The sequence below is a fragment of the Amycolatopsis vancoresmycina genome, assembly GCF_000716785.1.
Classification (GTDB): domain Bacteria; phylum Actinomycetota; class Actinomycetes; order Mycobacteriales; family Pseudonocardiaceae; genus Amycolatopsis; species Amycolatopsis vancoresmycina.
On record NZ_JNYY01000008.1, the window covers coordinates 172,586 to 228,594 of the forward strand.

58 protein-coding genes (2 of these 58 running past the window's edge) are annotated in these 56,009 nt (G+C 71.8%); 29 read left to right on the top strand and 29 right to left on the bottom strand.

All coding sequences use genetic code 11. The annotated features are described in order from the left end of the window. The 4 genes from OO60_RS20580 to OO60_RS20595 form a co-directional block, all read left to right on the top strand. Positions 1 to 1,124, top strand: the 3' portion of a protein-coding gene (locus tag OO60_RS20580) for a DUF7782 domain-containing protein (protein ID WP_209441390.1). Its footprint begins 379 nt before the window's first position; only the last 1,124 of its 1,503 coding nucleotides appear in the window; the start codon falls outside the window, past its left edge; it ends in the stop codon at positions 1,122 to 1,124. Then, positions 1,121 to 1,546 (top strand): D-aminoacyl-tRNA deacylase, encoded by a 426-nt coding sequence (dtd, locus tag OO60_RS20585; protein WP_003063095.1) that lies wholly within the window; start codon positions 1,121 to 1,123, stop codon positions 1,544 to 1,546. Before OO60_RS20580 ends, dtd begins: the two co-directional genes overlap by 4 nt. 288 nt (positions 1,547 to 1,834) lie before the next feature. Then, positions 1,835 to 2,869, top strand: coding sequence for a sigma-70 family RNA polymerase sigma factor (locus tag OO60_RS20590; RefSeq protein ID WP_081655738.1), 1,035 nt, complete (start codon positions 1,835 to 1,837; stop codon positions 2,867 to 2,869). 611 nt (positions 2,870 to 3,480) lie between these two features. After that, entirely contained in the window at positions 3,481 to 5,133 is a 1,653-nt protein-coding gene (locus OO60_RS20595; protein WP_003063101.1) for a fumarate hydratase, read from the top strand. A 54-nt stretch (positions 5,134 to 5,187) separates the two neighbouring features. Here OO60_RS20595 and OO60_RS20600 read toward each other — a convergent pair whose 3' ends face one another. The 10 genes from OO60_RS20600 to OO60_RS20645 all read right to left on the bottom strand — a co-directional run bounded on the left by OO60_RS20600 (position 5,188) and on the right by OO60_RS20645 (position 13,605). Continuing rightward, a complete protein-coding gene (locus OO60_RS20600) occupies positions 5,188 to 5,853 on the bottom strand; it encodes an RlpA-like double-psi beta-barrel domain-containing protein (RefSeq protein ID WP_003063103.1) in 666 nt (221 codons plus the stop codon). Between the two features lie 186 nt (positions 5,854 to 6,039). Beyond that, on the bottom strand, positions 6,040 to 6,537 hold the full coding sequence (locus OO60_RS20605) for a hypothetical protein (protein WP_003063106.1): 498 nt from the start codon (positions 6,535 to 6,537) through the stop codon (positions 6,040 to 6,042). Positions 6,538 to 6,693: 156 nt separating this feature from the next. Further along, a complete protein-coding gene (locus OO60_RS20610; protein WP_033261904.1) occupies positions 6,694 to 7,197 on the bottom strand; it encodes a hypothetical protein in 504 nt (167 codons plus the stop codon). 40 nt (positions 7,198 to 7,237) lie between these two features. Next, entirely contained in the window at positions 7,238 to 8,035 is a 798-nt protein-coding gene (locus tag OO60_RS20615; protein ID WP_033261905.1) for an ABC transporter permease, read from the bottom strand. Continuing rightward, entirely contained in the window at positions 8,013 to 8,870 is an 858-nt protein-coding gene (locus OO60_RS20620; RefSeq protein WP_033261906.1) for a 2-aminoethylphosphonate ABC transporter permease subunit, read from the bottom strand. The genes OO60_RS20615 and OO60_RS20620 overlap by 23 nt, the downstream gene beginning before the upstream one ends. Next, on the bottom strand, positions 8,867 to 9,916 hold the full coding sequence (locus OO60_RS20625) for an ABC transporter ATP-binding protein (protein WP_033261907.1): 1,050 nt from the start codon (positions 9,914 to 9,916) through the stop codon (positions 8,867 to 8,869). The genes OO60_RS20620 and OO60_RS20625 overlap by 4 nt, the downstream gene beginning before the upstream one ends. Beyond that, a complete protein-coding gene (locus OO60_RS20630) occupies positions 9,913 to 10,920 on the bottom strand; it encodes a 2-aminoethylphosphonate ABC transporter substrate-binding protein (RefSeq protein ID WP_033261908.1) in 1,008 nt (335 codons plus the stop codon). Before OO60_RS20630 ends, OO60_RS20625 begins: the two co-directional genes overlap by 4 nt. Further along, positions 10,917 to 11,585 carry a phosphonatase-like hydrolase gene (locus OO60_RS20635; RefSeq protein ID WP_156081312.1) on the bottom strand — a complete coding sequence of 223 codons (669 nt, stop codon included), beginning with the start codon at positions 11,583 to 11,585 and terminating at the stop codon, positions 10,917 to 10,919. Before OO60_RS20635 ends, OO60_RS20630 begins: the two co-directional genes overlap by 4 nt. Beyond that, positions 11,582 to 12,694 (bottom strand): TIGR03364 family FAD-dependent oxidoreductase, encoded by a 1,113-nt coding sequence (locus tag OO60_RS20640; protein WP_033262011.1) that lies wholly within the window; start codon positions 12,692 to 12,694, stop codon positions 11,582 to 11,584. The genes OO60_RS20635 and OO60_RS20640 overlap by 4 nt, the downstream gene beginning before the upstream one ends. A 134-nt stretch (positions 12,695 to 12,828) precedes the next feature. After that, positions 12,829 to 13,605, bottom strand: coding sequence for a GntR family transcriptional regulator (locus tag OO60_RS20645; protein WP_003058389.1), 777 nt, complete (start codon positions 13,603 to 13,605; stop codon positions 12,829 to 12,831). An 81-nt stretch (positions 13,606 to 13,686) separates the two neighbouring features. On the opposite strand from OO60_RS20645, the gene OO60_RS20650 reads away from it, so the two are divergent. Beyond that, positions 13,687 to 14,898 carry an APC family permease gene (locus OO60_RS20650; protein WP_003058392.1) on the top strand — a complete coding sequence of 404 codons (1,212 nt, stop codon included), beginning with the start codon at positions 13,687 to 13,689 and terminating at the stop codon, positions 14,896 to 14,898. A gap of 124 nt (positions 14,899 to 15,022) precedes the next feature. After that, positions 15,023 to 15,829, top strand: coding sequence for a S1 family peptidase (locus tag OO60_RS20655; RefSeq protein ID WP_003058394.1), 807 nt, complete (start codon positions 15,023 to 15,025; stop codon positions 15,827 to 15,829). Positions 15,830 to 15,882: 53 nt separating this feature from the next. Here OO60_RS20655 and OO60_RS20660 read toward each other — a convergent pair whose 3' ends face one another. Further along, positions 15,883 to 16,983, bottom strand: coding sequence for an NAD(P)H-dependent flavin oxidoreductase (locus OO60_RS20660; RefSeq protein WP_003058396.1), 1,101 nt, complete (start codon positions 16,981 to 16,983; stop codon positions 15,883 to 15,885). Between the two features lie 13 nt (positions 16,984 to 16,996). After that, positions 16,997 to 18,613, bottom strand: a complete 1,617-nt coding sequence (locus tag OO60_RS20665; RefSeq protein WP_205624091.1) for an acyl-CoA synthetase — start codon at positions 18,611 to 18,613, stop codon at positions 16,997 to 16,999. Between the two features lie 62 nt (positions 18,614 to 18,675). Between OO60_RS20665 and OO60_RS20670 the strand changes: the two genes are divergently transcribed. The 4 genes from OO60_RS20670 to OO60_RS20685 all read left to right on the top strand — a co-directional run bounded on the left by OO60_RS20670 (position 18,676) and on the right by OO60_RS20685 (position 22,707). Next, the gene (locus OO60_RS20670) at positions 18,676 to 19,464 is read left to right on the top strand and encodes a crotonase/enoyl-CoA hydratase family protein (protein WP_003058402.1); all 789 of its coding nucleotides are present in this window, start codon (positions 18,676 to 18,678) and stop codon (positions 19,462 to 19,464) included. An 81-nt stretch (positions 19,465 to 19,545) separates the two neighbouring features. Next, entirely contained in the window at positions 19,546 to 20,523 is a 978-nt protein-coding gene (locus OO60_RS20675; RefSeq protein WP_003058405.1) for a Zn-ribbon domain-containing OB-fold protein, read from the top strand. Between the two features lie 7 nt (positions 20,524 to 20,530). After that, positions 20,531 to 21,544: a thiolase domain-containing protein gene (locus OO60_RS20680; protein WP_003058407.1), complete on the top strand. Its 1,014-nt coding sequence runs from the start codon at positions 20,531 to 20,533 to the stop codon at positions 21,542 to 21,544. Then, a complete protein-coding gene (locus OO60_RS20685) occupies positions 21,541 to 22,707 on the top strand; it encodes a thiolase domain-containing protein (protein WP_003058409.1) in 1,167 nt (388 codons plus the stop codon). The genes OO60_RS20680 and OO60_RS20685 overlap by 4 nt, the downstream gene beginning before the upstream one ends. A gap of 28 nt (positions 22,708 to 22,735) precedes the next feature. Here OO60_RS20685 and OO60_RS20690 read toward each other — a convergent pair whose 3' ends face one another. Together OO60_RS20690 and OO60_RS20695 are read right to left on the bottom strand one after the other, a co-directional pair. Further along, on the bottom strand, positions 22,736 to 23,758 hold the full coding sequence (locus OO60_RS20690) for a YhjD/YihY/BrkB family envelope integrity protein (RefSeq protein WP_003058410.1): 1,023 nt from the start codon (positions 23,756 to 23,758) through the stop codon (positions 22,736 to 22,738). A 49-nt stretch (positions 23,759 to 23,807) separates the two neighbouring features. After that, positions 23,808 to 24,599, bottom strand: coding sequence for a transglutaminase-like domain-containing protein (locus tag OO60_RS20695; protein ID WP_033261909.1), 792 nt, complete (start codon positions 24,597 to 24,599; stop codon positions 23,808 to 23,810). A 34-nt stretch (positions 24,600 to 24,633) separates the two neighbouring features. Here OO60_RS20695 and OO60_RS20700 point away from each other — a divergent pair, with 34 nt between their 5' ends. Next, on the top strand, positions 24,634 to 25,215 hold the full coding sequence (locus OO60_RS20700) for a dienelactone hydrolase family protein (protein WP_033261910.1): 582 nt from the start codon (positions 24,634 to 24,636) through the stop codon (positions 25,213 to 25,215). Here OO60_RS20700 and OO60_RS20705 read toward each other — a convergent pair. Continuing rightward, entirely contained in the window at positions 25,187 to 26,413 is a 1,227-nt protein-coding gene (locus tag OO60_RS20705) for a cytochrome P450 (protein WP_004561240.1), read from the bottom strand. The two genes, OO60_RS20700 and OO60_RS20705, sit on opposite strands and share 29 nt — an antisense overlap. Before the next feature lie 228 nt (positions 26,414 to 26,641). Here OO60_RS20705 and OO60_RS20710 point away from each other — a divergent pair, with 228 nt between their 5' ends. Further along, complete coding sequence (locus OO60_RS20710; protein ID WP_004561241.1) at positions 26,642 to 27,796, top strand: steroid 3-ketoacyl-CoA thiolase; 1,155 nt, start codon at positions 26,642 to 26,644, stop codon at positions 27,794 to 27,796. Here OO60_RS20710 and OO60_RS20715 read toward each other — a convergent pair. After that, positions 27,780 to 28,169: a RidA family protein gene (locus OO60_RS20715; RefSeq protein WP_004561242.1), complete on the bottom strand. Its 390-nt coding sequence runs from the start codon at positions 28,167 to 28,169 to the stop codon at positions 27,780 to 27,782. The two genes, OO60_RS20710 and OO60_RS20715, sit on opposite strands and share 17 nt — an antisense overlap. A gap of 43 nt (positions 28,170 to 28,212) precedes the next feature. On the opposite strand from OO60_RS20715, the gene OO60_RS20720 reads away from it, so the two are divergent. Then, the gene (locus tag OO60_RS20720) at positions 28,213 to 29,010 is read left to right on the top strand and encodes an alpha/beta fold hydrolase (protein WP_033261911.1); all 798 of its coding nucleotides are present in this window, start codon (positions 28,213 to 28,215) and stop codon (positions 29,008 to 29,010) included. Between the two features lie 56 nt (positions 29,011 to 29,066). Here OO60_RS20720 and OO60_RS20725 read toward each other — a convergent pair whose 3' ends face one another. The 4 genes from OO60_RS20725 to OO60_RS20740 are packed head-to-tail and all read right to left on the bottom strand — an operon-like array spanning position 29,067 to position 33,074. Further along, positions 29,067 to 30,269 carry a metal-dependent hydrolase family protein gene (locus OO60_RS20725; protein WP_004561244.1) on the bottom strand — a complete coding sequence of 401 codons (1,203 nt, stop codon included), beginning with the start codon at positions 30,267 to 30,269 and terminating at the stop codon, positions 29,067 to 29,069. Continuing rightward, entirely contained in the window at positions 30,266 to 31,681 is a 1,416-nt protein-coding gene (locus OO60_RS20730; protein WP_004561247.1) for a sodium:solute symporter family protein, read from the bottom strand. The genes OO60_RS20725 and OO60_RS20730 overlap by 4 nt, the downstream gene beginning before the upstream one ends. Continuing rightward, positions 31,678 to 31,875 (bottom strand): hypothetical protein, encoded by a 198-nt coding sequence (locus tag OO60_RS20735; protein WP_033262014.1) that lies wholly within the window; start codon positions 31,873 to 31,875, stop codon positions 31,678 to 31,680. The genes OO60_RS20730 and OO60_RS20735 overlap by 4 nt, the downstream gene beginning before the upstream one ends. 5 nt (positions 31,876 to 31,880) lie before the next feature. Next, positions 31,881 to 33,074 (bottom strand): M20 metallopeptidase family protein, encoded by a 1,194-nt coding sequence (locus tag OO60_RS20740; protein WP_004561250.1) that lies wholly within the window; start codon positions 33,072 to 33,074, stop codon positions 31,881 to 31,883. Between the two features lie 68 nt (positions 33,075 to 33,142). On the opposite strand from OO60_RS20740, the gene OO60_RS20745 reads away from it, so the two are divergent. After that, a complete protein-coding gene (locus tag OO60_RS20745) occupies positions 33,143 to 34,207 on the top strand; it encodes an Lrp/AsnC family transcriptional regulator (protein ID WP_244885554.1) in 1,065 nt (354 codons plus the stop codon). A 669-nt stretch (positions 34,208 to 34,876) separates the two neighbouring features. Here the strand turns inward: OO60_RS20745 and OO60_RS20750 are convergent. The 4 genes from OO60_RS20750 to OO60_RS20765 form a co-directional block, all read right to left on the bottom strand. Continuing rightward, a complete protein-coding gene (locus OO60_RS20750) occupies positions 34,877 to 35,818 on the bottom strand; it encodes a lipoprotein (protein WP_033261912.1) in 942 nt (313 codons plus the stop codon). Between the two features lie 47 nt (positions 35,819 to 35,865). Then, complete coding sequence (locus OO60_RS20755; protein WP_033261913.1) at positions 35,866 to 37,293, bottom strand: DUF1996 domain-containing protein; 1,428 nt, start codon at positions 37,291 to 37,293, stop codon at positions 35,866 to 35,868. A 274-nt stretch (positions 37,294 to 37,567) separates the two neighbouring features. Continuing rightward, positions 37,568 to 38,356, bottom strand: a complete 789-nt coding sequence (locus tag OO60_RS20760) for a zf-HC2 domain-containing protein (protein ID WP_033261914.1) — start codon at positions 38,354 to 38,356, stop codon at positions 37,568 to 37,570. 7 nt (positions 38,357 to 38,363) lie between these two features. Beyond that, positions 38,364 to 38,924, bottom strand: a complete 561-nt coding sequence (locus OO60_RS20765; RefSeq protein WP_003054592.1) for a sigma-70 family RNA polymerase sigma factor — start codon at positions 38,922 to 38,924, stop codon at positions 38,364 to 38,366. Positions 38,925 to 39,163: 239 nt separating this feature from the next. Between OO60_RS20765 and OO60_RS20770 the strand changes: the two genes are divergently transcribed. The 5 genes from OO60_RS20770 to OO60_RS20790 are packed head-to-tail and all read left to right on the top strand — an operon-like array spanning position 39,164 to position 42,824. Next, positions 39,164 to 39,763 (top strand): hypothetical protein, encoded by a 600-nt coding sequence (locus OO60_RS20770; protein ID WP_003054595.1) that lies wholly within the window; start codon positions 39,164 to 39,166, stop codon positions 39,761 to 39,763. Next, positions 39,747 to 40,547 carry a DUF4142 domain-containing protein gene (locus OO60_RS20775; protein ID WP_003054598.1) on the top strand — a complete coding sequence of 267 codons (801 nt, stop codon included), beginning with the start codon at positions 39,747 to 39,749 and terminating at the stop codon, positions 40,545 to 40,547. The genes OO60_RS20770 and OO60_RS20775 overlap by 17 nt, the downstream gene beginning before the upstream one ends. Further along, on the top strand, positions 40,540 to 41,157 hold the full coding sequence (locus OO60_RS20780) for a ferric reductase-like transmembrane domain-containing protein (RefSeq protein ID WP_003054600.1): 618 nt from the start codon (positions 40,540 to 40,542) through the stop codon (positions 41,155 to 41,157). Before OO60_RS20775 ends, OO60_RS20780 begins: the two co-directional genes overlap by 8 nt. A gap of 1 nt (position 41,158) precedes the next feature. Continuing rightward, positions 41,159 to 41,389, top strand: a complete 231-nt coding sequence (locus OO60_RS20785; protein WP_003054602.1) for a ferredoxin — start codon at positions 41,159 to 41,161, stop codon at positions 41,387 to 41,389. Beyond that, positions 41,382 to 42,824: an NAD(P)/FAD-dependent oxidoreductase gene (locus OO60_RS20790; protein WP_003054605.1), complete on the top strand. Its 1,443-nt coding sequence runs from the start codon at positions 41,382 to 41,384 to the stop codon at positions 42,822 to 42,824. Before OO60_RS20785 ends, OO60_RS20790 begins: the two co-directional genes overlap by 8 nt. A 483-nt stretch (positions 42,825 to 43,307) precedes the next feature. Here the strand turns inward: OO60_RS20790 and OO60_RS20795 are convergent, their stop codons facing one another. Then, complete coding sequence (locus OO60_RS20795; protein ID WP_033262016.1) at positions 43,308 to 44,711, bottom strand: MFS transporter; 1,404 nt, start codon at positions 44,709 to 44,711, stop codon at positions 43,308 to 43,310. Positions 44,712 to 44,843: 132 nt separating this feature from the next. Here OO60_RS20795 and OO60_RS20800 point away from each other — a divergent pair, with 132 nt between their 5' ends. The 10 genes from OO60_RS20800 (at position 44,844) to OO60_RS20845 (ending at position 53,623) form a co-directional block, all read left to right on the top strand. Continuing rightward, positions 44,844 to 45,734: a LysR family transcriptional regulator gene (locus OO60_RS20800; RefSeq protein ID WP_003092749.1), complete on the top strand. Its 891-nt coding sequence runs from the start codon at positions 44,844 to 44,846 to the stop codon at positions 45,732 to 45,734. 257 nt (positions 45,735 to 45,991) lie between these two features. Next, positions 45,992 to 46,435, top strand: coding sequence for a helix-turn-helix transcriptional regulator (locus tag OO60_RS20805; protein WP_003092752.1), 444 nt, complete (start codon positions 45,992 to 45,994; stop codon positions 46,433 to 46,435). Positions 46,436 to 46,445: 10 nt separating this feature from the next. Next, the gene (locus OO60_RS20810) at positions 46,446 to 46,856 is read left to right on the top strand and encodes a VOC family protein (RefSeq protein ID WP_003092755.1); all 411 of its coding nucleotides are present in this window, start codon (positions 46,446 to 46,448) and stop codon (positions 46,854 to 46,856) included. A gap of 32 nt (positions 46,857 to 46,888) precedes the next feature. Next, positions 46,889 to 48,094 (top strand): MFS transporter, encoded by a 1,206-nt coding sequence (locus tag OO60_RS20815; RefSeq protein WP_003092758.1) that lies wholly within the window; start codon positions 46,889 to 46,891, stop codon positions 48,092 to 48,094. Continuing rightward, positions 48,079 to 48,318, top strand: a complete 240-nt coding sequence (locus OO60_RS20820) for an AraC family transcriptional regulator (protein ID WP_003092762.1) — start codon at positions 48,079 to 48,081, stop codon at positions 48,316 to 48,318. Before OO60_RS20815 ends, OO60_RS20820 begins: the two co-directional genes overlap by 16 nt. Further along, positions 48,315 to 50,675, top strand: a complete 2,361-nt coding sequence (locus OO60_RS20825; protein ID WP_003092765.1) for an ATP-binding cassette domain-containing protein — start codon at positions 48,315 to 48,317, stop codon at positions 50,673 to 50,675. The genes OO60_RS20820 and OO60_RS20825 overlap by 4 nt, the downstream gene beginning before the upstream one ends. A 180-nt stretch (positions 50,676 to 50,855) precedes the next feature. After that, the gene (locus OO60_RS20830) at positions 50,856 to 51,875 is read left to right on the top strand and encodes a fatty acid desaturase family protein (RefSeq protein WP_003092769.1); all 1,020 of its coding nucleotides are present in this window, start codon (positions 50,856 to 50,858) and stop codon (positions 51,873 to 51,875) included. Positions 51,876 to 51,885: 10 nt separating this feature from the next. Next, complete coding sequence (locus tag OO60_RS20835; protein ID WP_003092771.1) at positions 51,886 to 52,947, top strand: MBL fold metallo-hydrolase; 1,062 nt, start codon at positions 51,886 to 51,888, stop codon at positions 52,945 to 52,947. Next, entirely contained in the window at positions 52,932 to 53,372 is a 441-nt protein-coding gene (locus tag OO60_RS20840; protein WP_205624210.1) for a hypothetical protein, read from the top strand. Before OO60_RS20835 ends, OO60_RS20840 begins: the two co-directional genes overlap by 16 nt. Further along, positions 53,369 to 53,623 (top strand): Smr/MutS family protein, encoded by a 255-nt coding sequence (locus OO60_RS20845; RefSeq protein ID WP_003092780.1) that lies wholly within the window; start codon positions 53,369 to 53,371, stop codon positions 53,621 to 53,623. The genes OO60_RS20840 and OO60_RS20845 overlap by 4 nt, the downstream gene beginning before the upstream one ends. Here OO60_RS20845 and OO60_RS20850 read toward each other — a convergent pair whose 3' ends face one another. The 4 genes from OO60_RS20850 to hsaD form a co-directional block, all read right to left on the bottom strand. Further along, positions 53,624 to 54,214, bottom strand: a complete 591-nt coding sequence (locus OO60_RS20850; protein WP_003092783.1) for an Rv1733c family protein — start codon at positions 54,212 to 54,214, stop codon at positions 53,624 to 53,626. 130 nt (positions 54,215 to 54,344) lie between these two features. Beyond that, a complete protein-coding gene (gene hsaB, locus OO60_RS20855) occupies positions 54,345 to 54,884 on the bottom strand; it encodes a 3-hydroxy-9,10-secoandrosta-1,3,5(10)-triene-9,17-dione monooxygenase reductase subunit (protein WP_033261916.1) in 540 nt (179 codons plus the stop codon). Then, positions 54,881 to 55,792 carry an iron-dependent extradiol dioxygenase HsaC gene (hsaC, locus tag OO60_RS20860; RefSeq protein ID WP_003092788.1) on the bottom strand — a complete coding sequence of 304 codons (912 nt, stop codon included), beginning with the start codon at positions 55,790 to 55,792 and terminating at the stop codon, positions 54,881 to 54,883. Before hsaC ends, hsaB begins: the two co-directional genes overlap by 4 nt. Further along, positions 55,792 to 56,009, bottom strand: the 3' portion of a protein-coding gene (gene hsaD / locus OO60_RS20865; protein WP_003092790.1) for a 4,5:9,10-diseco-3-hydroxy-5,9,17-trioxoandrosta-1(10),2-diene-4-oate hydrolase. 628 nt of this gene lie beyond the right edge of the window; the window shows 218 of its 846 coding nt (coding positions 629–846); the start codon falls outside the window, past its right edge — the gene reads right to left on this strand; its stop codon occupies positions 55,792 to 55,794. The genes hsaC and hsaD overlap by 1 nt, the downstream gene beginning before the upstream one ends.

Sequence of the window (56,009 nt, forward strand, 5' to 3'; positions counted from 1 at the left end):
TCGACGCCGACCTGCTGGGTCACACCGTGCCCGAGGACCACGTGCTCGGCGTCGGCCACGCGTCGCTGTCGCTGATCCGCGCGACCAGCCGCCGCCCGGTCGGCACCCTGCTCGACCTCGGCACCGGCAACGGCGTCCAGGCGCTGCACGCGACCCGGCACGCCCAGCGCGTCACCGCCACCGACGTCTCGGCGCGGGCGCTGGCACTGGCCGCGGCGACCTTCCGGCTCAACGAACTCGACGTCGAGCTCGTTCAGGGCGAGTGGTTCGCGCCGGTCGCGCGGCGGAAGTTCGACCAGATCGTCTGCAATCCGCCGTTCGTGGTCGGCCCGGCCCGGGTGGACTACACCTACCGCGACTCCGGGCTGGCCGGCGACGACGCGAGCGCGCTGGTGGTGCGGCAGCTGCCGGGCTTCCTCGACGACGGCGGCACCGGGCACCTCCTCGCGTCCTGGCTGCACACCTCGCGCGAAGACTGGGCCGACCGGGTGAGCCGCTGGCTGCCCGCGGAGACCGACGCCTGGTTCGTGCAGCGCGATGTCGCCGATCCGGCGCTCTACGTCGGCACCTGGCTGCGCGACGCGGGTCTCGACCCGCGCTCGCCGGAGGGCCGGGCGAAGGCGGCGGCGTGGCTGGACTGGTTCGCCGCGAACGACGTCCGGGGCATCGGGTTCGGGTTCGTCACGCTGCGGCGGGCGGCCGGGCGGACGCCGACCGTGGTGTGCGAGGACCTGCGGCAGGCCTACGACGACCCGCTGGGCCCGGAAGCGGCGGGCTGGCTGGACCGGGTGGAATGGCTGCGCGAATCGGGTGATTCCTTACTCGATGTCCGTTTTGTGGTGCCGGACACGGTTTTGCTGGAAAGCGTCGACGAGCCCGGCGACGAGGGCTGGGAGACGACCATCCGGCGGCTGCACCGCACCGACGGGCCGGGCTGGCAGCACGAGGTCGACGACCTCGCCATGCGGCTGCTCGCGGGCTGCCGCGGCGCCCTGCCCCTGGAGGACCTGATCGAGCTCCTCGCGGCCGCACAGGGCCTGTCGCCCGAAGAGCTGGCCGCCGCGGCACTGCCCGTCGTCCGGGAGCTCGTGCGGCACGGGATGCTCGTCCCGGCGGGCCGGTGAGGGCGGTCGCGGCCCGCGTCACGCGGGCGGACGTGACGGTGGACGGCGAGGTCGTCGGCGCGATCGACGAGCCGGGTTTGCTGGTGCTGCTGGGAATTCACGTCGGCGACGATGCCGCGAAGGCCGCGGTGATGGCCCGCAAACTGCACGAACTGCGGGTGCTGCGCGACGAGGAATCATGCGCCACGGTGAATGCGCCACTGCTCGTGGTGAGCCAGTTCACCCTCTACGGCGACACGAAGAAAGGGCGGCGGCCGTCGTGGACGCAGGCCGCCCGGCCGGAGGTCGCCGAGCCGTTGGTGGACGCGGTCGTGGCCGAGCTGCGCGGCCGCGGCGCCACCGTGGCGACCGGCCGGTTCGGGGCGATGATGGCGGTCTCGAGCGTGAACGACGGTCCGTTCACGGTTCTCATAGAGGTCTAGACCACTGCGATCCGGTTCGGTTTCCGGCCGGATTCATATGGAATTCTCAGGTTCCTGGGTCACGGAACGTTCTCAGGAAAAGCTCAGCCTTGATTCAGCAACCGGATCGCTCCCGCAGCCGTCTTCTCCTATGACGAGCCGGGAACGTTTTGGGAACCCGGAGCGTTGTGCCAGATGTCCAGCCAAGCCGGCCGGACCGGCGTACCGGGATCCACAGGCCCCGGTCCGCGGGTACGCACCCGGTGGACGACCGCAGCAGCACGTTCAGCCCGTGACCGGGGAGGCAGAATGTCAGTCCAGACTCTCGAACGCGAGTCGCGCGGGATTCGCGAGCGCATCCCGGCTCAGACGACCGAGGAGCCGGCGACGCTGGGCGTGGGGGCGCTCACCGACGCCGACCTCGACGCCCAGAGCCCCGCCGCCGACCTCGTCCGCGTCTACCTCAACGGCATCGGCAAGACGGCCCTGCTCAGCGCGGCCGACGAGGTCGAGCTGGCCAAGCGCATCGAAGCCGGGGTGTTCGCCCAGCACATGCTGGACACGGCCGAGGACCTCACGGCGAAGCGGCGCACCGAGCTGGCCGCGCTGGTCCGCGACGGCCACGTGGCGAAGAACCACCTGCTGGAGGCGAACCTCCGCCTGGTGGTCTCGCTCGCCAAGCGCTACACCGGCCGGGGGATGCCGCTGCTCGACCTGATCCAGGAGGGGAACCTGGGCCTGATCCGCGCGGTGGAGAAGTTCGACTACTCCAAGGGGTTCAAGTTCTCGACCTACGCGACCTGGTGGATCCGGCAGGCCATCACCAGGGGCATGGCGGACCAGGGCCGCACCATCCGGCTGCCGGTCCACCTGGTGGAACAGGTGAACAAGCTGGCCCGCATCAAGCGCGACCTGCACCAGCAGCTCGGCCGCGACGCGACGCACGAGGAGCTGGCGGCCGAGTCGGGCATCCCGGCGCACAAGATCTCGGACCTGCTCGACCACTCGCGTGACCCGGTAAGCCTGGACATGCCGGTCGGCACCGAGGAGGACGCCCCGCTGGGCGACTTCATCGAGGACTCCGAGGCAACGGACGCCGAGAGCGCCGTGATCTCGGGCCTGCTGCAGGACGACCTGCGCCGGGTGCTGGCGACGCTGGACGACCGCGAGCAGCACGTGATCCGCCTGCGCTACGGCCTGGACGACGGCCAGCCGCGCACGCTCGACCAGATCGGCAAGCACTTCGGGCTGTCCCGCGAGCGCGTCCGCCAGATCGAGCGCGAGGTCATGTCCAAGCTCCGCCAGGGCGAGCGGGCGGACCGGCTCCGCGCGTACGCCAGCTGACCGGTTCCAGTCGGGGCGGGTGCTCACCGAGCACCCGCCCCGTTTTGCGTCCCCGACCAGGCAACGAAAATTTTCCACGAAAAAGTGGTTTCACCGCCAACGGGCCTGGGTAGCAACCCTCCGCCAGCACCCGTTCGGCGGCGTTGACTTATGACCTGCGTCACGACAGCCTTCGAAGTGCTCGCGCAGGCCTCGCAACCGGATGTGCACGCATCCGGAAGCTTCCCCCGGGAGGTCGGGTCCGTCGGGGTGGACCCGGCCTCCCGACCAGCTCCCAGCGCAGCAGGCCATCGGCAAACGCGCACACGTCCCAGCAGCCGAACCGGCGCGGGCGGGCATCACCGACCCCCCACTCACCCAGGCCTCCCCACCACCCCGATCCGAAGCCCGAACACGGACGGCGGCGCCGGGTCAAGGCACGCTTTCCCGCCTTGACGCGGCACCGCCGTCCGTAGTCACAATCGGGCATCGGGGTGATGGATCCACCAAGGCATCCCCCACAGCGACCGAGCCCGCGTGGGGTGGCCCACAGTGACCGGGTGCTTCTGTCACGTACCCATCGAACCCCCCGTAGGGTGGACCGATCCCGGAGCTGGCAAAGGAGCCTGACAGTGCCGTCCACCACGTTTCAGCACACCGAAGTCCTCCCGCTGGGCAAGGACACCACCACCGAATACCGCCTGGTCACCGATCAGGGCGTCGAGACCGTCGAAGCCGCCGGGCGCACCTTCCTGAAGATCGCCCCCGAAGCGCTCACCACGCTCGCGCGCACCGCCATCACCGACATCCAGCACCTGTTGCGCACGTCACACCTGCAGCAGCTGCGTGCCATCGTCGATGACCCCGAAGCGTCCGGGAACGACCGGTTCGTCGCCATGGACCTGCTGCGCAACGCCGCCATCTCCGCCGGGGGCGTGCTGCCCATGTGCCAGGACACCGGGACCGCCATCGTCATCGGCAAGCGCGGCGAAGGCGTGCTCACCGGCGGTGACGACGAGCGCGCCCTCTCGCAGGGCATCTTCGACGCCTACCAGCAGCTGAACCTGCGGTACTCGCAGATGGCGCCGGTCAGCTTCTGGGACGAGCGCAACACCGGGACCAACCTGCCGGCGCAGATCGAGCTCTACCACAAGGACGGGGACCCGACCTACGAGTTCCTCTTCATGGCCAAGGGCGGCGGCAGCGCCAACAAGACCTTCCTCTACCAGGAGACGAAGGCCGTCCTGAACCCGAAGCGGCTCGCGCGCTTCCTCGACGAAAAGCTGCGCAGCCTCGGCACCGCCGCCTGCCCGCCGTACCACCTCGCGATCGTCGTCGGCGGGATGTCGGCCGAGTTCAACCTCAAGGTCGCCAAGCTCGCCTCCGCGCGCTACCTCGACAACCTGCCGCAGGAGGGCTCGGAACTCGGGCACGCCTTCCGCGACACCGGCCTCGAGCAGCAGGTGCTGGAGATGACCCGGCAGTTCGGCATCGGCGCCCAGTTCGGCGGGAAGTACTTCTGCCACGACGTCCGGGTCATCCGGTTGCCGCGGCACGGCGCCAGCTGCCCGGTCGGCGTCGCCGTCTCCTGCTCGGCCGACCGGCAGGCCAAGGCCAAGATCACCGCCGACGGCGTGTTCATCGAACAGCTCGAGCGCGACCCGGCCCGCTTCCTGCCCGACGTCACCGAGGAAGACCTCTCCGACGACGTCGTCGCCGTCGACCTCAACCGGCCGATGGCCGAGATCCGGGCGCAGCTCTCGCAGCTGCCGGTCAAGACGCGGCTTTCGCTGACCGGGCCGCTGGTCGTCGCCCGGGACATCGCGCACGCGAAGATCGCCGAGCGCCTCGACGCCGGCGAGGAGATGCCGGACTACCTGAAGAACCACCCGGTCTACTACGCCGGCCCGGCGAAGACGCCCGAGGGCTACGCGTCGGGTTCGTTCGGGCCCACCACGGCCGGGCGGATGGACTCCTACGTCGAGCAGTTCCAGGCCGCCGGCGGCTCGCTCGTCATGCTGGCCAAGGGGAACCGCTCGAAGCAGGTGACGAACGCCTGCCAGGCGCACGGCGGGTTCTACCTCGGCTCCATCGGCGGCCCGGCGGCGCGGCTCGCGCAGGACTGCATCAAGCAGGTCGACGTCCTCGAGTACGCCGAACTCGGCATGGAGGCCGTCTGGAAGATCGAGGTCGAGGACTTCCCGGCGTTCGTCGTCATCGACGACAAGGGCAACGACTTCTTCGCCAGCACCGGCGACCCGGTGCTGCAGATCAGCTTCCGTTAGCGGACAAGGGAAAGGGGACACCGGCCCGCCGCCGGTGTCCCCTTTTCCGTACCCTCAGCCGACGCGCTCGATCCGCGCGCGCCGGATGAGGAACTTGCCGGGCTCCCGCACCTGCTCGAAGGCCGCGTTGTTGAGCAGCGTGCAGCTGCCCGACACCGAGGTCACCTCGACCGTCGTGGACTTCGAGTTGTCCAGGTTGGTCACCTTCAGCTTCGTCCCGGCCGGGAACTGGTTGCTCGACGCGGCCGGCGCGCCGCCCTCGCCCGAGAGCGTCACGGTCGATCCGGGGCAGACGACCTGGCCCACCGCACCACCGGCGGCGGCCTGGTCCTGCTTCTTCTGCTGGCCGGGCGCCTGCGCCTTGCCCGGCGCGTTGCCGGAGTTGCCGGGTGCGGCGGCGGCCTGGCCGTTGTTCGCCGCGACGTTCGCCGTGCAGCCCGCCACCTGCCGCCGCTGCTGGATCAGGTCCACCACCGCCTGGCGGTTGGCGATCCGGGCGGCCGACTGCGCGTCCGGGTTCGCCTGCTGGCCCGCGATGAAGTTCAGGTTGTTCTGCAGCGCGGTGTCGAGTCCGGCGCAGTTCTCCTTGGGCGCTTCGGCCGCGTTGCCCGCGGGACTGCTCAGCGCGATGGCGGTCGCGGTGACACCGGCGACGCCCAGCAACGCGGCCAGTCCGACGGTCGCCTGCTTGCGGTGCCTGCCACTGCTCAACCGGGGCATGGGCCCCTCCTCTCTGATCGCCACCTCACCCGGGGACACGGCCCGGTCACGGCGGCGGTTCAGCGGGAGCCATGACAATTTTCGACAACTTCGACGCCGGCGCCCTCGTGGTCCGGACCACTGGGCGCCGAATGTCCACTCCGGACCGGCCGTGACCCCGGGCGATCCGGGGTCACGGCCTCGCCGTCACTTCGGCGGCGTGGTCTTCAGCACCACCGTGCGCTGGTCCAGCGGCGCGGCCAGGGCGACCGAGATCACCGGGTAGCGGATGTCCATGGTGCACATCTGCCCGGTCTGCGCCTTCGTCTCGCTCAGGTTGACGACGACGTGGCCGGCGGTCTGCTCGGCCGCCTCGCCGAGCGCGTGGCCGCAGCCACCCTCCTGGGCGCGGATGTCGAGGATCGTGCCGCCGTTGGACGTCCACACCTCGCGCGGGAACCCGGCGGGCAGCGCGGTCGCGTCGATCTTGGCCGCGGGCACCGGCGTGCTGCCCTCGGGCACGGTGAGCCGCGGCTTCCCCGGCGGGTTGGGGGTCGGCTGCGGCACCACGGGTTCACTCGCCGACGGCAACGTCGACACGCTGCCGGTGGGCGCCGTGGAGACACCGCCGGCGGGCTGGCTGGTGGCCATGTCCTGGCCGGCGCAGGCCGTCGCCATCAGCAGGAACGCACCTGTCCCGACCACCTTCGCTAAGTACCTCATGTCCCGAAGACGGAACGGGGGTGCCGCGGGGTTGCACCGGACGTGGTGTGAGCGGGGGCCCGGCGACGGTTTGCCGGAGCTGGTCTGGGAGGGCGCCCGCGGGCATCCCGCGAGCGCCCTCCCAGCGTCCGAAGGTGGTCAGCCCTGGCGGAGGACGACCGTGCGCGAGCCCAGCGGCGCCGTGAGCACCAGGGGGATCTTGATCTCCCGGATGTAGTCCGGGCACATCTGCCCCTTCGGCGCCGACAGCACGGCGACCAGCACGACCACCTGCTGGGCCGTCTGGTCGCCGACGCGGGCCGAGATGCGGCGGCAGCCGCCCTCCTCGGCCTGCAGGATCAGCGTCTTGCCGTCGAGGCTGCGGGTGAGGCTGCGCGGGTAGCCCTCGGGCAGCTGACGGGCGTCGACCTGCGTCTCGGCGATGACGTCGTCGCCCGGGGCGATGCCCTGGGTCGGGCGCCCGGCCGTCTGCGTCGGCGGCGAGACGGGCGTCGGGGTCACGGGCCCGGGTGCGGGCGCGCTCGCCGACGACGTGGCCGAGGCGGGGCCGCCCGCCGCCGGGGCGCCCGCGCCGGAGTTCGCCGCGCAGGCCGTCACCGTGAGCAGCAGCAGGCCCGTGCCCAGCAGTTTCGTGGTACGCATACCTGCCAGACGTAACGGACCGCCGCCGGGTTGCACGCGGTCAGCGGGCGGCCGCCCGGCCGCGGGCCAGGCCCAGCAGGACCACCCCCGCGAGGGTGACCCCGAGCAGCAGCACCGTGGCCGCGGCGGCGAGGAACACCTGGCCGCGGTCGGTCAGCGCGAAGATGCTCGCCGGGAGGGTGCGCCAGTCCGGCGGGTACAGCATCATCGTCGCGCCCAGCTCGCCCATCGACATCGCCAGCGCGAGGCTCGCCGACGCCGTCATCGCCGGGAGCAGCACCGGGATCCGCACCCGCAACACCACCCGGACAGGGGAGGCACCCAGCGATGCCGCCGCCTGGGCCAGCTGCGGGTCGACGCGGGCGAGCGCCGCCGAGACCGTGCTGTAGGCGAACGGCAGCAGGATCAGCAGGTGCCCGAGCAGCACGATCCAGCGCGTCCCGTTGAACGCCAGCGGCGGCCGGCTGAACGCCACCAGCAGCGCCAGGCCCAGCACCACCGACGGCACCGCGATCGGCAGGTGGAACAGCGTCCCGGTGAGCTGCCGCACCCGCCGCGGCGCGGTCTCGGCCGCCAGCGCCGCCCAGGTGCCGAGCAGCACGGCCGCCGCGCCCGCGACCACGCCCGTCTGGACGCTCACCGAGAGGCTCGCGAACGTCTCCCCCGACAACGCGTCCGCGTAGTGCCCCAGGGTGAGCCCGCCGGGCAGTACGCCGGTCCAGTGCCCGGCGAACGACGCCAGCACGATCATCGCCAGCGGCGCCACGACCACGACGGTGAACACCACCCCGAACACCAGCCACAGCAGCACCTTGCTACGCCGCGTCCACAGCAGCACCGCGACCCCTTCCCGCCAGGAACCGGTAACTCCCGTACAACAGCAGGGAAATCGCGACGTCGACCAGTGCGACGACGCTCGCCGCCGGGAAGTCGAACGTGACGATCCCCTTGCCGTACACCAGCATCGGCAGCGTCGTGACACCCTTCGCGCCGAGGAACAGCACGATGCCGAACTCGTTGAGCGCCAGCAGCAGCGTCAGGCACGCCCCCGCCGCCAGCGAAGGCAGCGCCGCGGGCAGCACGACCCGCCACAGCACCCGGCCCGGCCGCGCGCCGAGCGACGCGGCGACGTCCAGGTGCACGCCCGGGACCTGGCCGAACGCCGCCAGCGCCGGCCGCATGACGAACGGCGTGTAGAACGTGACCTCGGCCAGCAGCACGCCCCACGGCGAGTACAGGAACCCGCCCGCGCCGAACACACCCGCGGAGCCGTACAGGAACGTGAACGCCAGCGCGATGAGGAACGACGGGAACGCGAGCACGGTGTCCACCAACCGCGACAGCGTCCGCGCGCCCGGGAACGGCACGAACGCGATCACCAGCGCGAGGAACGTCCCGAGCAGCACACAGCCCGCGGTCGCGCCGAGGGCGAGCAGCACGGTCTGCAGCGCCGCGTCGCGGAACTCCGCCGAGCCGAGCACCTCCGCCCACACCGCGAACCCGAACCCGGTGCCCGTGGTCAGGGACTGCCCGGCCACCAGCACCAGCGGGTAGCCGCAGAACACCGCCACGACCACCAGCGGCGGCAGCAGCCACACCCACGCCCTGCCCCGTCGTGAGTGGTAAGGCGAGTTAGAACTCGCCTTACCACTCACGAGGGCGACGGCGGTCATGAGGTGACTCCGACCAGGGGGCAGCCGTCCGGGATCGAGACGCCGACCGCCGTGCCGACCGGGAAGGCGTCGGGGACCTCGGCGCGGATCAGCGCGCCGCCGTCGAGCTCCAGGTCCAGGCGGTAGCCGGTGCCGCGCCACTGCACCGCCCGCACCAGCGCCGGGAGGGTGTCCGCGCCGGGGGTGCCGACGCCGACGCGGTGCGGGCGCACGCCCAGCGCGACCGGGCCCGCCCCGAGCGCGCCGGTCGGCTCGGCGGTCAGCACGCGGCCGCCGAGCCGGACGGTCGCGGGCGTGCCGTCGCTGACGAGGTCGACCGGGATGAGGTTGGCCGCGCCGAGGAAGCTCGCCGTGAACTCCGCGGCGGGCCGCCGGTAGAGCTGCTCGCACGGGCCGGTTTCGACCAGCCGCGAATCCCGCATCACCGCGATCCGGTCGGCCAGCGCGAGGGCCTCGCCCTGGTCGTGGGTGACGTAGACGAGCGTCGTGTCCGGCAGTTCGGCCCGCAGCCGCAGCAGTTCCGTGATCATGTCTTCGCGCAGGGCGGCGTCCAATGCGGACAGTGGCTCGTCGAGCAGCAGCACCGGCGGCCGGATGGCCAGCGCCCTCGCCAGTGCGACGCGCTGCTGCTGCCCGCCGGACAGCTCGCGCGGGAACCGCCGGGCGTAGGCCCCCATGCCGACCAGGTCGAGGACTTCGGCGACCCGCCGGGCGGTCTCGGCGCGCGGCGTCCGCCGGGCCTTGAGCCCGAAGGCGACGTTGGCGTCGACGCGCAGGTGCGGGAACAGCGCGTAGCTCTGCACGACGACGCCGAGGCCACGCCGGTGCGGCGGGGTGCCGGTGACGTCCTCCCCGGCCAGGAGCACCCGGCCGGCGGCAGGCCGGACGAACCCGGCGAGCGCCTTGAGCGCCGTCGACTTGCCGGAGCCGGACGGCCCGAGCAGCGCCAGGGTCTCGCCGCGGGCGACCGTCAGGTCGAGGGTGTCCAGCGCGGTCGTACGTCCGAAGTGGACGGACACCCCACGCCATTCGACGGCCGGGGTCACCGGCCGACGGCCTTCTTGTAGGCGGCCAGGTCGGCGTCCAGGCGGCCGAGCACCGCGGTCCAGTCCGGGTGCCAGATCTCGACGCCGTCGAGCGCGGCCTTGATCTTCGCCGCGTTCGGGCCGACCGGGGTGACGTCGGCGCGGGCCGGGATGCCGTACGCGTCGGCGGCCTTCGCCTGGACCTCGGGCGAGAACAGGAAGTCGAGCAGCTTCTTGGCGTCGTCGGCGTGCGGCGCGTTCGCCACCAGCCCGGCGTAGTAGGGCAGCGCGAACGTCGAGCGCCTGCCCTGGGCGTCGGCCGGGAAGAACACCTCGAAGCCACCGCTCTTGGCGATCTCGGCGAGGTTCATCTGGACGTCGCCGTTGGCCACCAGCAGCTCGCCCTTGGCCACCTTCGGCTGCAGCTTGCCGGTGGACGACGACGGCCCGGCGTTGTTCGCCTCCAGCTTGCCGAGGTAGTCGAGCGCGCCCTGCTCGCCGAGGACGTGCTGCAGCTGCAGGAGGACCGCGGTGCCGTCGCCGGCCTCGCCGGGCGTCGAGTACTGCACCTTGCCCTTGAGCGCCGGGGCGAGCAGGTCGTCCCAGGTCTTCGCGGCCGACTGCGGGTTGCGGATGAAGCTGAGGTAGTTGTCCATCACGGCGAAGTAGCGGCCCTGGGCGTCCTTTTCGGACACTTTGTCGGCGCCCGCCGGGGTGTAGGGCTGCAGCAGGCCGGCGACGCGCTGGACGAACGGCGGCAGCGTGACGAGGACGTCGGCCTGGGTGTTGGCCTTCTCCTTCTCGACGCGGGACGCGACCTCGCCGGAACCGGCGGTGACCGCCTGCACGGTGATGCCGGTCTGCTGCTTGAACTCGGCGAAGCGCGCGGTGTACCAGTCTTCCAGTCCGTCCACTGTGTACACAGTGACGGTTTTGCCGCCGGCGCTCGCGGCGCCGGTGCCGCCGCAGGCGGACAGCAGGGCGGTCAGCGCCACCGCGAGGACGGCGGCGAGGGTCTTCTTCATCGGGGTTCTCCTTCGAGCACGGCGGGGAGGTCGGCGACGGAATCGAGGACGTGGGTGGCGCCGGCGAAGTCGTCGCGGCGGCCGGCGCCGGTGAGGACGCCGGCGACGACGGACGCCCCGGCGCGCCGGCCGCAGAGGACGTCGGACGCGGTGTCGCCGGCGACGGCGATCCGCCGCACGTCGGTGACGCCGAGCCGCAGCGCGGCGGTGAGGACGAGGTCGGGGAACGGGCGGCCGCGGACGCCTTCGCCGGGGGCGAGCGCGAGGTCGGCGAGGTCGTGCCAGCCGAGGGCATCGAGGATGGCGCCCTGGGTGGCGGGCGCAAACCCGGTCGTCAACGCCACCTTGACGCCGTCCTCGCGGAGGCGGCGGACGACGTCTTCGGCGCCGGGGATGGGCGTGCACTCCCCCGCCGCGACGAGCTCGCCGTAAGCCGCTTCGAAAGCCGCATTCGCTTGCTGCGCCCGGCTTTCGTCGTCGAGCAGAGCACGGAAGACGGTGATCTTCGACTGCCCCATCGTGTCGGTGACGTACCGGAGCATGTCCGGGTGCCGCGCTTCGGGGACGCCGACGGCGTCGACCGCGGTGGTGAAGGCGCGCACGACCAGGCCGTCGTCGGCGACGGTCGTGCCGGCCATGTCGAGCACGGCGAGTTCGGGGATCACAGGTTCAGCTCCTCGGCGGTGGCTTCGGCGATGGCGGGCGCGCAGGTCATCCCGCGCCCGCCCGGGCCGGTGACCAGGACGGCGTTGGCCGCGACGCGGGCGCGGTGCACCACCTGCGCCGGGTCGGCGGTCTGCGCGTACACCCCGGCCCAGCGGCGGCGGATCCGCGGCAGCGGGCGCCCCAGCAGCGCGCCCGCGACCCCGGCGAGGTGCGCGTACGGGTCTTCGGTGACGTCGAAGGCGAACGGCTCGTCGTACTCGTGGGTGTCGCCGATGGTGAGCGAGCCGTCGAGCCGCTGGACGAGCAGGAGCTGCATGCGGTGGGCCGCGGCGACGTCGCCCTGCGGCTGGGTCCGGGCGAGCGCGTCGAGGGCGGGACCGCGGTAGGCCGGGTAGTAGCGGAAGCTGTCGCCGTCGGCGACGCTCGTGGTGAGGGGTTCGCCCAGTGGCTCGGTCTGGGCCATCTGGAGCCGGACTTTCCGCACCGGCGGGTCGCCGGCCAGCTCCCGGACGAGGCCGCCGGTCCAGGCGCCGGTGCAGAAGACGACGACGTCGCCGTCGTGCCGCTCGCCGTGGTCGTCGACGACGCCGGTGCCGGTCAGCTGCCGGACCTCGCGGCCCGGGCGCCAGGTGTGGCGGCCGCTCTTCGCGAGTTCGGCGCGCAGGGCGGGCTGGGCGGTCCGCGGCTCGACGGCGGCGTCGCGCTCGCACCACAGCGCGCCGAGGAAGTCGCCGCGCAGCGCGGGGTTGAGCGCTCGCGTCTCGTCGGCGTCGAGCACCTTGAAGCCGCGGTCCCCGCCGGTGGCCGCCGCTTCGCGGGCCACGGCGAGTTCGGCCTCGGTCCGGACGACGGTCAGCGAGCCGTTGGCGCGGAAGCCGAGGGCGGGGACGCGCTCGCCGAGTTCGGCCCACAGCACGCGGGCCCGCTGGGCGGTCTCGAGTTCGGGACCGGACGCGCGGCCACCGACCCAGACCAGGCCGAAGTTGCGCACGGACGCGCCGCGGGCCTCGGGTTCGCGTTCGAGCTGGACGACGTCGTGGCCGCGTTCGACGGCCTGCCAGGCGTGCAGCGTGCCGAGCACGCCACCGCCCACGATGAGGATTCGCACGGCGCCCACGCTCGCCGGAGCGCGCCAACGACGGCTGGCCCTGCCGCTAACGCAGGGTGAAGACGCCCCGAATATTGGACCGGATGAGTTATCTATCTGTTATCGAAGGAACTCGCCTGGTTTCACCCGAGCGGTTAGTCGTTGCGCCCCAGACGGGTGGTGAAGCTGAGCCGGTCACCTCGGTAAAGGGACCGCACCCGCTCGAACGGCACCCCGTCCGGGCCCCACGAGATCCGGTGCATCAGCAGCATCGGCAGCGCCGGGTTCGTCCCGATGAGCAACGCCTCCCGCGGCGTCGCCAGCACCGTCTCGACCCGCTCTTCGGCGCCGTCGAACACCACGCCGAGCCGCTCGCTCAGGCACGCGTACAACGACTGCTCGGGGTCGAACACCTCCAGCAGCCGGGGAAACCGGTCGACGAGGAGGTATGTCGACTCCAGCCCCACGCGTTCCTCGTCGGCCAGCAGCACGCGCTCGAGGTGGAACACCTCGGCGTCCGACGTCACCTGCAGGTCGGCGGCCAGGGCACGGCCCGCGACGCGCCGCTCCAGCGTGATGACGTTGCGGCCGGGCCGGATGCCCTGGCGCCGGAGCCCCTCGGTGTAGCTCACCAGTGCCAGCGGCTGCACGAGCTTCGGGCCGGCGACGTAGGTGCCGCTGCCCTGGCGGCGGCTGAGCTTGCCCTCGAGCACCAGCTCCCCGACCGCCTGCCGTACGGTCGCCCTCGACACTTCGAACCGTTCGCACAGTTCCCGTTCCGTCGGCAGCGCCGCGCCTTCGCCGAGTTCCGCGATCACCGCCAGCAGCTCGACCTTGACCGCGTAGTACCGCGGAACACGGCCGTGCTCGGGAATCCCGTCCAGTACGGGGCCGTCGGCGGAAAGGCGGTCATGACGCGAAGGGGCGGGCACGCACCCGACCCTATTCGGTTCCGCGCGTGCCGTGGTTCGCTGTGGCGCGCAACACCACCCGATACCTGGAGGATCACCCGGATGCGTCCCGCCCCGCTGGCTCGCCGGCTCGGCCTCGCCGACGCCGTTTTCCTGGGCCTCGGCTCGATGATCGGGGCCGGTGTGTTCGCCGCGTTCGCCCCGGCGGCGCGCGCCGCCGGGGCCGGGCTGCTCATCGCACTGGTCGTCGCGGCCGTCGTCGCCTATTGCAACGCGATGTCGTCGGCTCGACTGGCCGCCATTCATCCCGAATCCGGCGGAACGTACGTGTACGGCCGGGAACGACTCGGTGAATTCTGGGGATACCTGGCCGGCTGGGGATTCGTCACCGGGAAAACGGCCAGCTGCGCCGCGATGACGCTGACCGTCGTCGCCTACGCCGCCCCCGGGCTCGGGCAGCCGTGGCGGAGCGCGCTCGCCGTCGCGGTGGTCGCCGCCCTCACCGCCGTCAACTACTTCGGCGTGCACCGCTCGGCGCTGGCGACCCGGGTGATCGTCTCGTGCACCCTGCTCGTGCTCACCGCGGCGGGGGTGGCGATGGCCGCCGGCCCGTCCGGCGGCGGCCCGCTCGTCGCCTGGCCGGGTGGCGGGGGCGTCCTGGAGGCGGCCGGGCTGCTCTTCTTCGCCTTCGCCGGGTACGCGCGGCTCGCGACGCTCGGTGAGGAGGTCCGCGATCCGGCCCGGACCATCCCGCGCGCCATCCCGCTGGCCCTCGGCATCACCCTGGTGGTCTACGCGGCGCTGGCGGTGCTGCTGCTGGTCCGGCTCGGCCCGGCGGCGCTCGCCGCGAGCCCGGACCCGATCGCCGCGGCCGTCCCGGGGTGGCTCGCCCCGGTCGTCCGGGTGGGTGCGGCCGTCGCCGCCCTCGGCTCGCTGCTCGCGCTCATCCTCGGCGTCTCGCGCACGACGCTGGCGATGAGCCGCGACGGCCACCTCCCCCGGTTCCTCGCCGCCGTCCACCCGCGCTACCAGGTGCCGCACCGGGCCGAGCTCGCGGTCGGGGTCGTCGTCGCCGTGCTCGCCGCGTCGATCGACCTGCGGTCGGCGATCGGCTTCTCGTCCTTCGCCGTCCTGACCTACTACGCCGTCGCCAACGCCGCCGCGCTCACGCTGCCGGGGAAGGCGCGGGCCGCCCTGGGGCTGGCCGGGTGCGTGGTGCTGGCGTTCAGCCTGCCGCTGCCGTCGGTGCTGGCCGGCTGCGCCGCGCTCCTGCTCGGCGCTTCGGCCTACGGCGTTCGCCGGATCCGCCGGTGAGAAATCACCCAACCGCCCGAAAGATCCGAAGAAAGTCGGTTGTCCCGGTCTTGATCACCTGGTGTAGTCAGGGAGCCGCCGACGGCAACGGTCTCCACTGTGGACACTGGAAGGACTGATCCCCTTGGCTCCCAAGCGCTGGTTCACCCTGCTCAGAAACGCCACCACCGCACTGGCCGCGGTCGCCGCGGCCGCGTCGTTCGCCACCCCGGCGATCGCCACCGCCGCCCAGCCGCCGTCCACCGACGTCGTCGGCGGAACCCGGGCCGCCCAGGGCGAATTCCCGTTCATGGTCCGGCTTTCCATGGGCTGCGGCGGAGCGCTCTACACCAACCAGATCGTCCTCACCGCCGCGCACTGCGTCAGCCGGACGGGGTCCAACACCTCGATCACGGCGACCGTCGGCGTCGTCGACCTGCAGAGCTCCAGCGCGCAGAAGATCCGCTCGACCTACGTCTACCAGTCCCCCACCTACGGCACCTCGACCGGCGGCGACTGGGCGCTGATCAAGCTGGCCAGCCCGGTGAGCGGGCTGGCGACGATGCCGATCGCGACCACCAGCGCGTACAACAACGGCACGTTCACCGTGGCCGGCTGGGGCGCGGCCCGCGAAGGCGGCGCGCAGCAGCGCTACCTGCTCAAGGCGACCGTCCCGTTCGTCGACGACGCCACCTGCGCCGCCCAGGGCGGCAGCTACCCCGACCTGATCCCGAGCGCGGAGATCTGCGCGGGCAACCTCGCCTCCGGCGGCGTCGACACCTGCCAGGGCGACTCCGGCGGCCCGATGTTCCGCCGCGACGCGAACAACGCCTGGATCCAGGTCGGCATCGTGTCCTGGGGTGACGGCTGCGCCCGCGCGCACGCCCCCGGCGTCTACACCGAGGTGAGCACGTTCGCGTCGAAGATCGCCGCGGCCGCTGCCGGCCTGTAACCGGTACCGCACGACGAAGGGGCCCCGCCGCGGCGGGGCCCCTTCTCGTTCGCTCAGCGCGTCTTGTCCAACCGGGACAGTGCTTCTTCGTAGCCGGACACCAGTTCCGCGACGACGTCGGCGACCCGGCGGACCGAGTTCATCCGGCCGACGATCTGCCCGACCGGCATCGACACCACGCTCGGGTCGTTCGCCGCGTGGATCCGGTTGTGCGCGTGGGAAACCAGCAGGTTCTGCAGCGGCATCGGCAACGGCTCGGGCGCGTCGGCCGCCGCCCACGCTTCGGTCCAGCGCGTCTTGAGCAGCCGGGCCGGCTTGCCGGTGTAGATCCGCGTGCGCACGGTGTCCGACGACGACGCCCCGACAAGCGCCTGCTGCATCGCCACCGATTCCCCCATCGTCTGCAGGTACTCCTCGGTGGCGAGCCACATCGAGCCCATCCAGACGCCGGACGCGCCGAGCGCGAGCGCCGCGGCCACCTGGCGGCCGGACCCGATCCCGCCCGCGGCGAGCACCGGCACGTCGACGGCGTCGGCGATCTCCGGCACCAGCACCATGGACGCGATCTCGCCGGTGTGCCCGCCGGCTTCGTACCCCTGCGCCACCACGAAGTCGACGCCGTTCTCGACGTGCCGCACCGCGTGCTCGGCCTTCCCGGCGAGGGCCGCGACCGGGACACCACGGTCGTGGCACTGGCCGATCACATCCGCCGGCGGCGAGCCGAGCGCGTTGGCGATCAGCTTGATCGGGTGGTTGAGCGCGACCTCGACGTGCGACCGGGCGACCGAGTGCAGCCAGCCGAGCACGCCCGCGCGCTCGTCGGTGTCGTCCGGCAGCGGCGGGACGGACAGCTCCTTCAGGACACGGTCGACGAACGCGCGGTGCCCGTCCGGGATCAGCTTCGCGAGGTCGACCTGGGTGCCCTCGGCCGGCACCTTCGCCGGCATGACGATGTCGACGCCGTACGGTTTCCCGCCGGTGTTCTCGTCCATCCAGGTGAGCACCCGGTCGAGCTCGGCGGCGTCGTTGAACCGCACGCAGCCGAGCACGCCGAGCCCGCCGGCGCGGCTGAGCGCCGCGGCGACGTGCTCCGACGGGGTGAACCCGACGATCGGCAGGTCGATGCCGAGCCGGTCGCACAGGGGTGTCCGCACGTGTGGTTCCTCCTCAGACGGGCTGGGCCGCGGCCGGTTCGTGCTCGGCGGCGTAGCGCTGGGCCCACGGGTAGTCCGGCTTGCCGCTGGGCGAGCGGCCGATCTCGCCGGCCAGCCAGATCGTGCGCGGCACCTTGTACCCCGCGATCTGCCCGCGGACGTGTTCCTCGAGCGCGCCCAAGTCCGCTTCGACGCCTTCGCGAAGCTGGACGACGGCGGCGACGCGCTGGCCGAGCCGCTCGTCCGGGACGCCGATGACGAGCGCGTCGAAGACGTCGGGGTGCGACTTCAGCGCCCCTTCGACCTCCTCCGGGTAGACCTTCTCGCCGCCGGTGTTGACGCACTGCGAGCCGCGGCCGAGCAGCGTGACCGTGCCGTCCTCCTCGTAGCGGGCGTAGTCGCCCGGCACGACGTACCGGGCGCCGTCGACCTCGACGAAGATCTTCTTGCTCTTCTCGGGATCGCCGTAGTACCCGAGCGGGACGTGCCCGCGGCGGCCGATCAGCCCGACCGCCCCCGGCTTCTTCTCGACTACGTTGCCGTCTTCGTCGAGCAGGATGGCGTCGAGGCCGAAGGTCACCCGCGGGCCGGCGCTGTGGTCGGATCCCTTGGCCACCATGCCGATCCCGGTGAAGCCGCTTTCCGACGACCCGATCGCGTCGGTGATCACGGCGTTCGGGACGAGCTCGACGAACTCCTGCTTCACCGACTGGGAGAACAGGGCGGCGTGGCTCGACACGGCGACGATCGACGACGCGTCGTAGTCACCCTCGCGGAAGGCTTCGATGAGCGGGCGGGCCATCGCGTCGCCGACGATCGTGAGGACCTGGACCTTGTGCTCCTGCACGGCCTGCCAGATCTCGTGGGCGTCGAACCGCGGCACGAAGATCACCGGGCTGCCGGTGAACAGGGCACCGAAGGCGGCCCACTGCGCGGCGCCGTGGATGAGCGGCGCGGCGGGCAGCCTGCTGAGGCTCCCGGCCTTGCCCTGCTCGGCGAGCGTCCATTCGTCCGGGACGTACTCGCCGGTGACGAAGTTGATCCCGCCGCCGAGCGCGCGCCAGACGTCCTCCTGCCGCCAGAGCACGCCCTTCGGGTAGCCCGTGGTGCCGCCGGTGTAGAGGATGTACAGGTCGTCGTTGCTGCGCTCCTCGAAGTCCCGCTCCGGGGACTGCTGGGCCAGCGACGTCTCGTAGTCGACGCCGCCGTAGCGCTCGTAGTCACCGTCACTGCCGTCGTCGATCACGACAACGTGTTTCAGTTTCGGCGTCTCCGGCAGGGCGGCGGCGACTTTGTCCGCGTAACTGCGTTCGTGCACGAGGGCGACGAGCTCGGCGTCGTTGAAGAGGTAGACGAGCTCGCCGTGCACGTAGCGGTAGTTGACGTTGACGGCGATCGCGCGCAGCTTGTACGCCGCGATCATCGCCTCCAGGGCCTCGATCGAGTTGCGGGAGTAGACCCCGATGTGGGATCCGCGTCCCACGCCGTGCGCGGCGAGGTGGTGGGCGAGCCGGTTGGCCCGCGCATCCAGTTCGGCGAAGGTGACCTGCCGGTCGCCGCACACGACCGCGACGCGCTCCGGCACGGCGTCGACGGCGTGCTCCAGAAGATCCGCGATGTTGAGTGCCACGCCCTCAAAGTAGAACATGTTATCGTTCCGGGCAATGGCACTGCTCCTTCAGGAGGTCTTCCGTGGGTGAACCGCACGCGCTGGTGTCCCAGGAGGGTCAGACCCTCGTCGTCACGATGAACCGGCCCGAGGCGCGCAACGCGATCACCGGCGAGATGATGGCGATCATGGTCGAGGCGTGGGACCGCGTCGACGCCGACGACGGCATCCGCAGCTGCATCCTGACCGGCGCGGGCGGCGCGTTCTGCGCGGGCGCGGACCTGAAGTCGATGTCCCGCAATTCCCCGTCGGAGTCGTTCGCGTCGGGCAAGTTCGACCCTTCGCGCATCCCGGGGCTCCTCAAGGGCCGCCGCCTGACGAAACCGCTGATCGCGGCGGTCGAGGGCCCGGCGATCGCGGGCGGGACCGAGATCCTCCAGGGCACGGACATCCGGGTGGCGGGTTCCTCGGCGCGCTTCGGGGTGTCGGAGGCCCGGTGGGGGCTGTTCCCGATGGGCGGCTCGGCGGTGCGGCTGCCCCGGCAGATCCCGTACACGGTGGCCGCGGACATCCTGCTGACCGGACGGCACCTGTCCGCGGCCGAGGCGCTGGCGATCGGCCTGATCGGGCACGTGGTGCCGGACGGGACCGCCCTCGCGAAGGCCCTGGAACTGGCCGCGCTGGTCAACGCGAACGGGCCGGTGGCGGTGCGGGCCATCCTGCGGACCATCCGCGACACGGAGGGCCTGCACGAGGAAGAGGCGTTCAAGCTGGACTCGCAGTACGGGATCGAGGTCTTCGCGTCCGAGGACGCCAAGGAGGGGCCGCGGGCGTTCTCGGAGAAGCGGAAACCGGACTTCCACGACCGGTAGACAAGAACGCGTTCTATACATATCCAGACGCTCCGCGGAGGAACCTTGTCGGCAGAACGAGAACATGTTTCACTCAAGGACGTGACCGAGACACCGCTTGCGGCACCGCTGAACGTCGGCTTCGACTACACCCGCTCCACCGGGCCCGTCCTCGGCCGGTTCGTCACCGCACTGCGTGACCGCCGCATCGAAGGCGTCCGCGGCAGCGACGACCGGGTGCACGTGCCGCCGGTCGAGTACGACCCCGTCACCGCCGAACAGCTCGGCGAGTTCGTCCCCGTCGGCGAAGAAGGCACCGTCGTGTCCTGGTCGTGGTGCGCGCAGCCGCTCGACGGCCAGCCGCTGAACCGGCCGTTCGCCTGGGCGCTCGTCAAGCTCGACGGCGCCGACACCCCGATGCTGCACGCCGTGGACGCCGGCTCGCCCGGCAACATCCACAGTGGACAGCGGGTGCGCGTGCGGTGGGCCGAGGAGACCGTCGGGCACATCCGGGACATCGCCTACTTCCTGCCGGTGGACGCCGAGGACACCGCCCCGACCGAGCCCGCTCCCCCGGTCGCCGAGCGCGAAGAAGGCGCGCCGATCAGCGTCGTCATCACGCCGGTGCACCTCAAGTACCTGCACTCCGCCTCGCCCGAGGAGAGCACCTACCTGCGGGGGCTCGCCGAGGGGAAGATGATCGGCCAGCGCTGCCCCGCCTGCGGCAAGGTCTACATCCCGCCGCGCGGGGCCTGCCCGACCGACGGCGTGCCGACCACCGACGAGGTCGAGCTGCCCGACACCGGCATCGTGACGACGTTCTGCATCGTCAACGTCCCGTTCCTCGGCCAGCGGCTCAAGCCGCCCTACGTCGCCGCGTACATCCTGCTCGACGGCGCCGACATCGCCTTCCTGCACCTCGTGCTGGGCTGCGCCGCCGAAGACGTCCGGATGGGGATGCGCGTGCGCGCCGCCTGGAAGCCGCGCGAGGAGTGGTGGACGTCGCTGGAGAACATCAGCCACTTCGAGCCGACCGGCGAGCCCGACGCGGCTTACGAAACCTTCGCCCACCACCTGTGAGGTCCTGATGCCAGACGTCGCGATCGCGGGCTTCGCGAAGGCCCCGAACGTCCGCGAAACCCCGGGCACCACCAACGGCGTGGAGATGCTCGTCCCGATCTTCGCCGAGGTCTTCGCGCAGACCGGGCTGTCCAAAAAGGACATCGATTTCTGGTGCTCCGGCTCGTCGGACTACCTGGCCGGGCGGGCGTTCTCGTTCATCGCCGCGGTCGACGCGATCGGCGCGTTCCCGCCGATCCACGAGTCCCACGTCGAGATGGACGCCGCCTGGGCCCTCTACGAAGCCTGGCTGAAGATCAAGATGGGCGAGGTCGAGACGGCGCTCGTCTACGGCTTCGGCAAGTCCAGCGCCGGGCAGCTGCGCCGGGTGCTCGCCCTGCAGCTCGACCCGTACGTCGTCACCCCGCTGTGGCCGGACTCGATCTCGATCGCCGGGATCCAGGCGCGGCTGGGCCTGGAGGCCGGGCTCTGGTCCGAAAAGGACCTCGCCGAGGTGGCCGCGCGCGGCACCGGCCGGGACGTCGCCGAGCTGCTCGACGCGCCCTACTTCGCGGATCCGTTGCGGCGGCACGACATCGCACCGATCACCGACGGCGCGGCCGTGGTCGTCCTGTCCACTGTGGAACGCGCTCGCGACATCGTCGAGCGGCCCGCGGTGATCGCCGGGATCGAGCACCGCGTCGACTCCCCCGTGCTCGGGGCCCGCGACCTCACGCGGAGCCCGTCCACCGAGGCCGCGGCCGCGGCTCTGGACCTCGACGGCATCGACCTCGCCGAGCTGCACGCGCCGTTCACGCACCAGGAGCTCATCCTGCGGACCGCGCTCGGGCTCGGCGACGGCGTGCAGCTCAACCCCTCGGGCGGGGCGCTCGCCGCGAACCCGATGTTCTCCGCCGGCCTCGCCCGCATCGGCGAAGCGGCGGCCCGGATCCACCGCGGCGAATCCCGCAAGGCCGTGGCGCACGCGACGAGCGGACCCGCGCTGCAGCAGAACCTGGTGACCGTGCTGGAGGCCCGATGACCAAGCAGCTCACCGCCGTGCTCGGCACCGGCCAGACGCACCACCGCGCCAAGCGGCAGGACGTCTCGATGCCGGGCCTGCTGCGCGAGGCGATCGACCGCGCGATGACCGACGCCCAGGTGGAGTGGACCGATATCGACGCCGTCGTGCTCGGCAAGGCCCCGGACCTGTTCGAGGGCGTGATGATGCCCGAGCTGTTCCTCGCCGATTCGCTCGGCGCGACCGGCAAGCCGCTGCTGCGCGTGCACACGGCAGGCTCGGTGGGCGGCTCGACGGCGCTGGTCGCGGCGTCGCTGATCCAGGCGGGCGTGCACCGGCGGGTGCTCACCGTGGCCTACGAGAAGCAGTCGGAATCGAACGCCATGTGGGGCCTGTCGATCCTGCCGCCGTTCCAGATGCCGGTCGGCGCCGGTGCGGGCGGCTACTTCGCGCCGCACGTGCGCTCCTACATCCGCCGTTCGGGCGCCCCCGAGCACGTCGGCGCGATCGTCGCGGCGAAGGACCGGCGCAACGGCGCGCTCAACCCGTACGCGCACCTGCAGCAGCCGGACATCACCGTCGAGTCGGTGCGGGCGTCGCAGATGCTGTGGGACCCGATCCGGTACGACGAGACGTGCCCGTCGTCCGACGGCGCGTGCGCGATGGTGCTCGGCGACGAGGCCGCCGGGGACGCCGTCGAGGGCGGCGCGGCGTGGGTCCACGCGACGGCGATGCGCACCGAGCCGACCACGTTCGCCGGCCGCGACCAGGTCAACCCGCGGGCCGGGCGCGAGGCCGCGGCGGCGCTGTGGGCCGAGGCGGGCATCACCGACCCGATGTCCGAAGTGGACGTCGCCGAGATCTACGTGCCGTTCTCGTGGTTCGAGCCGATGTGGCTGGAGAACCTCGGGTTCGCGCCCGAAGGCGAGGGCTGGAAGGTCACCGAGGCGGGCGAGACGGCGATCGGCGGACGGCTGCCGTGCAACCCCTCCGGCGGCGTGCTCTCGTCCAACCCGATCGGCGCGTCCGGCATGCTGCGGTTCTCCGAAGCGGCCAAGCAGGTCATGGGCCGGGCCGGGGACTACCAGGTGGACGGCGCGCGCCGCGCGCTCGGCCACGCCTACGGCGGCGGCTCACAGTACTTCTCGATGTGGCTGGTCGGCTCGGAGAAGCCCGGCTCGTGAGTGAGAAACAGTGTTCTAACACTGTTTCTCACTCACGACGGGAGCGGCGCAGGCGGAGGGCGAGCAGGGTGCCGAGGACGCCGGTGACCACGCCGACCGTGGCCGGCACGGCGATCGGCGGGTCCACCACGACCACCGGCTTCAGCACCACCGGCGCCGGCGGCTGGACCGGCTTCGGGGGTGCGTCCGAGCCGGTCGCGGTCCACGCCGTGACGAACACGAGCAGCCGCGCCACGAGCGAGATGAAGAAGATCAGGCCGATCACCGACCCGAACGCGATCCCGGTCGGCGAATCGCCGATGAGCCGCAGGTAGAACCCGCCGGCCAGCTTCAGCACCTCGAACCCGACGGCGAGGGCGACCGCGCCGCGGACCGCGCTGCGCACGCCGACCTTCTGCCGCGGCAGCCGGGTCAGCACCCACAGGAACACCAGCCAGTCGGCGGTCAGCGACAGCGGCACCGAGGACGCGGACACGAGCTGGTGCCCCCAGCTGGTGTCGTCGAGACCGGCGAGCCGGAGCAGGTAGCTGCCGAGCGCGGTGCCGGAGATGGTGAGCGTGAACGACACCAGCAGCGCCGCGCTCAGGCCGAGCAGCGCGAGCAGGTCGACGAGGATCAGCCGCAGCAGCGACTGGTCCGACCGGTTCTGCCCCCACAGCGCCGTCAGCGAGTCCCGCAGCGCGTTCATCCAGTTCCAGCCGGAGTAGAGCCCGATGGCCAGGCCGACCACGCCGACGCTGGTCCGCTGCTTCACGAACCCGGTGAGCAGGTCGGTGGCCTTGCCGCCGAGCCCGCCGGGCAGCGTCCTGACGATCGCGGAGACCAGCGTGTCGAGCAGGTGCGGCTGGGTGGCCAGCACGAACCCGGCGACCGACGAGGCGACCATCAGCAGCGGCACCAGCGACAGCAGGCTGAAGTAGGTGATCGAGGCGACGTAGTGGTAGCCGCCGGAGTCGATGTAGCGGTTGGTCGCGCGGGCGATGTGGTCCAGCCACCGGTACCGGGCGCGCGCCCGCGCCCAGGGGCTCGGGGCCTTCGGGGAACTCTTCACGAAGACTGTCTACCCAGCCGGGGCCGTCCTTGCGCAGGCAACACGCGGGTCAGCCGAGAACGACCAGCCCGGACCCGTCGTCGGCGGGCAGCGCGGCGTCCGTCGTGGCGAAGACGGTGCTGCCGAGGAAGTCGAGCTCGCAGCCGAGGGTGGCGAGGAACGCGGTGTCGGCGGCGTCGCGGCCGGTGGCGATCCGGAGCATGGTCTGTCGCGGTGCCAGGCGGGTGGCGTCGAAGACGTACCAGTGGCCGTCGACGGCGGCCTCGAAGACGGCGTGGAAGTCCATCGGCGCCAGCCCGGGCGCGTAGACGCCGGCGTAGCGCGCGGGGATGTCGAGGAACCGGCACAGGGAGATGCAGACGTGCGCGAAGTCGCGGCAGACGCCCTCGCCCGCGAGCAGGGTGTCGACGGCGTCGTCGGTGGGCCGGCTCGCACCGGCCACATAGGACAGCCGGTCGTGGACGTGCCGGACGATCGCGTGGACCTGCTTTTCGGCGCTCTTGAGCTTGAGCAGCTCGGGCGGGACGAGCCCGGCGATCCGGTCGGACGGGCAGTACCGGCTCGGCCGGGTGAACACGGCGACGTCGGCGAGGGTGACCGGCTCGGGTTCGGGCTCGGTCAGCGCCCGCTCGGCGTGGTAGGTGACGCGGTGTTCGCCGGCGGGCAGGTCGAAGACCTCGGCCCGGGTCTCGTGCCCGAATTCGACGGGCTCGCTTTCGCCGTGCCAGGACACGGTGAGTTCCTCGGTGTCGGCGTGCGCCGCGGCGACGGAGATCGCCGCGGGCCCGGGCCGGGTCACGCGGAGGGCGAACTCGACGTCCACGGTCGCTCGCACTGCCATCGGGCCATGATGACACTTCGGGCAGAATCGCCGGATGACCGACGTCGTGGTGTTCCACTCCGTGCTGGGGCTGCGGCCCGCCGAACTCGGCTTCGCCGGCCTGCTCCGGGCGGCGGGACACCGCGTGACCACCCCGGACCTTTTCGACGGCCGGACGGCGTCGAGCCTGGACGAAGGCTTCGCGCTGAAGGACACCATCGGCTGGGAGACCATCACGCGGCGAGCCCTCGACGCCGTGCGCGAACTGCCCGCGGAGACCGTGCTCGCGGGGGTGTCGATGGGGGCCGGCGTCGTCGAGGCGGTGCTGCCGCACCGGCCCGGCACCGCCGGCGTCCTGCTGCTGCACGCCGTGGGGGCGCTGCCGGCCGGGATCCGGGCCGGCCTGCCGGTGCAGGTGCACGTCGCCGACCCCGACCCGATCGCGCCCCCGGCGCAGGTCGCGGCCTGGCGCGAAGCGGCGGTGGCGGCGGGGGCCGGCGCCCGGGTGTTCACCTACCCGGGCGCCGGCCACTTCTACACCGACGCGGACGGCCCCGACCACGACGCGGCCGCGGCCGCGCTCACCGGGGAACGCGTCCTGGAGTTCCTCAGGCGTAGTTCACCGGGTAGTGCTTGATGCCGTTCAGCCAGCTCGACCGCAGCCGCACCGGCGGTGCCGCCTCGGTGATGTTCGGCATCACGTCCGCGATCGCGTTGAAGATCAGGTCGATCTCCAGCCGGGCCAGGTTGGCGCCGATGCAGTAGTGCGAACCGGTGCCGCCGAAGCCGACGTGCGGGTTGTCCTCGCGGAGGATGTCGAACTTCTCCGGGTCCTGGAAGACCTCGTGGTCGAAGTTGGCCGAGCTGTAGAACATGCCGACGCGGTCGCCCTTTTTGATCTGCGCGCCGCCGAGCTCGGTGTCGCGGGTCGCCGTGCGCTGGAACGCCACGATCGGGCTGGCCCAGCGGACGATCTCGTCCGGTGCGGTCTTCGGGCGCTGCTCCTTGAACAGCTCCCACTGGTCCGGGTGGTCCAGGAACGCCTTCATGCCGTGGGTGATGGCGTTGCGCGTGGTCTCGTTGCCGGCCACCGCGAGCAGGATGACGAAGAAGCCGAACTCGTCCGAGCCGAGCGATTCGCCGTCGACGTCGGCCTGGACGAGCTTGGTGGCGATGTCGTCCATCGGGCACTTGCGCCGGTCCTCGGCCATGTTCCAGGCGTACCCGACGAGCTGCGCCGACGCCTCCAGGGGCGCGACCTCGTATTCGGGGTCGTCGTAGGCGACCATCTGGTTGGACCAGTCGAAGATCTTGAGCCGGTCGTCCTGCGGGATGCCGATCAGCTCCGCGATCGCCTGCAGCGGCAGCTCGCACGCGACGTCGGTGACGAAGTCGCCGGCGCCCTTCTTCCGCGCCTCGTGCACGATCCGCTCGGCGCGGTCGCGCAGCGTGTCCTCCAGCTTCGAGATGGACCGCGGGGTGAAGCCCTTCGAGACGATCCGGCGCAGCTTCGTGTGCTGCGGGGCGTCCATGTTGAGCAGCACCAGGCGGTTCGCCTCGAGGTTGTCCTCGGTCATGTTCTCGTCGAAGCGGATGATGGCGGTCTTTTCCCGCGACGAGTAGAGCGTGCTGTCGCGGGAGACCTCCTTGACGTCCGCGTGGCGCGAGACGACCCAGTAGCCGTCGTCGCGGTAACCCGCGGTGTTGTGCTTCTGGGGGTTCCACCACACCGGGGCAGTCCGCCGGAGTTCCGCGAACTCGTCGACGGGGAGCCGTTCTGCGAGGAGATCGGGATCGGTGAAGTCGAACCCGGCGGGGATGAGCGGAGCGGCCACGTTGCCTCCCACGGTTCGGCTTGGAACACGTTCTAGGTTGGATTGAAGCATACGGTGTTAACCATGGGAAGAGCCTCGGTGAAACCCGTTTACTTAACCGATGAGGCCAGGTGAGCGCGCGCTCACCTGGCGAAGATCAAGAAGGCGTCACGCCTGGGCAGACTTGCACTAAACAATAACTTGTTCTAGTTTTCGGCATGGACAGTGTTTCCCGACGAAGGGGACGACATGGGCGTGCCGGTCATCGTCGAAGCCGTGCGAACCCCGATCGGCAAGCGGGGCGGGCTGCTGGCCGGCCTGCACGCGGCCGAGCTGCTGGGCGCCGCGCAGCTGGCCCTGCTGGACCGGGCCGGGCTCGACCCGGCGCTGGTCGAGCAGCTCATCGGCGGCTGCGTCACGCAGGCCGGTGAGCAGTCGAACAACGTCACGCGCACGGCGTGGCTGCACGCGGGCCTGCCCGAAACGGCGGGCGCGACGACGATCGACGCCCAGTGCGGCTCGGCGCAGCAGGCCACCCACCTCGTCGCCGGCCTGATCGCGGCCGACGCCATCGAGGCCGGCGTCGCCTGCGGGGTCGAGGCGATGAGCCGGGTCCCGCTGGGCGCGAACCGCGCCGGCGCGTCCCCGCGGCCGTCGTCGTGGTCGATCGACCTGCCCAACCAGTACGGCGCGGCCGAGCGCATCGCGGTCCGCCGCGGGCTGACGCGCGACGACGTCGACAGTTTCGGCGCTTCGTCTCAGCAGAAGGCCGCGGCAGCGTGGGAAGCGGGACATTTCGACCGCGAAGTCGTGCCGGTGAAGGCACCCGTGCTGTCCGACGGCGAGCCGACCGGGGAAACCCGCCTGGTCGCGCGGGACCAGGGCCTGCGCGAGACGACCGTCGAAGGTCTGGCCCGGCTCAAGCCGGTGGTCGAGGACGGGATCCACACGGCGGGCACGTCGTCCCAGATCTCCGACGGCGCGGCGGCCCTGCTCCTGCTGGACGCGGACCGGGCGGCGGCACTGGGCCTGCGTCCGCGCGCCCGGATCGTCGCGCAGGCGCTGGTCGGCGCCGAGCCGTACTACCACCTGGACGGACCCATCCGCGCCACCGAACGGGTGCTCGCCCGGACCGGGATGACGGTGGGTGACATCGACCTGTTCGAGGTGAACGAGGCGTTCGCGTCGGTCGCGTTGTCGTGGCAGCAGGTGGTTTCGCCCGACCCGGCCCGGGTGAACGTCAACGGCGGCGCGATCGCACTGGGCCACCCGGTGGGCAGCACGGGAGCGCGGCTGCTGACGACGGCGTTGCACGAGCTGGAGCGCCGCGACGCCTCGACGGCGCTGGTGACGATGTGCGCGGGTGGCGCGTTGGCCACGGCGACGATCATCGAACGGCTCTGACCGCGTCCACCTCGATTTCGATCTTCATCCGCGGGTCCGCCAGGCCGCACTCCAGCATCGTCGCGGCCGGGCGGACATCGGCGAACGCCTTGCGCAGCACCGGCCAGCACGGCTCGAAGTCCTCGCGCGAGGGGAGCAGGTAGCGGACGCGGACCACGTCCGCGAACGTGCAGCCCGCCTCCGCCAGCGCCGCCTCGATGTTGCGCAGGCACTGGGCCGCCTGCTCGACCACGTCGTCGGAGATGGTCATCGCCGCGTAGTCGAAGCCCGTCGTGCCCGAGACGTACACGCGATCGCCGTGCACCACGGCCCGCGCGTAACCGATCCGCTCCTCGAACACGGACCCGCTGAGGATCGCTCGCCGTTCCGTCATACCGCGCACATTAGCTTGCGGCCCTTGTGCTTCACTTCGATGCATGATCTCGGAGAGCCGCTGCCCGGTGGAGGACGGTGAGCTCCTCGTCCGCCGCGGCGGCGAGGGCCCGGCGCTGCTGCTGATCGCCGGCGGCACCGGATCGGGTGACTCCTACCGCGCGCTGGCCAAGCAGCTGTCCGCGGACTACACGGTGATCACCTACGACCGGCGCGGCCACTTCGGCAGCACGGACACGACAACGGGCCCGGTCCCGGTGTCCCTGCAGGCCGACGACGCACGGGCGGTCCTGGACCACGCGGCGGACGGCCCGGCGATGGTGTTCGGCTCGAGCGCGGGCGCGCTGATCGGCCTGGACCTGGTCGCCCGGCACCCGGACAGCGTGACGACGCTGGTCGCCCACGAACCCCCGGCGGTCCACCTGATGCCGGACGCGGGCGGCTGGCTCGAAGCGGCGGCCGAACAGGTCCGCCTGGCCCGTTCGGGCGAGCTGATGGCCGCGGTGACGCGCTTCGCGGACGCGATCGCGGGCGCGGCCCTACCGAACCTGCCGAACCTCCGCCTGCCCCACGAAGCCGACTGGATCCGGTTGTTCGACCGCGAGCTGACGGAGTTCTTCGACTACCTCCCGGACCTGCGAGCGCTGCGGAAGGCGAGCACGGAGATCTTCCCGGTGGCGGGCGAGGGCAGCCGCGGGCGGTACCACTACCAGCCGGCGAAGATTCTCGCTTTGGAGCTGGGATTGCCGTTCACGGAGCTGCCGGGGTCGCACCTGGCGCCGCAGCGGAACCCGGCGAAGTTCGCTGCGGCGCTGAAGGAACTGCTGAGCCCGGACCTCTGACGGACGACACGCGTACCCGGCGGGACGACACGCGTACCGGGACGGACGACACGGCGTCAGACGACCCGGATGCCGTCCTTCCAGACCTCCCGGATGTTCGCCGCCAGCGCCGGGAAGTCGTACGGGTTGCCGTCCACCAGCACGAGGTCCGCGCGCAGGCCCGGTGCCAGGCGGCCCAGTTCGCCGTCCAGGCCCATCAGCCGGGCCGCCGACGAGGTCGTCGCCTCCAGGACGTCGCCCGGTGTCATCCCGCACGCCGCCATCAGCGCCAGTTCCTCGAGGTTCGTGCCGTGCGGGCCCACTCCGCTGTCCGTGCCCATCGCGATGCGCACCCCGGCCGCGTACGCGCGGCGGACCGAGTCGCGGTGGGCCTCCACCACCTCGCGCGCCTTCGCCACCACCGCCGCCGGGAGGTCCACGCCCGCGTCCGCCGCCCTGACCACGTTGACCGGGGCGATCAGCGTCGGGACCAGCCAGGTGCCGTGACCCAGCATCAGCTCGATCGCCTCGTCGTCGAGGTAGATCCCGTGCTCGATCGACCGCACGCCCGCGCGGACCGCGTTCTTGATGCCCGCCGCGCCCTGGGCGTGCGCCATCACCGGGCGGCCCTGCATCGCCGCCTCCGTGACCAGGACCTCCAGCTCCTCCGGCGTGAACTGCGCGTGCCGCGGGTCGTCGCGCGGGGACAGCACGCCGCCCGTCGTGCACACCTTCAGCACGTCGGCGCCCGCGCGCAGCAGCGTGCGGGCCACCCGCCGCATCTCGTCCGGGCCGTCGGCGGTGGCGTCGGGGCGGCCCGGGTGCGGCAGCAGCAGCGGCACGCACAGCCCGGACGGGTGCCAGGAGTCGCCGTGGCCGCCGGTCGGGCTGATCAGGCCGACCGAGATCTGCAGCCGCGGCCCCGGGATCAGCCCGTCGTCCACCGCCTGCTTGATGCCGAGGTCGGCGCCCGCGGCGTCGCGGACCGTCGTGATGCCCAGCCCGAGCGTCGCCCACAGGTTCCGCGCGGCTTCGTAGAACTGGTAGGAAAACGGCTTCTGCACCCGGGACAGGAGCCCGATGTCCGAGACCGTGACGTGCACGTGGCAGTCGAACAGCCCGGGCAGCAGCACCGTGCCGGTGCAGTCGACGCCTTCGTCGCCGTCGAGGTCCGTCCCGACGTCGACGATCCGGCCGTGCTCGACGACGACGTCGGCCGGGGCCGGGTCCGCGCCGGTGCCGTCGAACACCGAGCCGCCGGTGAACACCGTGCGCGTCACGCCGCCTCCACGAGAGCAGTCCGCCGCGGCGCCACCACCGCGGCCACGGCGAGCACGGCGACGTTCGCGCCGAGCCCGACCAGTCCGACGTTGACCGTGCCGGCGAGGTGAGTGTCCACAAAGGTCAGCCAGAGCACCACGAGCTCGCCCGCGACCAGCCCGGCCAGCACCGGGCCCTTGCCGACCGGCACGCGCCGCAGGAACCCCAGCAGGTTCGCCGGGGCCAGCTGGACCGACCCCGAATAGGTCAGCAACAGGAGGTTGGCCAGCAGATCCGGCCGGAAGATGCCGAGCACGAGGGCAAGAGTACTCGCGAGCACAACCGTGCCGTGGTTGATCCAGAACTGGCGGCGGCCGCTGCGGACGCGGACGATGTTGCGCGCCACCAGCGACGAGATGCCGATCAGGATCCCGGCCGCCGGCACCATCGCGGTCGCGGTCGCGGCCACGACGACGATGCCCGTCACCCACCCGGGAAGAGCGTCCTTCGACAGCGTCAGCAATACGCCGTTCGGGTCACTCCCTTTGGGCACCACGAGGATCGCCGCGAAACCGATCACCATCGGCAGCAGCAGGCACAGCTCGTACACCGGCATCCAGGCGTAGTTGCGGCGCAGCACCTTCGGGTCGCGCGCGGACATCAGCGCCGGCCACGAGTGCGGCAGCGTCATCAGGCCGACGCCGATCGCGCTGACCAGCATGCTCGTCACGAACCAGACGTGGTCGTTCGCTCCACTGTGGACGATCAGCTTCTCCGGGTGCAGCTGTTCGATCTTGTGGAACACCGCGGGGATGCCGCCGGCGAAGTGCGTCGGCACGGCGATGATCAGGACCACCAGCGCGACCAGCATGATCCCGTCCTTGAAGTAGGACGTCGCCGCGACGCCCCGCAGGCCGGCCCACAGCACGAACGCGACCACCAGCACGCTGCCGGCGACCATGCTCAGCGTCCCGGACGCGGTGTCGCCGGTGACCAGCCGGACGATCAGCCCCAGCCCGGTGATCTGCAGCTGCAGGTAGGGCAGCACGAAGACGACGCCGAGCACCGCGGACAGCGTCCCGAGCGCCCGGCTGCGGTAGCGGTCCTCGAGGAAGTCGCCCTGGGTGAGGTAGCCGCGCTCCTTGCCCATCGTCCACAGGCGTTTCGCGAGGAAGAACAGGACGACGTAGGCGATCGGGACGTACGGCAGCGCGTACATCGCCGCGACGCCGCCGGAGAACGCGAGGCCCGCCATGCCGAGGAAGGTGAAGGTGGTGAACACCTCCCCCGCCTGCAGGAACCACATCGTCACGGCGCCGAACCGGCGACCGCCGACGGTCCACTCGGCGAGGTCCGCGGCCGGGCGGCGGCGGCCGACGAAGCCGAGCACGCCGATCAAGACGATGCCGGCGAGGGTGAAGGCGAGGATCATCCGTCGTCCTCCCCCGCGCGCATCAGGCGTTCCGACAGCAGCAGCGCCGGGGTGAACATGAGGCACCAGAACGCACCCCAGACGACCATCCGCGGCAGGCCGAGCCAGAGCCCGGTGGTGTTGACGAACGGCAGGAACGGCATCAGGACCAGGGCGGCGACGGGCAGCAGCGGCGGCCAGTGGTAGCTGCGCACCGGCGTCACCCGGCCAGTGATCCGAGGCGGCGGACGGCGAGCTCGGCCAGCAGCGCGGCGCCGTCGCCGAGCACGCTGTCGTCGAAACGAGCGCGTGGCGAGTGGTTGTCCGGGGCGGTCGCCGGGTCCGTCGGGCACGCGCCGAGGAAGAGGTACGCGCCCGGAACCCGGTCCAGGACACGGGAGAAGTCCTCCGAACCGGTGATCGGATCGGCCATCTCGGTGAAGCGTTCCTCACCGAAGACGTCGCGGACCGTGTCGGCCACGAAGTCGTAGGCGGCGGCGTCGTTGACCGTCGCGGGATACTCGGGTTCGTAGGTGACGTCGATGTCGAGCCCGTGCGCCTGGGCGATGCCGCGGCAGACCTGCACCGCGCGTTCGCCGACGCGGGCCGCGACCTCCGGCGAAAACGACCGCAGCGTGGCTTCGAAGACCGCGTCGTCCGGGATGATGTTGCGGCGGGTGCCGGCGTGGAACGAGCCGACGGTGATCACGACCGGGTCGAAGACGTCGAAGGTGCGCGTGACCATCGTCTGCAGCGCGGTCACCATCTCGCAGGCGGCCGGGATCGGGTCGCGGGCGTCGTGCGGGGACGAGCCGTGGCCGCCGTCGCCCTTGACCCGGACTTCGAGGGCGCCCGAGGCGGCCATCAGCGTGCCGGGCCGGGCGGTGAACTGGCCTTTCGCGTAACTCGCGGCGGAGACGTGCAGGCCGTAGGCGGCGTCGGCCTGCTTGCCGGACGCGGTCAGGACGCCTTCGTCGATCATGTGGCCGGCGCCGTCCCAGCCCTCTTCGCCGGGCTGGAACATGAACACGACGTCGCCGGGCAGGTCCTGGCGGCGGGCGGCGAGCAGGCGGGCCGCGCCGACCAGGCCCGCGGTGTGCAGGTCGTGGCCGCAGGCGTGCATCGCGCCGTCGAGGGTCGAGGTGAACTCCTCGCCGCTCGCCTCGGTGACCGGGAGCGCGTCCATGTCGCCGCGCAGCAGGACGGTGCCGCCGGGCTTGCCGCCGCGCAGGACGGCGGTGATCGAGGACAGGTTCTTGCCGAGGGTGAGTTCGAGCGGCAGGCCGTCGAGGGCGGCGAGGACGCGTTCCTGGGTGCGCGGCAGGTGCAGGCCGATTTCGGGAATCTTGTGCAGGTCGCGGCGGAGGGCGACCAGGTCGTCGAGCAGGGCGGCGGCGTCGGATCGCAGGGTCATCCGCCGATCATGCGAGAGTCGAGCACAATGACCGGGGAAAATCGCCGAAACCACCGATCCGGGGTCCGATGAGCGAAGAATCCGCCATGCTGGCCGAGCAGGACCTCAAACTGGTCGACGCGCTCCAGGCGGCGCCGCGGGCGTCGTGGTCGACGCTCGGCCACGCGCTGGGCCTGGGCGCGGTGACGGCGGCCCGGCGCTGGGACGCGCTCGTCGAGCGTGGCGACGCCTGGCTGACGGCCTACGCCGGCGGGGAGCTGACCACGCAGCTGGCCCTGGCGTTCGTCGCGATCGACTGCGAGCCGGGAGCGGTGTCCGGCGTCGCTGCGGCGCTCGCGGCGGACGTCCACGTGGCCACCGTCGAGTACGTCGCCGGGCCGTGCGACCTGCTCGTCCACGTCGTGGCGGCGTCCCTGCGGGAGCTGGGGGCGCACGTCGCGGGCCGGGTGGCGGCGGTGCCGGGCGTGACGCGGGTGCGGACGGCGTTGTCCCCGCGGATGTTCACCGAGGGCAGCCGCTGGCGGGTCCGGGCGATTTCCCCGGGGCAACGCGAGGCGCTGTCGGCGAAACCGGCCCGGAACCGCGCGCCGGTCCGGTTCGACGCGGCGGACCGGGCCCTGATCCTGGCCCTCGGCGCGGACGCCCGCGCGTCGGCGGCGGCACTGGCGGGCGACCTCGGCGTCGGGGCGACAACGGTCCGGCGCCGGCTCGACGCACTGCTCGGCCGCGGCGCGATCCGCATCCGGTGCGAGATCGCGCGTTCGGTGTCGCCGGCGCCGGTCACGGTGACGCTGTGGCTGCGCGTCCCACCGGACAAGCTGGAGACGACGGCCCGGTCGCTCGCGATGGTGCCGGAGGTCCGCATGTGCGCGGCGCTGTCCGGGGCGGCGAACCTGATGCTGGTGGTCTGGCTGCCGGCGTCGCACGACGTGCTGGCCCTGGAGGCGGGGCTGGCGGCGAAGCTGCCGTGGCTGGAGGTCGCCGACCGGGCGGTGACGCTGCGGAGCGTCAAGCTGATGGGCCGGCTGCTCGATCCGGCGGGCCGCGGGACCGGGCGGGTGCCGCTCGATTTCTGGGCCGCGGTCCCCGTGCCGGAGCACGGGGACCGCAGCGTTGACCGGTCCGGGGGATGAGGGGGGTGAGGTGGAGGGAAGCATCCCCCGGGACCGGGGTCCGGGACGTGCCGCGGAGGCGGACTTGGTGGAGCGGGCCGCGTAGAGCAGGCCGGGCGGAGCGGGCCGGGTGACCGAGGGGCGGCCACCGGCCGGAGCCTGGCGGCGGTCTCGCGTGATCAGGGGCGGAACTCGCGAGATCCGGGGCGGAACTCGCGTGATCGGAGACGGAACTCGCGTGGCGGAGCGGGTGACTCGTGTGACTGGCAGGGCATCTCGCGTGATTGAAGGGGCGTCACTCGTGATTGGAGAGGCATCTCGCGTGATTGGAGGGACATCTCGCGTATCTGGAGGGTCGGCTCGCGTATCTGGAGGGTCGGTTTGCGTGTTTGGGGGTTCCGGCCGGTGGACGGGGGGGTGAGGTGGAGGGAAGCGTCCACCGGGCCGGAACTCGCGGGCGGGAGCGACTCCCGCCGTTTCCTCCTTCGCTGACCCGGCTCGGCCGGGTCGGTGGGGGGTGAATCCCGGCCCGGTGGACTCGGGGGGTGAGGTGGAGGGAAGTGTCCACCGGACCGGGGCTCGGGGTGCGGGACGTGTCCCGCGTTCTTCTCGGGGTGGAGCAACCGGCCCGGCGGACTCGGGGGGTGAGGTGGAGGGAAGTGTCCGCCGGGCCGGGGTTCGTGGGGCGGGTCAGTACCCGCCGGGGGTCGGCGCCGTCGCGACGGCCTGCCGGACTTCGGGCCGGGCGGCCGGGTTCGCCTTGCAGCCGTTGGGTTCCACCGCGAACCACGTGCCGCCCGCGCCGTGGCCGCTCGCCTCGCCGGGCGCGGTGTCCTGGGCGTAGGTGTACACCGGCCAGCCGCCGACCGTCACCTGGCTGGTGCCGTCCGGCCGGCGGACGCGGCCGACCAGGCCGGCGTCGATGCCGCCGGCGACGGTGATCCGGCCGTCGGCGGGCAGCGGCGGCCACTTCTGCGCGCAGGCTCCGTCGCAAGTGGACTTGCCGGAACCCTTGCCGTCCTTCGTGAACAGGTAGAGCGTGCGGCCGGCCGAGTCCGTGAGGACCGGGCCGAGGCCGTCGACGTCGGCCGTGCCGACGGTGGCCGGGCCCGCGGCCGCCTGCTTCCCCGCAGGCGTGACCGCCGTCCAGTCCGCGCTGACGTTCCGGCCGAGCGCCACGCCCGGGCCGGTGTCCTTGGCGTACCGGTAAACCGGCCGGCCGCCGACCGTCACCTGCTTGGTGCCGTCCGGCCGGGTGACCTGGCCGACCAGGCCGCCGTCCACGCCCGCGACGAGCGCCGGGGCGTCGGAGACCAGCGGTGGCCACGTCACCGCGCACGGGCCGGCGCAGGTGGCCTTCGACGGCTCGGCGCTGTCCTTCGCGTACTGGTAGAGCGTGTGTCCTTCGCCGTCGGCCAGCACTTCGCCCAGACCATCCACAGTGGACGTGATCAGCCGGGCCCGGCCGGCCGGGGAACCGGCCGGTACCGCGCTCGCCGGTTGCTGCTGGGCGCCGAGCGTCAGCTGCTGACCGGCACCGGAGGCGGCGTACGGGTTGGTTCCGCAGGCCGCGACCAGCGCGAGTCCGGCAAAAGCGAGCGGCAGAGCGGCAACCGGGCGAGCACGGTACATCGGAGGTTCTCCTTCCTGGCTTCTCGAAACGGGCGGGAGCGCGATGACTATTCGGCGCAGGCCTTGCCCGAGTTGATGCAGTTGACCAGGCGGCCCATGATCTGCTTGCTCATCACGTTCGCGAAGTCGTCGTGGTCGGACCGCGGGTTGTGCTTCTCCTGGGCGAACGCGTCCACTTTGTACTCACCGTTCTGCTGGACGTCCTGCGGGACGTCGTACACCAGGGTGACCTGGAGCTGCGGCACGTTCTTGAACCCCTGCGGGCACTTGCCCTGCTGGTTGGCGAACACGATGTGGCTGCGGTGGTCCTTGCTGTCGGTGTTCTTGCCGTCCCAGCAGTTCGGGAAGTTGTGGATGCGCTCCACCTTGCTGCCCGCCGGGCAGATCGGGTAGAGGTCGGTCAGCCGGTCCTCGAACCCGGTGCAGGTCCAGCTCGGCCGGGCGTTCTTCGGGCCGTTGGTGCTCTGCTTGGCGTCACCGTAGAGGATCTTCAGGCCGAGCGGCATCGCGACGACGTCCTGCGCGCCACCGCCGATGAACTTCAGCGTCGCCGACTCCGGCTCGATGATCGTGCCGTCGTTGTCGCCGACCTCCTTGTTCGCGCCCTGGATGCCGCCGAGCTCTTCCTGCTGCTGGCCCTGGTTCTGGTTCTGGTTCGCGTTGTTCTGGTTCTGGTTGTTCTGGTCGTTCTTGTTCTGGTTCTGCTTGTCCTGCTGGTTGTTCTGGTCCTGCTGCTGGTTCTGGTCCTGCTGCTGGTTCTGGCCCTGCTGCTGGTTGTTCTGGTCCTGGTTGCGCTGGCGGCGCTGCTGCTGACCGTCCTGGTTCTGGTTCTGGTCACCCTGCTGCTGCGCGCTCTTGCCCGAACGGCCGCCGCCCTGACCCTGGCTGTTGCGCTGGTCCTGGGCGTCCTTGGCGTCCTGGGCGCTCTTGTCCTGCTGGACGTCGCCCGTCTTGCCCTTCTGCTGCTGCTGAGCCTTCTGGTTCTTCTGCTGCGCCGCTTCCTTGTCCCCGCGGTCGATGCGGATGACGGGCCAGAAGTAGGCGGACTTGTCACCGTTCTTGCAGGTGGTGCCGCCGGCGAGGAGGCTCTTGAGGCTCGAGTCGGCGTTGGTCGTCAGGTTGCCGACGTAGTCGTGCAGGTGCTGGGCACCGTTCTTGATCCCGGGCTGGGCGATGAAGTTGTCCGGGTTCTGGTGCGCGCCGTCGGCGTTGGTTCCACAGTTGACGGTGAAAGACCCTTGCGCACCCTTCTTCTTCAAGGCTGCGTTGACGTTGTTGCCGGCGGGAACCTTGTTGATGTCGATGAAGAACGACGGGTCCGCGGGGTCCGCGCTGGCTTCGCCCGTGCGGCCCGCGGTGACCGCGACGGCGAGTGCGCCGACGGCGATCGCCAGGCCGATCGCGCCCATCGCGATCTTGGTTCGGCGGGCTACACGATGCTTGCCCGTCACGGGGGGCCGAGAATTCCGGGGCATGGACTAGTTCACCTCGTTCGTTTTTCCGGGCGCGCCGAACAGCGCGGCAGCCCGGGCAAGAACTACCGTCAATTGAGGTCGAGATCGCGCGGAACCCGGTCGGGGGATGCTTGCGGTTCCGGCTGTCGGGATGCATCGGGGGATGCATTGGGGGATACGGATCCCAGCGCCCCGAGGTTCAAAAGCGACCGGCCCGTTATCTGTTCGTTATCAACCGGAACGCAACCGGGCGGCATTCACCGAGGTCACGGCTTTGCGTGCGGAAAAGGGAAGTTCAGCGCTGCACGACGACGAGGACCGTGCCGTCGTCGCCACGGACCTCGAACCGGCTGATCTGGTCCATCGCCAGGGAGACGGAACCCTGCAGCCGCAACGGTTCGGGCGAGCCGGGGATGCCGAACCCCTTGGGCGGCACCGACCAGCTGGACACCACGCGCTCGGCGCCGGTCGCCGGGATGGCGACCAGCTGGCACTTCACCGGCCCGACGATCCCGCGCAGCTCGAGCTCGACGCGGCTGCCCCACTCCACCGGGGACACGGTCACCAGTGCGCTGACGGCGGACCCGCCGCTGCCGCGGCCGTAGGTCTGACCGCCACCGGGCTGACCGGCCGGAGTGGACGGCGGCGGCGTGGACGTGCCCTCGACGCTCGTCGCCGGGGGCGGCTGCTTGCCGCTCGGGGCGGCGAGAGAGGCGGGCGGGACGGCGTCGGCCGGCCGGACCGCGAGGGTCACCAGCGGGCCGGCCACGACGAGCGCGGCGGCCGCGGCCCCGGCGAGGATGCCGAGCCGGCGGCGACGGCGGCGCTTCACCGCGGCCTCTTCCATGAGGCCGCGCAGCACCCGGGGGCCGGGCGAGAGGGTGCGCGGGCCGGGCGCGGGCATCGGCGGCTCCGGCCAGCTGCGCTTCACCAGGTCGAGGACGTCCGGCAGCTGGTAGAGCTCGATCAGGTCGAGCTGGCAGTGCGGGCAGTTCATCAGGTGGGCTTCGAACTGGGTGTTCTCGGCCTCGCTGAGGACGCCGAGCACGTACGCGGCGACGTCGGTGTGTGCGGAACCGGCCACGCTCAGTTCACCCCCGCTCGCGCAGGGCCCGGCGCAGCGCGCGGACGGCGTGGTGGATGCGGGACTTGACGGTGCCCGGTGGCACGCCGAGGGTCGCCGCGACCTCGTTCACGGTGCGATCGCGCAGGTAGGTCTGCTGGATGGCCTCCCGCTGCTCGGGCGAAAGGCCCTGCAGCGCCTCGTAAACGATCATCGCGGCGAGCGTCCGGTCCGATTCGTCGGACACCGCGATCGCGTCGGATTCGATCTCCTCGAGCTCCTGGGGCCGGACGCTGCGGCTGCGCCAGCCGTCGATGACGGTACGCCGGGCCACCGTGAACAACCAGGCACGCAGCATCTCCGGCTGGCGGTCGAGCTTGTCGGCGTTCCGCCACGCCTTGATCAGGGTCTCCTGCACGACGTCCTCGGCCCACTGCCGGTCGTGGCCGGTCAGCCGCAGGGCGAACGCCATGAGGGACCCGCCGAACTCCTGGTAGAGCGCCTTCGCCAGATCGTCGGAACCGTCGCCGGGCTCGACGACGGCTTCGGGGTTTCCGACGGATCTCAGCGCTCGGGTGTGCCGTCCCACGCGGGACATCCTGGTGGGCCGGACGGCCTACGTCCAGTACTTCCGGGCCGCAAACCGGCCCAAAACTTTTTTGAACCGTTTCCGGACCGTGTCCGTATCCCCTACCGAAGACCCCGACCAGGCGTTGTCCCCCGCAACGCTCCGCATCCACTCCGGACCGAATGTCCACTGTGGATCCTTCGCGCCCTTTTCCGTTGCACTACCGGCAACAGCGCGTAGTCATGCCCCACGGAGGAGCAGTGATCCGCATTCCCCGCCCGGTGGTCCCCGCCGCCGTGTGCCTCACCGCACTCGCCTTGCTCACTGCCTGTACCGCCGGCGCCGCCACCACCTCGGGTGGCGGGTACGCCGCCGGCGGCGCCGCCGGGATGCAGATGCCCGGCATGCAGCAGGGGCAGGTCGTCCTGCCGATGCCGCAGGGCATCACCGCCGACCCGAACAACCCGGCGAAGAGCCAGCTCAGGGCCGCGAAGACGTTCGACCTCGGCCTCCTGCTCGTCGACGGAACCGGTTACACGATCTACCGCTACGACCGCGACACCCCCCGGCCGTCGCGGTCGAACTGCACGGACGCGTGCGCGGCCAAGTGGATCCCGGTCAAGCCCGGCACGCTGGCCCCGATCGACGTCGACCAGTCGCTGCTCGGCCAGATCACCCGCGACGACGGCAGCGCGCAGCAGACCCTCGCCGGCTGGCCGCTGTACCACTTCACCGGCGACCAGGAGCCGGCCGACACCTCCGGCCAGGGCGCCGACCAGGCGTGGTACCCGATCGCGCCGGACGGCAAGAAGATCACGCTGACCCAGGACGAGTGGAGGCAAAATGCGTTCGGCGTCTGAGCTCGCCGGGTTCGACTTCGAACCCCCGTCGGTCCTCGAGCGCACCCGGCCGCTGGTCCGCATCCTGTTCGTGCTGGCCGCGGTCCTGGCGCTGCTCGCGCCGGGCTCGGCTTCGCTCGCCCAGACCGGCGCCGTGAACTCGGTGTCCGACACCGACGCGGTGCTGCTCACCAAGGTCCGCCAGGCCGGCCTGTGGGAGATGCCCTCGGGCATGATGGCCATGGAAAAGGGCAGCCCGCTGGTCCAGAAGGTCGGCTTCGCGATCATGATGGACCACGGCCGGCTCGACGTGGCGACCCGCGCGCTCTCGCAGAAGCTGAACTCGCCGGTCCCCGACCAACCCTCCGACGAACAGCGCGGCTGGCTCGCCGAAGAGATGGCCGCCTCCCCCGGCCCGGAGTTCGACCGCGTCTTCGCCAACCGGCTGCGCGCCGCGCACGGCCAGGTGTTCGCCGTCCTCGCGCAGCTGCGGGCCGGTACCCGCAACGACGACGTGCGGGCCTTCGCCACCGTCGGCAACCAGGCCGTCATGCGGCACATGACGATGCTCGAGAGCACCGGGATGGTCGACTACACCGCGCTGCCCGCCCCGGTCGTCTCGACCACGGCCGCGCCCACCGGCATCCAGCTCGGCCTCGACACGTCCCAGATCGCCGTGGTAGGGGCACTGTTCCTGCTGGTCGGCGGCGGGCTGTTCTACGTGCTGCGCCAGATCAAGGGCAACCGTGGCCGCGCCAGGGCTTCCCGGCCGGCCGCCGCGAGAACCGGGGGTAGCCATGGTTGAGACCTGGCACGACGCAACGATCTTCCTGACCCAGCAGTTCCAGCCGAAGACCGACCCGGCGGCCCGCGGCCTCGCGGCCTTCGCCGCCCGGACGTCCTACGCGGCGACGATGCTGACGCTCACCTGGGGCGTGCTCACCGCGACCGGCTGGATCCGCTCGGTCACCGGCCGGAAGGGCCTGCGCAGCACCCACATGGTGCTGGCCACCGCGACGATCATCTTCGGCGCCGTCCACGCACTGGGGTTCACCTACCTGACGGTCGCGCCCTACAGCTTCGCCTACATGTTCGTCCCGTTCGGCTCCGGGCAGGAGGCGCGCCACATCGCCGGCATCATCGGCTTCGAGGTCATGTTCGCCATCTTCCTGACCGCCGGCCTGCAGCGCTTCACCTCCTACCGGCGCTGGCTGTGGCTGCACCGCTGCGCGTACCCGGCGGTGGCCCTGATCGCGATCCACTCCTGGTTCGGCGCCATCGCCAACGGCCACCTCTCGGTCACCTGGCTGGGCGGCATCACGCTGCTCGTCCCGGCCGTGACGGTGTCGATGCTGCGGTTCATGCCGGCCCGCACCCTCGAACGCATCGGTCTCGTGGAAGAGCAGGTGGCCTGACATGCCACTCCGACTGCCCGGCAGCGGGCCCCGGATCAGCGTCGACAACGACCGCTGCGAGCTCTACGGCATCTGCGCCATGGAGGCACCGGACGTGTTCGACCTCGGCCAGGACGGCCGCCTGCGCTTCCACACGCGGCTGCTGGACGAAACCACCATTGAACAGGCGAAGATGGCCGCCCGCTGCTGCCCGATGCAGGCGGTCGTGATGAGAGGGGACCTCGATGGCTGACGGCGACCGGATCGTCATCGTCGGTGCGGGCGTCGCCGGGCTGCGTGCCGCGGAACGCTTGCGGGAGCAGAAGTTCGACGGGGAGATCGTCCTGATCGGCGACGAGGCCCGGCGGCCCTACCACCGGCCGATGATCTCCAAGGCGCTGGTGATGGGGACCGAACGGCCCAGCGACGTGGGCCTTTCGCACTACCTGCCGGACCTCGACGTGCACTGGCGCCTCGGCGCGCGCGTGACGCACCTGGACACCACCGAGCGGGTCGTGCACCTGCCGGGCGGGGAATCCCTCTGGTACGACGGCCTGATCGCCGCGACCGGCGTCTACCCGCGGCACCTGCCCGGGGCGCCGCGGCACGACCCGCGGGTGCGGATCCTGCGCACGGTCGAGGATTCGATGGCGGTGCGGCGCTGCCTCAACGCCAGCAAGAAGCCGGCCGTCGTGATCGGCGCCGGCCTGATCGGCAACGAGTTCGCCGCCAGCATGCGGCACATCGGCCGGGACGTCACCCTGATCGGGCACGCGAAGGCGCCGCTGCACCGCTTCGGCGACCGCGTCTCCAGCGGCATCGTCGAGGCGCACCACGAGCACCGGGCGAAGCTGGCGATGCGGAGCGAAGTCCGGCACTGGATCAGCACGAAGGACACCGTCGGGCTGCACCTGACGAACAACCAGCTGCTGGTCGCCAGCGTCGTCGTGCTCGCCATCGGCAGCGTCCCGTCGGTGGACTGGATGCGCGGCTCCGGCCTGGACATCAGCGACGGCGTCCTGTGCGATTCGAAGCTGTTCGCCGAGGGTGCCTCCGACGTCGTCATCGCCGGCGACATCGCGCGCTGGCCGAACCTGCGCTTCGACGAGACCCCGCGGCGGGTCGAGCACTGGATCAACGCCGTCGAGTCGGCCCGGCACGCGGCGGACAACCTGCTGATGGGCCACTCCAGCGCCATCCCGTTCACCCCGCTCCCCCGCGCCTGGTCGACGCTGTACGACACCCGGCTGCAGATGTGCGGGATGCCGTCGCTGGCCGAGGACACGGTGACGCTGGCCGACGGCATCACCGGCTTCATCCGCGACGGGCGGCTGGTCGGCATCTCCTCGTGGGACAAGCCGCGGGCGATGCTCGACTGGATGGCCGAGCTGGACCGCCGGCTCCCCGCGCCCGACTACGTGCCCGAGCCGGAGCCCGCGCCCGTGGCGGAGGTCCCCGAGGTCCCGGTCGTCGAACCGTCGCTCGCCGCGCTGGCGGCCGACGTGCCGGCGGAGTTCGACAGCGGCTTCGACCACCAGGCCTTCGAGCGCGAGTTCGAAAGCGAGTTCGCCAACGACATCCCGACGACGGCGTTCCCCGCGCAGTCCCTGCCGGCCCCGCCGACCACGGCGTTCGCCGCGCAGCCCGGGGCGGCGCTGCCGACCATGGCCATCCCGATGGGGAGGTAGCAAAAGCCGGGGCGGGGCTGCGCGCGGCGGCCCCCGTCCCTTGCCGGTCACCACACCCCCTCCGCGGCTGGGTGGTGTGGTGACCGGCCCCAGACGTCCCCCAGCCCGCCTCGCGTGATCGGCACGAGCGCCCGGCGGGCCAGGAGAAGGTCATCCCGAGGGAACCCGACGCCCCCGGGGTGACCTTCTTCCGGCGCACCGGGCGGGGGCACGGGGCCGAGCGCCGCGGCGGTTCTCCCGCCGGGGCGCACGGGCCGTGGCGACCCCGGCCGGTGGAAGGGTATGCCGCCGGCCGGGCCATCACGGTCTTGCAGCACCGGTGCAGGGCCGTCCCGGGGGCACGGGAACCCCCGGGACGGTCCGAACCCGACCCGCCAGGCACGCGAGCCGACCGTCCGGATACGCGAGATGCCCCTCCAGGCACACGTGATGCCCACCCAATCACGCGAGATGCCCCGCCAATCACGCGTGATGCCTTTTCCCTCACCGGCGGCGCGACCACCACGACTCCCCCACGACGAGCCCGCCGAGGACGAGCACCGCCACCCCGGTGACGCGCAGGCCGGCCTCCGCCCCCGAGACGAACGCCGCGACCACGTCGGACGCGCGGGACGTCCGGGCAAGAGCCTCGGCCACGGTGTGCGCCCCGCGGGCGTCCGGCGGCAGGGCGGCTGCGAACCGCGCGGTGGACACCGTGGCGATCACCGCGACGCCGAGCGCGCTGCCGAACTCGCGCGTCGTAGCCTGCAGCCCGGTGCCGACCCCCGCGCGGTCCGGCGGCAGGGCACCCGCGATCACCCCCGACAGGGCCGGCAACGCCAGTGTCACCCCGATCCCGGCCACCACGAGCCAACCCGCGTACACGGAGTACGGCGTGCCGGCGTCGCTTGTGGACAGTCCGAGCAGCCCTCCGCCGACGAACGCGAACGCGCTCGCGACGGTCGCGTCGAGGCCGATCCGCCCGGTCAGCCGGCCCACGTGCGGGCCGCCGAGGATGACCGGCACCGTCAGCGGGACGATCCCGAGCCCGGTCGCCAGCACGCCGAACCCCTTGGCGTACTGCAGGAACGACGCGTTGACGTAGAACAGCGCGAACATGCCGAAGAAGATCGCGGTCAGCCCGAGGCACGCGCTGCGCAGGCGCGGGTCCCGGAACAGCCGGGGGTCCAGCAGCGGGTGCGCGGACCGCAGCCCGGCGAACACCCACGCCGCGAACAGCACGGCGGCCGTGGCGAAGCCGCCCACTACGACCACGCTGCCCCAGCCCGCCTCCGGGCCCTGGACGATCGCGAGCAGCAGCGCGACCGACGCACCGGTCAGCAGCGCCGCGGACCCCGCCCCGAGCGGCCGGTCGTGGCGGGACGACACCGGCGCGTACCGGGCGGCCAGCGCGGCCAGCCCCAGGGCGACCCCCGCGGCGGCGCCGAACAGCCAGCGCCACGAGCCGGCCGTCAGGACCAGGCCGCCGCCGACGTTGCCGGCGACGCCGCCGATGCCGGTCATCGACGCCCAGGTGGCGATCGTGCCCGCCCGGCGGCCGGCGGGCACCGCGTGCAGCAGGACGGCGAGCGAGTTGGGCAGCACCGCGGCCGCGCCGACGCCGGTGAGCGCCCGGCCGGCGAGCAGCACGGCGACGTCCGGCGCGACGGCCGACAGCAGCGTGCCCGCGGCGAACAGCCCGAGGCCGGTCAGCAGGACGCCCTTGCGGCCGAACCGGTCGCCGGCGGCGCCGGCCGGGATCACCAGGCAGGCGAACACGATCACGTAGGTGTCGACGATCCAGACCAGGGCCGGCGCGGACGGGTGCAGCGCGCTCGCGGCGAGCGGCGGGACGGCGAGGTTGATCGCGGCGACCATCCCGACGACGAGCACCACCGCGGCGCACATGAGCGTCAGCAGCCCGCGGTGGGACGCCGGTGCGCGAAGCGGAAGGGAAGTGGACATGCAGCCGACGTTAAGGACGATCAACCACTGCGCGCGACGCAACTTTGACAAGGGTGTTTTGCGTATGCTGCAACAGTGCCCGAGCAGCTCGACCTGAACCTCCTGCGCGTGTTCGACGCGCTCCTGCGGGACGGGAGCGTGACGGCGGCGGCCGAGCGCCTCCACCTGTCCATCCCGGCGACCAGCCGGGCGCTGGGCAGGCTGCGGCGGGCGATGGGCGACCCGATCCTGGTCCGCGCCGGCCGCGGGCTGGCGCCGACGCCGTTCGCGCTGCGCACCGCGCCCCGGGTGCGCTCGCTGCTGGAGGAAGCGGCGTCGCTGGTCAACACGGACTTCTCGCTCACCGCCCTCGACCGGACGTTCACGATCCGCATCAACGACGGCGTGGCCGCGACCCTGGCGACGGCGGCGGCCGAAGCCACCGCGGCCGCCGCCCCGGGCGTCACCCTGCGGTTCGTGGCCGAGGGCAGCGAGAGCGCCGAGGCCCTCCGCGACGGCTCGATCGACCTGGACATCGGCGTGGGCCCGTACCCGGCGCCCGACATCCGCAGCACGGTGCTGTACCGCGAGCGCCTGGTGGCCGCGGTGCGCGCGGACAGCCCGCTGGGCCGCCACCGCCGGCCGACCCTGGCGCAGCTGTGCCACCACCCGCACGTCTCGGCGTCCCGCCGCGGCCTCGCCCGCGGGCCGCTGGACGACGTGCTGTCCGCGGCGGGCCTGCACCGCCACGTCGCCGCCGTCGTGCCGACGGCTGCGGTGGCCGTCCTGGTGATCGCGTCGAGCCCGTACGTGGGGCTGCTGCCGCAGCGCCTCGCCGAGCAGTACGCCGGCGCGCTCGGCCTGCGCTGGTTCCCGGTCCCGGCGGACCTGCCGGAGCTGGAGGTCCGCCTGTCCTGGCACGCCCGCCTGGACGCGGACCCGGCCCAGCAGTGGCTCCGCACCACCCTCCGCAACGCCCTCCCCTGACCCGACCCCCCAGGCACGCGAGTCGTCCCTCCAGGTACGCGAGTCGTCCGTCTAGGTACGCGAGATGCCCCTCCAGGTACGCGAGATGCCCCTCCAGACACGCGAGATCCGCGCCCAATCACGCGAGATGCCCCTCCAATCACGCGAGGGCCCGTGCCGGAACGGACGACACGCGTGCCTGGACGGACGACACGCGTACTCGGCGGGACGACACGAAACCCTCCGCCCGGCTCGTCGCCCTGTGGCACGATTCATCCGTGACCAGCTCAGCCGCCTCGGCGCAGTACCTGCGTGACCTCGCGCTGCTGCGGCGCGTCCGGGACCGGATCGACCGGGAGTACGCGCAGCCGCTCGACGTCGAGGCGCTCGCCCGCGGGGTGAACATGTCGGCCGGGCACCTCAGCCGGCAGTTCCGGCGCGCCTACGGTGAGTCACCGTATTCGTACCTGATGACGCGGCGGATCGAACGGGCGATGGCGCTGCTGCGCACCGGCGAGCTGAGCGTCACGGAGGTCTGCTTCACCGTCGGCTTCTCGTCGCTGGGCACCTTCAGCACCCGGTTCGCCGAGCTGGTCGGCATGCCCCCGAGCGTCTACCGCGAGCAGCAGGCCGCGGCCACCGTCGGGATGCCGCCGTGCGTGGCCAAACAGGTCACCAGACCGATCAGGAATCGAGAAGCGCGGCCCTCGGCGACCACATAGGGTGACCGCCATGGACGTCACCATTCACTCGAGCTTCCTCCCCCACACGGACCCGGAAGCCTCGCTCGCCTTCTACCGCGACCTGCTCGGCTTCGAGGTCCGCCAGAACGTCAAGTACGGCGGCATGCAGTGGATCACCGTCGGCCCGCCGAACCAGCCCGACACCTCGATCGTGCTGTCGCCGGTGGCCGCGACGCCCGGCCTCACCGACGACGAGCGCCGCATGATCAGCGAGATGATGGCCAAGGGCACCTACGCGAGCGTCAACCTCGCCACCAAGGACCTCGACGCCCTCTTCGCGAAGCTCGAAGCCGGCAACGCCGAAGTCGTCCAGGAGCCGGTCGACCAGCCCTACGGGATCCGCGACTGCTCGTTCCGCGACCCCGCCGGCAACCTGCTCCGCATCCAGGAACAGCGCTGACCACGACCGTCCCCGCGCACAGCTACCGCGAGGTGCTGCGCGACCGGCGGGTCGCCGGGCTCCTGCTGGGGGACCTCCTGGCCAGCGTCGGCACCGGCATGCTGCTCGTCGCCATGCCCGTCCAGACGCTGTCGCTGCACGGCGGCCTCCCGAAGGCGATCGCGATCGGGCTGGTCGAGGCCGCGCCGTTCGTGCTCTCCACCGCGCTGGCGCTGGCCGTCGGCCTGGGCCGGGTGCGGGTGCCGCCGCGGACGCTGCTCGTCGCCGACTGCGTGCTGCGATCGCTGACCTTCGCCACGCTCGGCGTCCTGGCCGTCACCGGACGGCTCACGCTGCCGGTCCTCGTGGCCGGGCTCTTCTTCGGCGCGACGTTCCGGCTGGCCGGGTCGAGCAGCCGGCGTGTCCTGGCGACGTCGGCCGCGGGTGACGCCGGGCGCTTCTCGGTCAACGGCCTGCTCGGCCTGAACACGACGTTCGCGCTCTACATCGCCGGGCCGGTGCTCGGCGGGGTGCTCGTGGCGACCGCCGGCGCGGGGTTCGCGCTGTTCGCCGACGCGTGCGGGGCGCTGGTCCTGCTGGCGTGCGTCCCCCGCGCGGCCGGCGACCGTGACGCGCTGCGCGAGACGGGCACGCCCGAGTCGGGCTGGCGGATCCTGCGCCGCCGCCCGGTCGCCGCGCGGCTGCTCGTGGTCGAGTTCTTCTTCAACTTCCTGTACATGCCCGTCGAAGTCGCGCTGCCGCTGTACGTGAGCGGGACGCTGCACGCGGGCGCGTCCGGTCTGGGGGTGCTGTGGGGTGCGCTGGGGGCCGGCGCGTTCCTCGGTGCCGCGCTCGTCGGCCGGCTGCGGAACCTGCCGCAGCGGCCGTTGCTGGTCGCCATCATCGGCCTGTGGGCGCTGTGCCCGATCGCGCTCGCCGTCACCGGCGACCTCACCGTGGCCCTGCTCGTCTTCGGCCTGGGCGGCCTGGTGTACGCGCCGTTCACGCCGGTCGCGTACAGCTTCCTGCAGTCCGGGCTCGCCCCCGGGGAACAGCAGCAAGTCGTCACGCTGTGGACGACGGGCGCCACGGTGGCCGCCCCGCTCGGGCTGGCCCTGGGCGGGCCCCTGATCGAACTGGCCGGCAGCACCGGTGGCCTGGTGCTGTCCGGCGTGCTGACCCTGCTGTTGCTGCCGATCGCGGCCCGGGCGGTGCTCGGGCGTATCCCGGAGAGGAATCCCGTATGTGCCTCAGCCTGAAAGCCGCCGCGCAGCAGCACTTCCGCGAACTGGCGCTGTTGCGGCGCGTCCGCGACCGCATCGACCGGGAATGCGCCGCTCCGCTCGACGTCGAACTGCTCGCGACCACAGTGGACCTGCCCGTCACGCAATTCGTCAGCCGCTTCCGAGACGCCTATGGCGTTTCCCCGCACGAATACCGACAGGCCGCCGAGGCCCGGACGAGAACCTGGAGCACCCGATGACCGAGCCGCACACCGCCGACAGCCACGACCTGATCCGCGTCCACGGCGCCCGGGTGAACAACCTCAAGGACGTCAGCGTCGAGCTGCCCAAGCGGCGGCTGACGGTGTTCACCGGCGTCTCCGGCTCCGGCAAGAGCTCCCTGGTGTTCAGCACGATCGCGGCCGAGTCGCAGCGGCTGATCAACGAGACCTACAGCACCTTCGTGCAGGGCTTCATGCCGACCCTGGCCCGGCCCGACGTCGACGTGCTGGACGGGATCACCACGGCGATCATCGTCGACCAGGAGCGGATGGGCGCCAACGCGCACTCCACCGTCGGCACGGCGACCGACGCGAACGCGATGCTGCGCATTCTCTTCAGCCGCCTCGGGACGCCGCACATCGGTTCGCCGCAGGCGTTTTCGTTCAACGTCGCTTCGATCAGCGGCGCGGGCGCGGTCACCATCGAAAAGGGCGGCCGGCAGATCAAGGAACGCCGCAGTTTCAGCATCACCGGCGGCATGTGCCCGCGCTGCGAAGGCCGCGGCCGCGTCAACGACATCGACCTGACCGCGCTCTTCGACGAGAACAAGTCGCTCAACGAAGGCGCGATCACCATTCCCGGCTACAGCATGGAGGGCTGGTACGGCCGCATCTTCCGCGGCTCCGGCTTCTTCGACCCGGACAAGCCGATCAAGAAGTACACCAAGAAGCAGTTCAACGACCTCGTCTACAAGGAACCGACGAAGATCAAGGTCGAGGGCATCAACCTGACCTATTCCGGCCTGGTGCCCGCCATCCAGAAGTCCATGCTGTCCAAGGACGTCGACTCGCTGCAGCCGCACATCCGCGCGTTCGTGGAGCGGGCGGCCACGTTCACGACCTGCCCGGACTGCGACGGCACGCGGCTGTCGGCGGAGGCGCGGTCGTCGAAGATCGACGGGATCAGCATCGCCGACGCCTGCGCGATGCAGATCAGCGACCTCGCCTCGTGGGTCGGGAAGCTGTCCGAACCGTCGGTCGCGCCGCTGCTGGACGCGCTGAAGCACACGCTCGACTCGTTCGTCGAGATCGGCCTCGGCTACCTTTCGCTCGACCGTCCATCCGGGACACTTTCCGGCGGGGAAGCGCAGCGCACCAAGATGATCCGCCACCTCGGCTCGTCGCTCACCGACGTCACCTACGTCTTCGACGAACCGACGATCGGCCTGCACCCGCACGACATCCGGCGCATGAACGACCTGCTGCTGCAGCTGCGCGACAAGGGAAACACGGTGCTGGTGGTCGAGCACAAGCCGGAGGCGATCGCGATCGCCGACCACGTCGTCGACCTCGGGCCGCGCGCCGGCACCGAGGGCGGCGAGATCGTGTTCCAGGGCACTGTGGACGGTCTGCGGTCCAGCGGCACGCTGACCGGGCGGCACCTCGACGACCGGGCGTCGCTGAAGTCGTCGGTGCGCTCGCCGTCGGGTTTCCTGGAGGTGCGGGGCGCGTCGACGCACAACCTGCAGGACGTCGACGTCGACATCCCGCTCGGCGTGCTGGTGGTGGTGACCGGCGTGGCGGGGTCGGGCAAGAGCTCGCTGATCCACGGTTCGGTGTCCGGCGGCGAGGACGTGGTGACGGTCGACCAGACCGGCATCCGCGGCTCGCGCCGGAGCAACCCGGCGACGTACACGGGCCTGCTGGAGCCGATCCGCAAGGCGTTCGCCAAGGCCAACGGCGTCAAGCCGGCCCTGTTCAGCGCCAACTCCGAAGGCGCGTGCCCGAACTGCAACGGCGCCGGCGTGGTCTACACGGACCTGGGGATCATGGCGGGCACCGCGACACCGTGCGAGGTGTGCGAGGGCCGCCGGTTCAACGCCGACGTGCTCGAGTACACCTTCGGCGGCCGTGACATCAGCGAGGTGCTCGGCATGTCCGTGGCGGCGGCGCTGGAGTTCTTCGCGTCCGGCGACGCCGCCCTGCCGGCGGCGCACAAGATCCTGACGCACCTGTCCGACGTCGGCCTCGGCTACCTGACCCTGGGGCAGCCGCTGACGACGTTGTCCGGCGGTGAGCGCCAGCGGATCAAGCTGGCCACGCACATGGCCGAGCAGGGCGGGGTGTACGTCCTCGACGAGCCGACGGCCGGCCTGCACCTGGCGGACGTCGAGCAGCTGCTGGGCCTGCTGGACCGCCTGGTGGACGCGGGCAAGTCGGTGATCGTCATCGAGCACCACCAGGCGGTGATGGCCCACGCGGACTGGATCATCGACCTCGGGCCGGGCGCGGGCCACGACGGCGGCCGGATCGTGTTCGAGGGCACGCCGGCGCAGCTGGTGAAGGCGCGGAAGAAGACCCTGACGGGCAAACACCTGGCGGAGTACATCGCCTGACGCCCGCCCCGGTCGTGAGTGGTAAGGCGAGTTCTAACTCGCCTTACCACTCACGACAAGCCGCGGCAGACCCGGGAAGCCGGAGGGCGTATACCAGCGTGGGCGGTAGGGCTGGCCCCCGGAAAGTCCTTCGAGCGCACCGCATTCCGGCGCGGTCCCCCGGCGCGAAGACTCAGGCGGGTGACCACCACCGAAAACCTCGTCGGCAGCGACTTCGCCCGGCTGAGCCACCGCATCTCCGCCGCCGGGCTGATGGCCCGCCGTCCCGGCTACTACACCGCCCGGATCGCCGTCGTCGCCGGGTTGTCCGCCGCCGGGTGGGTGGCCTTCGCGCTGCTCGGCAACTCGTGGTGGCAGCTCGGCGTCGCCGCCTTCATGGCCGTGATGTTCGGGCAGATCGCGTTGCTCTCCCACGATCTCGCGCACAAGCAGGTGTTCCGGCGGCGGCGCCCCACCGAGGTTGCCGGGATGCTCGCCGGCAACCTCGGGATCGGGATGAGCTACGGCTGGTGGATGGACAAGCACACCCGCCACCACGCCAACCCGAACCACGAAGAGCTCGACCCCGACGTCGACCCGGACATCCTCGTGTGGTCGAAGGACCAGGCCCGGGCGGATCTCGGACCAGTGCCGCGGTTCATCGGGCGGTACCAGGCGTTCCTGTTCTTCCCGCTGCTCACCCTGGAGGGCCTGAACCTGCACTGGTCCGGGATCCGCGCGGTCCGCAAGCCGGGGCTGCGGCGCCGGGGCGTCGAAGCCGCGCTGCTCGCCGCGCACTTCGTCCTCTACTTCGGCGCGCTGTTCACCGTGCTCTCCCCCGGCATGGCGCTGCTGTTCTTCGCCGTCCACCAGGGACTGTGGGGTGTCTACTTGGGATCGATCTTCGCGCCCAACCACAAGGGCATGCCGACGCTGACCGGGCGTCCCGAGCTCGACTTCCTCCGCAAGCAGGTGCTGACCTCGCGCAACGTCCGCGGCGGCGTCGTCACCGACGTCGCGCTCGGCGGGCTCAACTACCAGATCGAGCACCACCTGTTCCCGAGCATGCCGTCGCCGCACCTGCGGCGGGCGCAGCCGATCGTCCAGGCCTACTGCGCCGAGCTGGGCATTCCCTACCTGCAGACGAGCCTGGCCGAGTCCTATCGGCAGGCGCTCACCCACCTGCATGAAGCTGGGGCGCCTCTCAGGAAGCGTTCGTAGACTCGGTTCCATGAGGAGAACGATCGCGGCCCTGCGGGACCTGCCGGCGGCGTTCGGCGCGAAAGCCACCGGCGCGCGGGCCGAGCGGGTCCGCTCGTCGCCGCAGTTCGACGGCAAGGTGTTCCGCAACGCGGCGCCGCGGCACCCGATGACCGCGGGGTCGATGCGGACCATCTTCCGCGAGATGTTCTTCGGCGAGCACCGGGAGCTGCGCAAACCGGCCGGCGCGGTACCGCTGGTCGCGGCGGAGCCGGTCCTGTCGGCCGACGGCGTCCACCTGACGTGGTACGGCCACGCGTCGACGCTGGTGGAGCTCGACGGCGCCCGCGTGCTGCTCGACCCGGTGTGGAGCGACCGGGTCTCGCCGGCGGCGTTCGCGGGCCCGCGGCGGCTGCACGAGCCGCCGGTGCCGCTGTCCGGGCTCGGCCGGATCGACGCGGTGGTGATCTCGCACGACCACTACGACCACCTGGACCTGGCCACGGTCCGCGCGCTGGTGGCGTCGTCCGAGGCGCCGTTCCTGGTGCCGCTCGGGGTGGGCGCGCACCTGGAGCGCTGGCACGTCCCGGCGGCGCGGATCATCGAGCTGGACTGGCACGAGGAGGCGACGGTGGCGGGCGTCCGGTTCGTGGCGACGCCGGCCCAGCACTTCTCCGGCCGCGGCATCACGAACGACGACACGCTGTGGACGTCGTGGGCCCTGCTGGGCCCGACGCACCGGGTGTTCTACAGCGGCGACACGGGCTACTTCGACGGGTTCGCCGCGATCGGCGAGAAGCACGGCCCGTTCGACGCGGCCCTGATCCAGATCGGCGCGTACGCCCCGCAGTGGCCGGACATCCACATGACCCCGGAGGAGGGCGTCGCGGCAGGCCTCGACGTCCGGGCGAAGCTGCTGGTCCCGGTGCACTGGGCGACGTTCCAGCTGGCGATGCACCCGTGGGCCGAGCCGGCGGACCGCGTCTGGCGCGAGGCGAAGGCGGCGGACCTCCCGCTGGCGATCCCCCGCCCGGGCGAGCGCATCGACGTGACGGAGCCCCCGCCGGTGGACGGCTGGTGGCAGGCGCTGTGACCGGCGAGCACGAGCGGTACGCGCGTTACCTGCTCGAGTTCGCGAACGTCTCCGACGACGACGAGCCGGAGCTGGTCCGCGCGGTGCTCACGGACCCGGACCGGGTGATGGCGGAGTCGGCGGTCGTCCGCCACCTGGACCTGCGCGCGGCGGCCCTGCTGGCCGGCCACGGCTTCCCGGCGTGGGCAGCCCGGATGGGCGCGCTGGTGTTGGACCACCGCTTCCCGGCGCAACGGCTGCGGGAATGGGTACTGTTGCGGGCGATCACCCACGACGAGGGCTGGCTGGCAAGCGAACTGACGAGCGCTTCCGACTGGCTGCAGCGGCGAGCGTGCGCCGTCCCGGCCGCGCTCACCGTGCTGGCCGAGCACGGCCGCACCCGCCGCGTGCGAACGGCGGCCCGCCGAGCCCGGGAGGGCGTGTGAAGCTGAAGCTGGACCTGCACGACATCTACAACCGCGGCGGCGAGATCGACCGGGCCCTGCGCGCGATCATCGACGAGGCCGTCGCCAAGAAGGCGCCGCTGGTCGAGATCATCCCGGGCAAGGGGTCGGGTCAGCTGAAGAAGCACGTGCTGCGGTTCCTCGAGCGCAAGGACGTCAAGGCGCTCTACCACCGGGTCGAGAAGGACAAGGACAACTTCGGCCGGGTGTTCGTGCACTTCCGCTGGAAGTGATCAGAACCGGCTGTCGTGGCGGGCTTCGGACCACGCCCGGTCCCACGCCGCCGCGTGCAGCCGGGCCAGGACGAACCGGCCGAGGCCGTACAGCCCGGCCAAGGCTCCGGTGACCGCCGCCCACAGCAGGATTGCTGCGAACACCCCGTCGGCTGCGGAGGTCGACGGCGACAGGGGCTCGCTCGTCAGGTCGCCGTGCTGGTCCAGCCACACCGATACGCGGGTGCCCGCCGGGCTGCCTGCGTCGGTGAGGACGTCGCCTGTGTGGCGGGCGCCGTGGGCGTCGAACCAGGCCGCCGGGACCGTCGTCTGGTCGGCCGGCGCACCCGCGCCGTCCGTTCCGTACGTCTGACCGGACGCCGCGGCGAGCGAGACCGCCGTCGCCGGGTGGCGGGTGGTGCGCTCCTCCGCTGCGCGGGCCGTCTGCGCCGCGTAGGTCTCCGAGCCGAACGCCGCCGCGAACGGGACCACCAGGAACGCGCCGGCGATCACCATGAGCAGCAGGAGGGCCTCGACGCGGTCACCCGCGCGGGCGAGCGGGTTGCGGCCGGGCAGCAACCGGCGCCGAAAGCGGGCGATCCGTCCGCGCATGCGCGACTCACTCCTCCCGGGAAGGTGTCTTCTCGGTAACAGTGTGCGCGCCGGGGCTCGACTTTCTCTCGCGAATGGGATGCGGCCCACCTGTGAAACCCTCCACAACCACCCGGTGGAGCCATCGCCGTTACAGCCAGTCGTCGGGGCGCGGCCAGGGCAGCATGGCCGCGAGGGCGTCCCTGGCCGGTTCGGTGACGGCGTACCGGCCGCGGTGGAACAGCAGCGGGCGGGCTTCCGACGGGCCCCCGAGTGCGGTGACCCGGCCGATCACGACGTAGTGGTCCCCTGCCTCGTGCACCGCCTCCAGTGCACAGTCGATCCAGGTCAGGGCGCCGTCGAGCAGGGGCGCGCCGGACGGCGCGGGCGTCCAGCCGACGCGGGCGAACTTGTCCTCGCCGCGGGCGCCGAACACCGCGCTGATCTCCTGCTGGTCCTCGGCCAGGACGTTGACCGCGAACCGGCCGGCCGCGGCGAGCACCGGCCAGGTCCGCGACGTCCGGGCCGGGCAGAACAGCACCAGCGGCGGGTCCAGCGACAACGCGGCGAACGACTGGCAGGCGAACCCGGCGAGGGTGTCGCCGTCACGGCCGGTGACGACCGTGACGCCCGTGCAGAAGTGCCCGAGCACGCTGCGGAACTCGGTCTGGTCGACCGCCACGGACGTCATGCGCCCGGGGGCCGCGCGCCGACTGAGAAGTCGTGCCCCCACAGCGACACCGCGGTGCTCTCGCGGGCGATCCAGTTGTCGTCGTCGACCTGACGGCCTTCGCAGCCGAACTCGACGTCGAAGCCGCCCGGGGTCTTCATGTAGAACGACAGCATCAGGTCGTTGACGTGCCGCCCGAGGGTGGCCGACATCGGCACCTTCCGCCGGATCGCGCGGTCGAGGCACAGCCCGACGTCGTCGGTGTTCTCCACCTCGACCATCAGATGCACGATCCCGGACGGCGTCGGCATCGGCAGGAACGCCAGGCTGTGGTGCCGCGGGTTGCAGCCGAAGAACCGCAGCCACGCCGGTGCCCCGTCGGCCGGCCGCCCGACCAGCTGCGGCGGCAGGCGCATCGAATCGCGCAGCCGGAAGCCGAGGACGTCCCGGTAGAACCGCAGCGACGCTTCGTCGTCCTTTGTGGACAAAACGACGTGGCCGAGGCCCTGCTCGCCGGTGACGAACTTGTGGCCGTACGGGCTCACCACGCGCCGGTGCTGCAGCGCGACGCCGTGGAACACCTCCTGGGTGTTGCCGGACGGGTCGTCGAAGCTGATCAGCTCGTCGACGCGGCGGTCGGCCAGCTCGTCGGGTGTGGCTTCCTTGTACGGCACCGACGCACTGTCCAAACGGGACCGTAGCTCGGCCAGCTCCGCCGCGTGCGCGACCTCCCAGCCGGTGACCGCGAGGCGATCCGAGGAGCCCGGCGAGATGACCAGCCGCGCGGGGAAGTCGTCCATGCGCAGGTAGAGCGCGTCGGGGTTGGTGCCGCTGCCTTCCACCATGCCGAGCACCTTGAGGCCGTATTCGCGCCAGGCTGCCATGTCGGTGGCTTCGATGCGGAGGTAGCCCAGTGACCGGATGCCCATCAGGAACTCCCGAGGAAGTCGAGGGCCAGCCGGTTGAACTCGTCGAACTTCTCCAGCTGGGCCCAGTGCCCGCAGCCGCCGAAGACGTGCAGCTGCGCGCGCGGAATCGTCTTGAGTGCCACCAGCGCGCCGTCCAGCGGGTTGACGCGGTCCTCGCGCCCCCAGATCAAGAGTACGCGCTGGCGCAGCCGGTGGGCTTCGCGCCAGAGCATGCCTT

Coding starts and splice junctions, on each gene's coding strand:
- OO60_RS20775 (WP_003054598.1), top strand. CDS start 39,747: ATGCGTTCGGCGTCTGAGCTCGCCGGGTTCGACTTCGAACCCCCGTCG.
- OO60_RS20730 (WP_004561247.1), bottom strand. CDS start 31,681: ATGATCCTCGCCTTCACCCTCGCCGGCATCGTCTTGATCGGCGTGCTC.
- hsaC (WP_003092788.1), bottom strand. CDS start 55,792: ATGGGCATCCGGTCACTGGGCTACCTCCGCATCGAAGCCACCGACATG.
- OO60_RS20790 (WP_003054605.1), top strand. CDS start 41,382: ATGGCTGACGGCGACCGGATCGTCATCGTCGGTGCGGGCGTCGCCGGG.
- OO60_RS20755 (WP_033261913.1), bottom strand. CDS start 37,293: ATGCCCCGGAATTCTCGGCCCCCCGTGACGGGCAAGCATCGTGTAGCC.
- OO60_RS20590 (WP_081655738.1), top strand. CDS start 1,835: ATGTCAGTCCAGACTCTCGAACGCGAGTCGCGCGGGATTCGCGAGCGC.
- OO60_RS20785 (WP_003054602.1), top strand. CDS start 41,159: ATGCCACTCCGACTGCCCGGCAGCGGGCCCCGGATCAGCGTCGACAAC.
- OO60_RS20740 (WP_004561250.1), bottom strand. CDS start 33,074: ATGACCCTGCGATCCGACGCCGCCGCCCTGCTCGACGACCTGGTCGCC.
- OO60_RS20695 (WP_033261909.1), bottom strand. CDS start 24,599: ATGGCAGTGCGAGCGACCGTGGACGTCGAGTTCGCCCTCCGCGTGACC.
- OO60_RS20650 (WP_003058392.1), top strand. CDS start 13,687: ATGCGTCCCGCCCCGCTGGCTCGCCGGCTCGGCCTCGCCGACGCCGTT.
- hsaB (WP_033261916.1), bottom strand. CDS start 54,884: ATGACGTCCGTGGCGGTCGACCAGACCGAGTTCCGCAGCGTGCTCGGG.
- OO60_RS20835 (WP_003092771.1), top strand. CDS start 51,886: ATGAGGAGAACGATCGCGGCCCTGCGGGACCTGCCGGCGGCGTTCGGC.
- OO60_RS20795 (WP_033262016.1), bottom strand. CDS start 44,711: ATGTGCGCCGCGGTGGTGCTCGTCGTCGGGATGGTCGCCGCGATCAAC.
- OO60_RS20600 (WP_003063103.1), bottom strand. CDS start 5,853: ATGCCCCGGTTGAGCAGTGGCAGGCACCGCAAGCAGGCGACCGTCGGA.
- OO60_RS20630 (WP_033261908.1), bottom strand. CDS start 10,920: ATGAAGAAGACCCTCGCCGCCGTCCTCGCGGTGGCGCTGACCGCCCTG.
- OO60_RS20810 (WP_003092755.1), top strand. CDS start 46,446: ATGGACGTCACCATTCACTCGAGCTTCCTCCCCCACACGGACCCGGAA.
- OO60_RS20700 (WP_033261910.1), top strand. CDS start 24,634: ATGACCGACGTCGTGGTGTTCCACTCCGTGCTGGGGCTGCGGCCCGCC.
- OO60_RS20610 (WP_033261904.1), bottom strand. CDS start 7,197: ATGCGTACCACGAAACTGCTGGGCACGGGCCTGCTGCTGCTCACGGTG.
- OO60_RS20720 (WP_033261911.1), top strand. CDS start 28,213: ATGATCTCGGAGAGCCGCTGCCCGGTGGAGGACGGTGAGCTCCTCGTC.
- OO60_RS20680 (WP_003058407.1), top strand. CDS start 20,531: ATGCCAGACGTCGCGATCGCGGGCTTCGCGAAGGCCCCGAACGTCCGC.
- OO60_RS20780 (WP_003054600.1), top strand. CDS start 40,540: ATGGTTGAGACCTGGCACGACGCAACGATCTTCCTGACCCAGCAGTTC.
- OO60_RS20710 (WP_004561241.1), top strand. CDS start 26,642: ATGGGCGTGCCGGTCATCGTCGAAGCCGTGCGAACCCCGATCGGCAAG.
- OO60_RS20820 (WP_003092762.1), top strand. CDS start 48,079: ATGTGCCTCAGCCTGAAAGCCGCCGCGCAGCAGCACTTCCGCGAACTG.
- OO60_RS20715 (WP_004561242.1), bottom strand. CDS start 28,169: ATGACGGAACGGCGAGCGATCCTCAGCGGGTCCGTGTTCGAGGAGCGG.
- OO60_RS20850 (WP_003092783.1), bottom strand. CDS start 54,214: ATGCGCGGACGGATCGCCCGCTTTCGGCGCCGGTTGCTGCCCGGCCGC.
- OO60_RS20685 (WP_003058409.1), top strand. CDS start 21,541: ATGACCAAGCAGCTCACCGCCGTGCTCGGCACCGGCCAGACGCACCAC.
- OO60_RS20745 (WP_244885554.1), top strand. CDS start 33,143: ATGAGCGAAGAATCCGCCATGCTGGCCGAGCAGGACCTCAAACTGGTC.
- OO60_RS20750 (WP_033261912.1), bottom strand. CDS start 35,818: ATGTACCGTGCTCGCCCGGTTGCCGCTCTGCCGCTCGCTTTTGCCGGA.
- OO60_RS20620 (WP_033261906.1), bottom strand. CDS start 8,870: ATGACCGCCGTCGCCCTCGTGAGTGGTAAGGCGAGTTCTAACTCGCCT.
- OO60_RS20825 (WP_003092765.1), top strand. CDS start 48,315: ATGACCGAGCCGCACACCGCCGACAGCCACGACCTGATCCGCGTCCAC.